Annotated in this window: 55 protein-coding genes (2 of these 55 running past the window's edge); 10 read left to right on the forward strand and 45 right to left on the reverse strand. The window is 36.5% G+C overall.

The window, feature by feature from the left end; all coding sequences use genetic code 11:
• The 3 genes from HXV90_RS20960 to HXV90_RS20970 all read right to left on the reverse strand — a co-directional run.
• Positions 1-1,517, reverse strand: the 5' portion of a protein-coding gene (locus tag HXV90_RS20960; RefSeq protein WP_269897930.1) for a bifunctional 2',3'-cyclic-nucleotide 2'-phosphodiesterase/3'-nucleotidase. The gene continues 844 nt to the left of window position 1, outside the view; 1,517 of the gene's 2,361 nt are visible here — the first part of the coding sequence; it begins with the start codon at positions 1,515-1,517; its stop codon lies beyond the left edge, outside the window.
• A 303-nt stretch (positions 1,518-1,820) separates the two neighbouring features.
• The gene (locus HXV90_RS20965) at positions 1,821-2,447 is read right to left on the reverse strand and encodes an FMN-dependent NADH-azoreductase (protein WP_048394231.1); all 627 of its coding nucleotides are present in this window, start codon (positions 2,445-2,447) and stop codon (positions 1,821-1,823) included.
• A 178-nt stretch (positions 2,448-2,625) separates the two neighbouring features.
• Positions 2,626-3,333 (reverse strand): DsbA family oxidoreductase, encoded by a 708-nt coding sequence (locus HXV90_RS20970; RefSeq protein WP_269897931.1) that lies wholly within the window; start codon positions 3,331-3,333, stop codon positions 2,626-2,628.
• A gap of 125 nt (positions 3,334-3,458) precedes the next feature.
• On the opposite strand from HXV90_RS20970, the gene HXV90_RS20975 reads away from it, so the two are divergent.
• Entirely contained in the window at positions 3,459-4,838 is a 1,380-nt protein-coding gene (locus HXV90_RS20975; protein ID WP_066038018.1) for an FAD-dependent oxidoreductase, read from the forward strand.
• A gap of 40 nt (positions 4,839-4,878) precedes the next feature.
• Here the strand turns inward: HXV90_RS20975 and HXV90_RS20980 are convergent, their stop codons facing one another.
• Positions 4,879-5,805, reverse strand: a complete 927-nt coding sequence (locus tag HXV90_RS20980; RefSeq protein WP_054549605.1) for a manganese-dependent inorganic pyrophosphatase — start codon at positions 5,803-5,805, stop codon at positions 4,879-4,881.
• A gap of 452 nt (positions 5,806-6,257) precedes the next feature.
• Here HXV90_RS20980 and HXV90_RS20985 point away from each other — a divergent pair, with 452 nt between their 5' ends.
• Positions 6,258-7,061, forward strand: a complete 804-nt coding sequence (locus HXV90_RS20985) for a GNAT family N-acetyltransferase (RefSeq protein ID WP_048394306.1) — start codon at positions 6,258-6,260, stop codon at positions 7,059-7,061.
• Positions 7,062-7,170: 109 nt separating this feature from the next.
• Here the strand turns inward: HXV90_RS20985 and HXV90_RS20990 are convergent, their stop codons facing one another.
• A complete protein-coding gene (locus HXV90_RS20990) occupies positions 7,171-8,037 on the reverse strand; it encodes a MurR/RpiR family transcriptional regulator (protein ID WP_066038016.1) in 867 nt (288 codons plus the stop codon).
• A 316-nt stretch (positions 8,038-8,353) separates the two neighbouring features.
• Positions 8,354-9,583, reverse strand: a complete 1,230-nt coding sequence (locus HXV90_RS20995) for an MFS transporter (protein WP_269897932.1) — start codon at positions 9,581-9,583, stop codon at positions 8,354-8,356.
• Positions 9,584-9,787: 204 nt separating this feature from the next.
• Here HXV90_RS20995 and thrC point away from each other — a divergent pair, with 204 nt between their 5' ends.
• The 3 genes from thrC (at position 9,788) to HXV90_RS21010 (ending at position 12,537) form a co-directional block, all read left to right on the forward strand.
• The gene (gene thrC / locus HXV90_RS21000; RefSeq protein ID WP_269897933.1) at positions 9,788-10,840 is read left to right on the forward strand and encodes a threonine synthase; all 1,053 of its coding nucleotides are present in this window, start codon (positions 9,788-9,790) and stop codon (positions 10,838-10,840) included.
• On the forward strand, positions 10,837-11,751 hold the full coding sequence (gene thrB / locus HXV90_RS21005) for a homoserine kinase (protein ID WP_269897934.1): 915 nt from the start codon (positions 10,837-10,839) through the stop codon (positions 11,749-11,751). The genes thrC and thrB overlap by 4 nt, the downstream gene beginning before the upstream one ends.
• Positions 11,752-11,850: 99 nt before the next feature.
• A complete protein-coding gene (locus HXV90_RS21010; RefSeq protein ID WP_269897935.1) occupies positions 11,851-12,537 on the forward strand; it encodes an MtnX-like HAD-IB family phosphatase in 687 nt (228 codons plus the stop codon).
• A 55-nt stretch (positions 12,538-12,592) separates the two neighbouring features.
• Here HXV90_RS21010 and zupT read toward each other — a convergent pair whose 3' ends face one another.
• The 8 genes from zupT to HXV90_RS21050 all read right to left on the reverse strand — a co-directional run bounded on the left by zupT (position 12,593) and on the right by HXV90_RS21050 (position 19,703).
• Positions 12,593-13,402, reverse strand: coding sequence for a zinc transporter ZupT (gene zupT, locus HXV90_RS21015; RefSeq protein WP_016992734.1), 810 nt, complete (start codon positions 13,400-13,402; stop codon positions 12,593-12,595).
• 157 nt (positions 13,403-13,559) lie between these two features.
• On the reverse strand, positions 13,560-14,168 hold the full coding sequence (locus HXV90_RS21020; RefSeq protein WP_048394216.1) for a phosphatase PAP2 family protein: 609 nt from the start codon (positions 14,166-14,168) through the stop codon (positions 13,560-13,562).
• Positions 14,169-14,253: 85 nt separating this feature from the next.
• Positions 14,254-14,385, reverse strand: coding sequence for a hypothetical protein (locus tag HXV90_RS21025; RefSeq protein ID WP_255349868.1), 132 nt, complete (start codon positions 14,383-14,385; stop codon positions 14,254-14,256).
• Positions 14,386-14,424: 39 nt separating this feature from the next.
• Positions 14,425-15,324, reverse strand: coding sequence for a hypothetical protein (locus HXV90_RS21030; protein WP_269897936.1), 900 nt, complete (start codon positions 15,322-15,324; stop codon positions 14,425-14,427).
• Between the two features lie 422 nt (positions 15,325-15,746).
• Positions 15,747-16,358, reverse strand: a complete 612-nt coding sequence (locus HXV90_RS21035) for a response regulator transcription factor (RefSeq protein ID WP_225341057.1) — start codon at positions 16,356-16,358, stop codon at positions 15,747-15,749.
• Complete coding sequence (locus HXV90_RS21040) at positions 16,342-18,645, reverse strand: sensor histidine kinase (protein ID WP_233436267.1); 2,304 nt, start codon at positions 18,643-18,645, stop codon at positions 16,342-16,344. The genes HXV90_RS21035 and HXV90_RS21040 overlap by 17 nt, the downstream gene beginning before the upstream one ends.
• Positions 18,636-18,794: a competence pheromone ComX gene (gene comX / locus HXV90_RS21045; RefSeq protein WP_054549612.1), complete on the reverse strand. Its 159-nt coding sequence runs from the start codon at positions 18,792-18,794 to the stop codon at positions 18,636-18,638. The genes HXV90_RS21040 and comX overlap by 10 nt, the downstream gene beginning before the upstream one ends.
• 12 nt (positions 18,795-18,806) lie before the next feature.
• A complete protein-coding gene (locus HXV90_RS21050; RefSeq protein ID WP_269897937.1) occupies positions 18,807-19,703 on the reverse strand; it encodes a polyprenyl synthetase family protein in 897 nt (298 codons plus the stop codon).
• 340 nt (positions 19,704-20,043) lie between these two features.
• Between HXV90_RS21050 and HXV90_RS21055 the strand changes: the two genes are divergently transcribed.
• The gene (locus HXV90_RS21055; RefSeq protein ID WP_103118905.1) at positions 20,044-20,589 is read left to right on the forward strand and encodes a hypothetical protein; all 546 of its coding nucleotides are present in this window, start codon (positions 20,044-20,046) and stop codon (positions 20,587-20,589) included.
• 653 nt (positions 20,590-21,242) lie between these two features.
• Here the strand turns inward: HXV90_RS21055 and HXV90_RS21060 are convergent.
• The 12 genes from HXV90_RS21060 to putP all read right to left on the reverse strand — a co-directional run bounded on the left by HXV90_RS21060 (position 21,243) and on the right by putP (position 34,785).
• Complete coding sequence (locus HXV90_RS21060; RefSeq protein ID WP_048394205.1) at positions 21,243-21,557, reverse strand: antibiotic biosynthesis monooxygenase family protein; 315 nt, start codon at positions 21,555-21,557, stop codon at positions 21,243-21,245.
• Between the two features lies 1 nt (position 21,558).
• Complete coding sequence (locus HXV90_RS21065) at positions 21,559-22,584, reverse strand: siderophore ABC transporter substrate-binding protein (protein ID WP_269897938.1); 1,026 nt, start codon at positions 22,582-22,584, stop codon at positions 21,559-21,561.
• 61 nt (positions 22,585-22,645) lie between these two features.
• The gene (locus HXV90_RS21070) at positions 22,646-23,407 is read right to left on the reverse strand and encodes an iron ABC transporter ATP-binding protein (protein ID WP_048394201.1); all 762 of its coding nucleotides are present in this window, start codon (positions 23,405-23,407) and stop codon (positions 22,646-22,648) included.
• A complete protein-coding gene (locus HXV90_RS21075) occupies positions 23,404-24,357 on the reverse strand; it encodes an iron chelate uptake ABC transporter family permease subunit (RefSeq protein WP_004231949.1) in 954 nt (317 codons plus the stop codon). Before HXV90_RS21075 ends, HXV90_RS21070 begins: the two co-directional genes overlap by 4 nt.
• A complete protein-coding gene (locus tag HXV90_RS21080) occupies positions 24,350-25,300 on the reverse strand; it encodes an ABC transporter permease (RefSeq protein ID WP_048394199.1) in 951 nt (316 codons plus the stop codon). Before HXV90_RS21080 ends, HXV90_RS21075 begins: the two co-directional genes overlap by 8 nt.
• Before the next feature lie 284 nt (positions 25,301-25,584).
• Positions 25,585-26,637: a YkvI family membrane protein gene (locus HXV90_RS21085; RefSeq protein ID WP_054549616.1), complete on the reverse strand. Its 1,053-nt coding sequence runs from the start codon at positions 26,635-26,637 to the stop codon at positions 25,585-25,587.
• 50 nt (positions 26,638-26,687) lie between these two features.
• The gene (gene menC / locus HXV90_RS21090; RefSeq protein WP_269897939.1) at positions 26,688-27,794 is read right to left on the reverse strand and encodes an o-succinylbenzoate synthase; all 1,107 of its coding nucleotides are present in this window, start codon (positions 27,792-27,794) and stop codon (positions 26,688-26,690) included.
• 21 nt (positions 27,795-27,815) lie between these two features.
• Entirely contained in the window at positions 27,816-28,640 is an 825-nt protein-coding gene (locus HXV90_RS21095; protein ID WP_066038007.1) for a GNAT family N-acetyltransferase, read from the reverse strand.
• Positions 28,640-29,785, reverse strand: a complete 1,146-nt coding sequence (locus HXV90_RS21100; protein WP_048394190.1) for a M20 peptidase aminoacylase family protein — start codon at positions 29,783-29,785, stop codon at positions 28,640-28,642. Before HXV90_RS21100 ends, HXV90_RS21095 begins: the two co-directional genes overlap by 1 nt.
• Positions 29,786-29,989: 204 nt before the next feature.
• On the reverse strand, positions 29,990-31,477 hold the full coding sequence (locus tag HXV90_RS21105) for a peptide MFS transporter (protein WP_048394189.1): 1,488 nt from the start codon (positions 31,475-31,477) through the stop codon (positions 29,990-29,992).
• A gap of 400 nt (positions 31,478-31,877) precedes the next feature.
• Complete coding sequence (hflX, locus tag HXV90_RS21110; protein WP_269897940.1) at positions 31,878-33,164, reverse strand: GTPase HflX; 1,287 nt, start codon at positions 33,162-33,164, stop codon at positions 31,878-31,880.
• Between the two features lie 133 nt (positions 33,165-33,297).
• Positions 33,298-34,785 carry a sodium/proline symporter PutP gene (gene putP, locus HXV90_RS21115; RefSeq protein ID WP_269897941.1) on the reverse strand — a complete coding sequence of 496 codons (1,488 nt, stop codon included), beginning with the start codon at positions 34,783-34,785 and terminating at the stop codon, positions 33,298-33,300.
• 198 nt (positions 34,786-34,983) lie between these two features.
• Here putP and HXV90_RS21120 point away from each other — a divergent pair, with 198 nt between their 5' ends.
• Complete coding sequence (locus tag HXV90_RS21120) at positions 34,984-36,144, forward strand: class I SAM-dependent methyltransferase (RefSeq protein ID WP_048394183.1); 1,161 nt, start codon at positions 34,984-34,986, stop codon at positions 36,142-36,144.
• 62 nt (positions 36,145-36,206) lie between these two features.
• On the opposite strand, the gene HXV90_RS21125 is transcribed toward HXV90_RS21120, so the two are convergent.
• The 3 genes from HXV90_RS21125 to HXV90_RS21135 are packed head-to-tail and all read right to left on the reverse strand — an operon-like array spanning position 36,207 to position 38,213.
• Positions 36,207-37,286, reverse strand: a complete 1,080-nt coding sequence (locus HXV90_RS21125; protein WP_269897942.1) for an ABC transporter permease — start codon at positions 37,284-37,286, stop codon at positions 36,207-36,209.
• Positions 37,274-37,525, reverse strand: a complete 252-nt coding sequence (locus HXV90_RS21130; RefSeq protein WP_269897943.1) for an ABC transporter permease — start codon at positions 37,523-37,525, stop codon at positions 37,274-37,276. Before HXV90_RS21130 ends, HXV90_RS21125 begins: the two co-directional genes overlap by 13 nt.
• Before the next feature lies 1 nt (position 37,526).
• Positions 37,527-38,213, reverse strand: coding sequence for an ABC transporter ATP-binding protein (locus HXV90_RS21135; RefSeq protein ID WP_004231931.1), 687 nt, complete (start codon positions 38,211-38,213; stop codon positions 37,527-37,529).
• Between the two features lie 425 nt (positions 38,214-38,638).
• Between HXV90_RS21135 and HXV90_RS21140 the strand changes: the two genes are divergently transcribed.
• From HXV90_RS21140 to HXV90_RS21150, 3 genes are all read left to right on the forward strand, one after another.
• Positions 38,639-39,259, forward strand: a complete 621-nt coding sequence (locus HXV90_RS21140; protein WP_004231927.1) for a DUF47 domain-containing protein — start codon at positions 38,639-38,641, stop codon at positions 39,257-39,259.
• 21 nt (positions 39,260-39,280) lie between these two features.
• Positions 39,281-40,297, forward strand: a complete 1,017-nt coding sequence (locus tag HXV90_RS21145) for an inorganic phosphate transporter (protein ID WP_004231925.1) — start codon at positions 39,281-39,283, stop codon at positions 40,295-40,297.
• Between the two features lie 105 nt (positions 40,298-40,402).
• The gene (locus tag HXV90_RS21150) at positions 40,403-42,514 is read left to right on the forward strand and encodes an MMPL family transporter (RefSeq protein WP_269897944.1); all 2,112 of its coding nucleotides are present in this window, start codon (positions 40,403-40,405) and stop codon (positions 42,512-42,514) included.
• Between the two features lie 46 nt (positions 42,515-42,560).
• Here HXV90_RS21150 and HXV90_RS21155 read toward each other — a convergent pair whose 3' ends face one another.
• The 16 genes from HXV90_RS21155 to HXV90_RS21230 all read right to left on the reverse strand — a co-directional run.
• A complete protein-coding gene (locus tag HXV90_RS21155; protein WP_066038002.1) occupies positions 42,561-43,169 on the reverse strand; it encodes an alpha/beta hydrolase in 609 nt (202 codons plus the stop codon).
• Between the two features lie 17 nt (positions 43,170-43,186).
• Positions 43,187-43,378: a hypothetical protein gene (locus HXV90_RS21160; RefSeq protein WP_004231917.1), complete on the reverse strand. Its 192-nt coding sequence runs from the start codon at positions 43,376-43,378 to the stop codon at positions 43,187-43,189.
• A 22-nt stretch (positions 43,379-43,400) separates the two neighbouring features.
• Complete coding sequence (locus HXV90_RS21165; RefSeq protein WP_004231915.1) at positions 43,401-43,865, reverse strand: hypothetical protein; 465 nt, start codon at positions 43,863-43,865, stop codon at positions 43,401-43,403.
• A gap of 134 nt (positions 43,866-43,999) precedes the next feature.
• Positions 44,000-44,623 carry an NUDIX hydrolase gene (locus HXV90_RS21170; RefSeq protein ID WP_269897945.1) on the reverse strand — a complete coding sequence of 208 codons (624 nt, stop codon included), beginning with the start codon at positions 44,621-44,623 and terminating at the stop codon, positions 44,000-44,002.
• Positions 44,624-44,634: 11 nt separating this feature from the next.
• Entirely contained in the window at positions 44,635-45,726 is a 1,092-nt protein-coding gene (locus HXV90_RS21175; protein ID WP_048394176.1) for an AI-2E family transporter, read from the reverse strand.
• 166 nt (positions 45,727-45,892) lie between these two features.
• Positions 45,893-47,590: a M3 family oligoendopeptidase gene (locus HXV90_RS21180; protein WP_048394174.1), complete on the reverse strand. Its 1,698-nt coding sequence runs from the start codon at positions 47,588-47,590 to the stop codon at positions 45,893-45,895.
• Positions 47,591-47,730: 140 nt separating this feature from the next.
• Positions 47,731-48,291, reverse strand: a complete 561-nt coding sequence (locus tag HXV90_RS21185) for a YdcF family protein (protein ID WP_308339966.1) — start codon at positions 48,289-48,291, stop codon at positions 47,731-47,733.
• A gap of 92 nt (positions 48,292-48,383) precedes the next feature.
• On the reverse strand, positions 48,384-50,126 hold the full coding sequence (locus HXV90_RS21190; RefSeq protein WP_259950543.1) for a methyl-accepting chemotaxis protein: 1,743 nt from the start codon (positions 50,124-50,126) through the stop codon (positions 48,384-48,386).
• A gap of 217 nt (positions 50,127-50,343) precedes the next feature.
• Positions 50,344-51,354 (reverse strand): methyl-accepting chemotaxis protein, encoded by a 1,011-nt coding sequence (locus tag HXV90_RS21195; RefSeq protein WP_269897946.1) that lies wholly within the window; start codon positions 51,352-51,354, stop codon positions 50,344-50,346.
• Positions 51,355-51,356: 2 nt separating this feature from the next.
• Entirely contained in the window at positions 51,357-52,091 is a 735-nt protein-coding gene (locus HXV90_RS21200; protein WP_269897947.1) for a hypothetical protein, read from the reverse strand.
• Positions 52,092-52,173: 82 nt separating this feature from the next.
• Positions 52,174-53,469 carry an arsenic transporter gene (locus HXV90_RS21205; protein ID WP_269897948.1) on the reverse strand — a complete coding sequence of 432 codons (1,296 nt, stop codon included), beginning with the start codon at positions 53,467-53,469 and terminating at the stop codon, positions 52,174-52,176.
• Positions 53,470-53,533: 64 nt separating this feature from the next.
• On the reverse strand, positions 53,534-54,253 hold the full coding sequence (locus tag HXV90_RS21210) for a YebC/PmpR family DNA-binding transcriptional regulator (protein WP_004231899.1): 720 nt from the start codon (positions 54,251-54,253) through the stop codon (positions 53,534-53,536).
• 201 nt (positions 54,254-54,454) lie between these two features.
• Complete coding sequence (locus HXV90_RS21215) at positions 54,455-54,916, reverse strand: low molecular weight protein-tyrosine-phosphatase (RefSeq protein WP_198103833.1); 462 nt, start codon at positions 54,914-54,916, stop codon at positions 54,455-54,457.
• A gap of 60 nt (positions 54,917-54,976) precedes the next feature.
• Positions 54,977-55,579: a lysophospholipid acyltransferase family protein gene (locus HXV90_RS21220; RefSeq protein ID WP_048394163.1), complete on the reverse strand. Its 603-nt coding sequence runs from the start codon at positions 55,577-55,579 to the stop codon at positions 54,977-54,979.
• A 79-nt stretch (positions 55,580-55,658) separates the two neighbouring features.
• The gene (locus HXV90_RS21225) at positions 55,659-56,492 is read right to left on the reverse strand and encodes a putative RNA methyltransferase (protein ID WP_269897949.1); all 834 of its coding nucleotides are present in this window, start codon (positions 56,490-56,492) and stop codon (positions 55,659-55,661) included.
• A gap of 2 nt (positions 56,493-56,494) precedes the next feature.
• Positions 56,495-57,671, reverse strand: the 3' portion of a protein-coding gene (locus HXV90_RS21230) for an MATE family efflux transporter (protein ID WP_048394160.1). 191 nt of this gene lie beyond the right edge of the window; the window shows 1,177 of its 1,368 coding nt (coding positions 192-1,368); its start codon lies off the right edge, out of view; it ends in the stop codon at positions 56,495-56,497.

The raw sequence follows: 57,671 nt of genomic DNA on the forward strand, positions 1-57,671 counted from the left end.
CGGATATACGTTAATGTGCCATCATGTGCCTCTTTAATAGCCTCTAAAACCGTTGTGGATGGTTGTAAACCTTCTTGCTTGATCGATTGCAATGAACCTTTACCATCTACCACTACCCACTCAGATCCTTGTTGTTCTAGTGTTAAATCAATTACACCAAGATGACTACCATAGCTACCTGCCATAACAGTAGGAACACCATGAATTGTACCCTTTTCTTGGTCAACATCTTTCAAATCCTTATAGTCACCAGGGAATGTTAAATGAGAGTGTCCTGTAATTAAAGCATCAATACCATCAATTTCTGCTAATTGGTAACCAACATTTTCAGCACCCTTCACATAAGTATCTTCACCGATACCTGAATGTGACAGAACGACAATCACGTCTGCTCCAGCCTTTTGCATTTCTGGTACTACCTCTTTCACAGCTTCGACTGGCTCTTGCATTTCAACTTTACCTGCTAAATGAATGGCATCCCATTCAACAATTTTCGTTGGAACAATCCCTGTTACACCAACTTTAAGTGTATGTTTTTTACCTGAACTGTCTACCACTTCTTTATCAAGAATGACATAAGGTGTAAACATACGCTCTTTTGTTTTTGCATCATAGGTATTAGCGTTTACGACTGGATACTTTGCATCGTTTAATACTTCATCTAAAAAGTCTAGACCATAGTTAAATTCATGATTCCCTAAAGTTCCACCATCGTATTTCAATGCATTAAGTGCAGCAATAGCTGGATGAACTTCACCTGGCTTTAAAACACTTTCTAATGCTTTATATGAGCCAAGTGGTGTGCCTTGAATTAAATCACCATTATCAAATAGTAATGTGTTTGGATTTTTAGCTCTTGCTTGCTCAATTAGTGTTGCTGTATTAGCTAACCCAAGCTCTGATGATGGAGCATCTAAATAGTAATTGTAATTAGCTAAATTGGTATGAATATCTGTTGTCCCTAAAATCTGAAGATCAACTGATACACCAGTTGAAGGTGCTTTGTATTCTGCTACAAAGCGCTCCACAATACTCTCCATCTGTTCCTTTGTCACATAGTCACGAGGACGAATAGTATTATCCTCAAATGCTTGTAAAATGTTTGCTGCAACAGCATTCGCTAAATCTTGTTTATATGCCGTTGCAATTTGATCTGCATCCTTAAATTGCTCTAAAACTTTGAGGGAAGCGTTTTCACTAACAAGTCCACGAGCAGAGATAACAAATGCTTGCTGACGTGTTAATTTGTCATCTGGGCCAAATGTCGTTGCTGTTTTCCCTTTAATAAGTTTTAATTGAACAGCTTTTTCTACATAAGGTGCTAAATCCTTAGAGACATCGTTAAAGGCAAGCGAAGAGCCGTCACCCATCTCTACATCTAAATTTTCTACTAATTCTTTTACATAATCTGCGCGTGTTACATCATTGGAAGCAGCATCAGCAGAAATTCCAAATGGTATAAACGCGAAAAGGACTAGTAACGTCGCCAAGAAATTAGTTATTAATTTCTTATTCATACAACAACCTCCTTAATAATCTAGTATTTTCCTACAAATTCTATTATATTAAAACCATTCTAATTTTTACTGAATATATAGTCCTAATTATATGTATTTTTAAAAGAATGGTTAATTACTTTCCCTCCAAATCATAGATTTCTACCATTCTTTATTTTTCTATTAAATAGGATGTTAGTAAATGTAAATTCAAAATAATTAGTTACTGTCAATATGTCCGACCTCCATACCACACCATACATCTGTTAACAAAATAAAAAAAGCCCTCCCAAAATTGAGAGGACTTTTAATAAAAAATAATTTTTATGCATTCACAGTTTGTAGTGATTGAGCAACCTTTTTCACTTCTTCTAGGCCATTTGCAATAATTTCTTGCGCTTTATCTGGTGAAGCATTGTGACCTTCAATAATCACTTCTTCAATAACTTCCATCCCGAATACGCCACCTACTACGTTTTTAATGTAGTTTACTGACATTTCCATTGGTTGAGCTTCAGGTGATGAATAGTAGCCACCACGAGCATTTAAAATAATCGCTTTTTTGTCAGTCATTAAGCTAATTAATTGACCATTTTCGCCATATTTGAATGTGAATCCTGCTTGGTATACATAGTCAATAAATGTTTGTAAAGGTGCTGGAATTGTTAAGTTCCATAGTGGGAATGCAAATACAACTAAATCAGCTGCAGTTAATGCATCCATTGCTTTTTGTTTTGCAGCTAATAGACGTGATTCAATGTCTGTTAACTCTCCACCATTTTGTACTTTACCAAAAGCATTGAAAAGATCTTGTCCAAAATAAGGCATATCTTCTGCAAATACGTCAAAAGTTGTTACGTTGGCACCTTGTACATTTTCCATGAAAGTATCATACATTTTTGTTGAAATACCGTCTGGACGGTTGTTAGCTTTTACTACTAAAACGTTCATTATATAAAATCTCCCTTAAATTTCAAAATCTAATATCTCGAATTCAAGATATGTGTTTATCTTAAAAAATTTCATCTAAAATGTCAATGCTACTTGCCTCAGACTTTTGACTGAAATATTCTATCTTTCATCCATTCTAACAAGAGGAGTTGAAAGTCTTACTCCTCTCTCTAGTAAGCTAAAATTTACAGTTATCGTCTGTACAAATACCCGCATCACCTGTGCCAGCCATCTTTAGTGATGGTTGTAAGCCCTCTTCTTCAGCAACTTTACGCAATGTATCCTCAAATACCTCCTGCGGTTGTGCACCTGAAATACCATATTTACGGTTTAAGACAAAGAACGGTACCCCTCGTACACCAAGCTGGAGACCTTCTTGAATATCCGCTTCTACCTCATTTTTATAACCATCATCAGCAAGAACCTTTGCAACTTCTTCACGCTCTAGGCCCACTTTCTCAGCTATCTCTAATAAAACATCATCTTGACCGATACGCTTTCCTTCAATAAAATGACTGTGTAAAAGTGACTCCACTAGAGCTGTAACATCTCCCTGTTGTTCAGCCCATTTTACAAGCCGATGTGCTTTTAGCGTATTCTCTTCCATCAAATTGCTAAAATCGTAGTTTAGCCCTACTTCTTTCGCACGCTCTGTTACACCCACTGTCATTTCCTTTGCCTTCTCTAAGGACATTCCATATTTCTTTGCCAATGATTCATAGACAGTACTATGCGAATCTATTGGAGTAGTTGGATCTAGTTGGTAGCTTTTATAGACAAGCTCCACCTGCCCCGAATAGCCAGTATCCTCAATCGCTTTCTCTAATTGTTTTTTACCAATATAACAAAATGGGCATACATAGTCAGACCAAATTTCAATTTTCATTTCATACTCACTCCTTTTGCTACATTGTAGCGATAGTTGAAATCACAAGGCAATTTTAATGCCTCACTGCATAAATTTTCAAGTTCTTCTACATACTGAACACAAAAACAATGTGAGGTTTCTATATGACACAATCTCTTTGGCTTGCTACAACTGAGTCTGTCTCTTTATCTTCTCTTACTTCCTCAACAACATGCGATGTATGTATAATCGGTGGTGGCTTAACTGGTTTATATACTGCCTATACTTTAGCAAAAGCAGGTGTGGATGTAGTTCTTCTCGAAGCAAATACCCATTTTGGTCACGGTACGACAGGGCATTCAACAGGAAAATTAACAGCCCAACATAGCATTGTCTATGCAAATCTTTTAGAAAAATTATCTTTGGAAGAGGCACAGCTTTATTATCAACTGAATCAACAAGCCATTGATAAAGCTAGACAAATACTCCCACCAGACAGGGTTCGTTCGGTGGATTCACTGTTATACTGTCAAACAAAAGAAGGCTATGCACAATTATTAAAAGAATGGAATGCCTATAAGGTTTTAAACATTAAGTCTAACCTTACCTCTGACACAGAGCTCCCATTCCCTATTACAAAAGCTTTATGTATGACACAACAAGCACAAATAAATCCTGTTGAAGTAAGTAATTTTCTTGCGAAAGAGGCGCAGAAGATGGGCGCAAAACTTTATGCAAATACCCGTGTTCAGCAATTAAACATACCACAGAATAACTTATATACCGAAAAAAATATGTCGGTTCAATATAATAAACTTATTTTATGTTCACATTATCCCATTGAAGCATTTAAAGGGCTTAAACTTTTTAAATTATCCAATAGTCGCTCCTATATGGTTGCAAGTAAAACCTCTGAGACTATGCAAGGTCAATATTTATCAGTTGATTTTCCTTCCCGTTCGATACGGACTGCCACGATCAATCAGGAAAATTATTTAGTCTTAGGAGGGGCGAATCATATCGCTGGCGAGACCGTTCATACTGAGCCATATTATGAGGCCATTTCCAATGAAATGAAGGAGCATTTTGAACAACAGCCACTTTATCGATGGTCAGCCCAGGATATAGAAACACCTGATATTGTCCCTTATGTTGGGAGAATTACAAACTCCTTACCTAACGTATTGATTGCCACTGGCTATCGAAAATGGGGAATCTCCAATTCCTTTGTCGCAGGTGATATCTTATCGTCTCTTTTAACTGGCTCAAAGATTGAAGAAGGTGCTATCGCTCTTTATTCACCATCACGTACTAAATTCGGTGCCCAATTCATGCAAATGCTGAAAGTAGGAGGCTTTGTTGCCAAGGAATATATAGCTGGGTATATGAGGAATGCCACTGCTCCAACCTGTACTCATTTAGGCTGCAAAACAAAATGGAATGAAGCTGATGAAACATGGGATTGTCCTTGCCATGGTTCTCGTTTTAACGCTAAGGGTGAGGTGCTTGAAGGCCCTGCTGTACAGCCATTAAAACTTGATTAAAAAAAGAGGCTGTCTAAATAGACAACCTCTTTTGTATTTTTTATTTTAGAGCTTCTGTTAATACTGGTACAATTTGTTTCTTACGAGAAACAACACCTGGTAATACAACACGGTTATTGATAAGATCAGCACCGAATCCTTTTGCTGCTGCTTCTGCTACTTGCCCAATTGCAACAGCTGTTGAATCATTATTTAAAATGTCAGTCACAACGAAGAAGAATAGATCTAAGCCATTTTCTGCAACATTTTTATTGAGTAGGATTTCTAACTCCTCTTGACGATTAAGAACATCATTAACATCAACTGCATTAACTTGAGCTACAACAGATTTGTACTCACCAAATTGGAACTCTTTTGCATCTAATGATAATAAATCTTCTAATGATTTATCAGATAAATCAGCACCTGCTTTTAGCATTGCTAAGCCATACTCTGCAATTTCCACACCAGCAATTTTTGCTAGCTCTTCACCAGCTTTTACATCTTGCTCTGTGCAAGTCGGTGATTTGAATAATAATGTATCTGAAACAATTGCAGATAACATTAAACCAGCAATGTTCGCAGGTATGTCTAAACCGTTTTCGCTAAAAATTTTCTTAAGAATAGTAGCCGTACAGCCTACTGGTTCTGCACGATAATATAGTGGATCAGCTGTTTGGAAGTTGGCGATGCGGTGGTGATCAATTACCTCTGCAATTTGCACTTCCTCAATACCGTCAGCCGATTGTTGGAATTCATTGTGGTCTACTAGAATAACTTTGTCCGCTTCACCAACTACAGAAGAGATTAAACGAGGCGCTTCAAAGCCAAATTTATCTAATGCAAATTGAGTTTCATTATTAACATCTCCAAGACGTACAGCCTCAGCTTCTTCACCAATTTGTTGTTTTAAATAGGCATATACAATTGCAGACGTGATTGTGTCTGTATCTGGGTTTTTATGTCCAAAAACTAATACTTTACTCATTGAATTAATTCCTCCTAAAATGGCACTTACATTTATATTTTATTTTATCATACCTTATAGCCTGACAAGTGATAAAGTGAAACTTTGGAACAATTTCGCCTCAGCGTATTTGCCATTGACCTTCACTCTCGAAATAACATACAGGCTTAATTGCGGTTAACCTGTATTATGCAAATATAATGATAGCGCTCTAAATACATACTTTTCAAATAAGATATCTATATTATAACTAGCTTAAGCTGCTATGTATACTTTTAATAGGTCTAATTACTTCTATAAAATTCTCTATTTTTACCAACCTATTTTTAACATTCAATAGTAAAAATGCCTCTTTTTTATAAAATAATTAGTTTATATAGATATTTAGTTGGGTTTTCATATTTAAGTCATCATAATTTTATGCTATCATCAGGTAGTCTATATTTTTGGATATTCAGGAAATGGGGATTACGATGACGAAGAAGATAGAAAAAAAGTACATTCCTTTAGCTAACTATTTTGATGTAGCTTTACAACAAGAAATTACTTTATCCTTTGGTGAATTAGAAAACATTATGGGACAAGCATTACCGAACGCCGCCTACTTAAATAAAAGCTGGTGGAAAAAAACTAAGCCCCCTCTCTCACATTATTTATCATGGACAAATGCAGGCTATTATGTCATTGATGTTAAACTAGGTTCTAGTGTATCTTTCTCACGTACGCAAATGAAGTCTACCGAAAACAACACTTCTAATAGTGAGGAGAATTCATCTGCATACATAATACGAGGAATTGAAGCATCTGATGCTAGATCATTCATTCATTTGCAAGAGGAGATTTTTCAAGAAACTGACTTCATGTATAATGTTCAAAACGAGCTAGATCTCACTGTCCAACAACTTCGTAAAAATTTAACCTATTGGAAGCAATTAAAAAACCGTACTATACTACTTTGTGTACTAAACGGAATTTTTGCCGGTTATGCGGTTATTCATGGATATAAACAATCAAAAGCTAGACATGTTGCCTCTATTCGTTTAGCTGTGAAAGAAGAGTATCAGCAAAAAGGTATTGGCTCCGCACTGATGAAAGCTGTTGAAAGTTGGTCTAAACAACATGATATTTCCCGTTTAGAGTTATCTGTTATGGAGCATAACAATGTAGCTTTACACCTCTTTACAAAGCTAGGATTTCATCAGGAGGGCATTCGAAAAAATGCCATTAAATTAAATGATACTTATATTAATGAATATAGCTTGAGTAAAATTCTATAATTCACTTTTCCTAGATGTCTAAATACTATTTGGACATCTTTTTATATAGAAAATTTCAAAAAAATACGCATAGATAGTGTGTTTCAACAACTATCTATGCGTATTTACATTAAAATACCTGCTTTTCTCTAATAGCATCTAAGAATAATACATTACTTTCTACTTGCTCATACAATTGCTGATATTTATCATAGTGGTCTTTATCCTGGCTTATCATTTCCTCTATCAACGCATGCAAAAATGAAATCAAGACTGGGGCAATGTCTAGAGAAGAATGATTCTTGGTACCGAGGGTAAATAATGCACTGGCATATTCTCGAATAGGCGAAAATGCAGAACCTGTAATGGCAATAATTTTCACTTTCTTTACCTTTGCAATTTCAACAATCGTTTTAATATCCACAATCTGTTTATCAAAAGATAGTACAATTAAAGTCGTATGTTCGCCCATACTGTTTATTTGATTCACTAAATCATCTGAGTCTAAACGAAGCTGCTTAATATTAGCACGAAGTGTTTTCAATGTATTAGATAGCCAATTTGCAACAGATGCATTGTGACGAGTACCTAGAATATAGATATTGTCTGCTTCATGCATCCATTTTGAGCATTTTTGGATCTGCTGATCGTTAATCAAATGAATTGTTTCTTGAATATTTTGGCTATCTCGTTGCATCACCTTACCAAAGCTAGAATTAGTCAGCTTCTTAGCAGTATATGTAGGCTGTAGATTTGCACCTACATCTTGAGACATTATAAAGCCTCTAACTTCCTCTTGTAGTTCTACATACCCTGACAAATCCATAGCATAACAAAATCGAATCACGGTTGATTCACTTACATTAGCCAATCTGCCAACCTCTGCTGCTCCATTAGCAATCACTGTTGTGGGATTATCCATTACAAATTGTGCTACTTTACGCTGGCCCTTTGACAGCCTTACAAACCTTTTCTTTATATCTTCATGAATACTCATTCCTAACAACCTTTCTTTCAATGACCTTATCACGAACGGGAGATTGTTTCCTACTGACTCAAAATTCGATTAAAAATACAGTATCACGATTACAATTTGAATACAATGACTTTTCTGAAAAATCTTCATCGCATTAACCTGCTAATAAAACAATTTGATTTACTCTTTAACCATTTTATATTGATTTGTCATTTTAACAAATAAATCAGTAAAATCGAATAAAAATTAATAAAAGCTAATTTTTATGTATTATTTAAGCGAAATCAGACAAAAACGTCCTGGATCAATTCTTTGATCCAGGACATTCTATTTCATACTATTCTAATTCAAGCTGCTTCGTTTCCTTACCAAGGAAGATGACCCCTACAACACCGATAATAATTGCTCCACAGAAAATGGCAAAGATAAAACCTATATCATAGCCTGCCGTTAATAAAAACCCAACGAGCAACGGCCCAAAAATACCACCAATTCGTCCAACCGCTGCTGCCATACCAGCGCCTGTTCCACGTATAACCGATGGGTATTGTTCGGGTGTATAAGCATATAATGCTCCCCAAGCCCCCAAGTTAAAGAAAGATAAAAACATCCCTGAAGTTAACAATACGGCTAAAGTATCTGCATTTCCAAAAATATAAGCACTCGCTGCAGTACCAATTAGATAGGAAACAAGGACAAATTTACGTCCAAACTTTTCTATAAACCAAGCAGCTGTAAAGTAACCTGGTAATTGAGCTAAAGTCATGATCAAAACATATTTAAAGCTTGTAATCATGTCAAAGCCCTTCCCTACCATCACACTTGGCAACCATAAAAACATGCCATAATACGAAAATACAACCGTAAACCATAATAGCCACAGCATAAATGTAGAACGAGCATACTTTTTTGACCAAACCTCTTTCATATTTTGACCAATGCTCCGTTTTTTCGCTTCTTCCTTCACCGTAAATTGAGGTGAATCTGGCAAATGCCAACGAAGATAAATAGCATAAAACGCTGGAAGTGCTGTTAGTATAAGGGCTACTCGCCATCCCCATGTGGGAATAACAAAATACGAAATAAGTGCCGCTATTAACCAACCTGCTGCCCAAAAGCTTTCAAGTAATACAACCACACGACCTCTTTCTTTGGCAGCCACACTTTCAGATACAAGCGTTGAAGCTACAGGCAATTCTCCTCCTAGCCCCATCCCTACTAAAAACCGTAAAATTAAAAATGCAGTTAATGTTGTTGTAAAAGCGGAGAAACCACTTGCAATAGAAAAAAGGACAAGTGTCCACATAAATATTTGCTTGCGACCTACTTTATCAGCAAACACACCAAAAAAGAGAGCTCCTACAGCCATCCCGATAGAATTTATACTACCAATCCAACCAGATTGACTTGGTGATAGTCCCCACTCAGCGGCCAATGCTGCAATGACAAAGGATAATATACCAACGTCCATTGCATCGAAGAGCCACCCAACCCCCGCTACACCCAATAACTTATTTCTGGAAATGGATTGCTGAGGTTTCTTTGTTACTACTGTATTTATTGTCATTCTAACCACCTGTCTTTACACATGACTTTACATTACAAGATTACTATACAGTTGTTTCAAGAAAGTGACAAGTACTATTCAAATTACCGAATTGTTTCGACAATTAATGAAATGGTATTGAAATAATAGTGCTATTTGCGTTAAAATGTCTTTTATACAAAAACAACTGTTCTTTCTATAAGAACAAAAGGAGATCGTTACGTTATGTGGAAAGGCCTTATTGAAGAATATAAACAATTTTTACCCGTAACTGAAAATACACCTGCTTTAACTTTAAACGAAGGCAATACGCCTCTAATACATTTAGTGAATTTATCTAAGAAACTAGGCATTGAGCTTTACGGAAAAATTGAGGGTGCAAATCCAACTGGCTCATTTAAAGACCGAGGAATGGTATTTGCTGTTGCAAAAGCTATCGAGGATGGAAGTCAATGCGTTATTTGCGCATCTACAGGAAACACTTCCGCTGCTGCGGCTGCCTATGCAACTCGTGCAGGCATCCAATCAATCGTTGTTATTCCAAAAGGTAAAGTTGCTCTTGGAAAGCTAGCACAGGCAACAATGTATGGGGCAAAGATCATTGAAATTGACGGAAACTTTGATGATGCACTCAATATCGTTCGCCAAGTAAGTGAAACGACACCAGTTGCACTTGTTAACTCTGTAAACCCATACCGTATCGAAGGTCAAAAAACAGCTTCGTTTGAAATCGTAGATGCCTTAGGTTCAGCCCCTGATTATTTGTGTATTCCAGTTGGGAACGCAGGTAATATTACTGCATATTGGAAAGGGTTTAAAGAATATCACGCTGCAAAAAATTGTGGTCTACCAAAAATGTATGGCTTTGAAGCTGAAGGTGCTGCAGCAATCGTTAAAGGTGAGCCAATTCCTAATCCTGAGACTGTAGCAACTGCCATTCGTATTGGAAATCCTGCGAGCTGGACATTGGCAGAAGCTGCTCGAGATGAATCTGGTGGTATCATTGATTCTGTTACAGATGAAGAAATTGTAGCAGCCTACAAATTAATCGCAAGTACAGAAGGCATTTTTGTTGAGCCTGGCTCTGCTGCTTCTTTAGCTGGTGTTATGAAATCTGTTGCAAATGGAAAAATTCCTCAAGGCGCCAAAGTTGTAACAATCTTTACAGGGAATGGCCTGAAAGATCCTGATACAGCCATGAATGTATCCACTGTAGAGGTCGTATCCCTTAAAAACGATGAAGAAGAAATTCGTGCATATATTGAGGGTGTACTATGAGTAAAATGTGGCAAATCTCAGTTCCTGGAAGCACAGCCAACTTAGGTCCAGGCTTTGATTCAATAGGACTTAGCTTGTCTCTTTACTTACAGCTTTCTGTTACCTTGCAAGAACAGTGGGAAATTATTCATCTTGATGATAATGGTCCTAAAGAGTTTGAGCTTGAAGAACACTTACTATACGTCATTGCTAAAAAAACTGCAGATCTATATGGTCAACAGCTACCGGCTTGTCGTGTGGAGATGGCTAGTGAACTTCCATTGGCACGTGGACTTGGCAGCAGTGCAGCAGTTATTGTTGCAGGTATTGAGCTTGCTAACCAAGTCTGCGAGCTGGAATTAACAATTCAAGATAAACTCAATCTATCTTCACAAATTGAAGGACATCCAGATAACGCAACTGCTTCAGTTTTAGGAGGATTAACGATTTCTTCGATGGATGACAATGGCATAGTCGATACATTCCACATCAATGATATCGATGCCTCCTTTGTGGTATATGTACCAGATGTTGAATTAAAAACAAGCGAATCCCGTTCTGTTTTACCAGAGCAATTTAACCGTTCCTATGCTGTTCATGCCTCAGCAAATGCAAATATGTTAGCCGCTTCTTTAATGGCGCGAGATTTTGAACGTGCTGGGCGTTATATGGAGGAAGATTTATTCCATGAACCGTTTCGTGCAAAGCTAATTCCTGCTTATGAAGAAATTCGTGTGGCTGCAAAATCGAACGGTGCATATGGTACTGCTCTAAGTGGCGCTGGACCAACAATGATTTCTATTATTCCTTCTGCTATTGCCTCTGACTTCGTTGAATTAATGAAAAAGCAATTCCCAGAGCATCAAATTATTTTAACAAATGCTGATGAACATGGTGTACAAGTCAATGAATGTGTGAAACGTCTACTTTAATAGTAGGCGTTTTTTCTTGAAAGCAAGATTGGATAAAACTAATATTATAGAAGTATAGAATTAAACTTTTTATACGCGCTTTCCTAAGGAGGAATTATTTTGAAACCCATTATATTCTGTGATTTCGATGGCACGATAACAGAAACAGATAACATCTTTTCACTTATGACTGAATTTGTACCAGAAGAATCTGAGAAAATTGCTCAAGCGATGATGGAACAAACCATTTCATTTAAAGATGGGCTATCAGCAATGTTTCATCTACTTTCTACTCATCAAAAAGATGAAGTCATTCAATACCTGATGGAGTCGGCAGTCATACGTGAGGGATTTGGTGATTTTGCCCGCTTTGCTCAAAACAACGATATTCCATTTTATATTGTAAGTGGCGGAGTTGATTTTTTCATCGAGCCTTTAGTTGAAAAATTTGGCCCCTTTTCAGGCATTTACTGTAATAGAGCAGATTTCTCTGGTAAACAAATAGAATTGATCTACCCAAATAGCTGCGATGAGGAATGCGCTAAATACAACACACAAGGATGCGGCTGCTGTAAACCAAGCGTGATGCGGAAGGTTGCCAAGGAGGATCATTATAAAATTGTAATTGGTGATTCTCTATCAGATTTTGAGGCAGCTAAACTAGCAGATATTGTTTTAGCTAGAGATCATCTTATCCAACGCTGTGAAGAGCTTCATGTTCCATATAGACCTTTTACCACATTTCATGATTGTCTAAAAATAGTACAAGAGCTAGTGGAGTCAAAAAAAGCTGTTGTTACACGCTAATAGAAAAAAGAAAAAGGAGCCACTTTTACAAAGATGTCTCCCTTTTCCTACTTACTTATGCTAATAATACTAAGCTAATGGCCATGACTGCCATTCCCCCTACTAGACCATACATCGACAAATGTGTTTCATCATATCTTTGTGCAGCTGGTAGCAATTCATCTAGTGAAATAAAGACCATTATCCCTGCAACCCCAGCGAAAACGATTCCAAACATGACATCTGTTAAAAAGGGCATAAGGAGCAAAAAAGCTACTAATGCACCTACAGGCTCTGCCAATCCTGATAAAAAGGATAATTTAAAGGCTTTCCTTCGATTACCTGTTGCAAAGAAAATAGGAACAGATACAGCAATGCCTTCTGGAATATTATGAATAGCAACTGCAATGGCAATAGCAATTCCTACATTCGGATCATTAATAGCTGACATAAATGTAGCGATCCCCTCAGGAAAATTATGAATGCCAATCGCCAGGGCTGTAAAAACGCCCATCTTCATCAAATGTTCTTCATTAACCTGTGGTTTGATGGCATTAACATCCTCTACCAGCTTTACTTCATGAGGATTAGTTGCCTTCGGAATGAATTTATCAATTAAGGCAATAAACAACATCCCACCGAAAAATCCAAGGATTGTCATCCAATAGCCATTAGTTGTACCTAATGCATTGGTTAAAGCATCTTTAGCTTTCACAAATATTTCTACAAGGGATACATAAATCATCACCCCTGCTGAAAACCCCAATGCTAATGATAAAAATTTTGTATTTGTTCTTGATGTAAAAAATGCTATTAAACTACCTACACCTGTTGCAAGTCCAGCAAACAGAGTTAATCCTAATGCCAGTAAAACATTTCCGTCCATACCCTTCTTCCTTTGCTCTTTTTCTTATTGTACTCATCTTAACGTAGAAGTTTCCTATACGCAATTCTTTTTTATGAGGCAAATATCATTCTTTACAATGTCTCGGTAAAATGTAAAAAAGCAGTATCTATCATAGAAATAGATACTGCCTGTCTTTTTATTTATGATTAGATTGAAATAAACGTTTACGACGTTCGTACCAAATGACACAGATGATAAACCAAGTATAGCCGATGCTCCAACCAGCAAGTACATCTGTAGCAAAATGTCGAGCTCCTGCAATACGTGATAAACCAATAAGCACCATTAAAATTGTTGCCCCAAGCCACAGAAGGATTTTACGTCCTTTACTACTATTCTCCGCTAAAATATAAGCAAGTGTAAATAAATAAAGTATACCAGTCATCGAATGTCCAGATGGAAAACTAAAGGATGTCAGTTGATCCTCAATTTCAGGTCGTGGACGCTGCTCCCATTTTTTTAGTAATTGGTTCAGAACATTGCCTGCCGCAAAAGTTAGGACAACAAATAGCATACCTCGATAATTTTTTTCCTTCCAAGCTAAATACACCATTAAAACTACTGCAACAGCAACAACAAATTTAGGCTCACCTATATAATGAAAAATCTCAATAAATCGATTACCAAAAAAAAGCTCTGCCATCTTTGCATCAAATGTATTCATCAGCTGGCTTTGATAAGTGGCTCTTAATACAATAAAGACAATTAACGTTAAAACTGCTAATGGATATGCCCATTTTTTCATTTTTTCACCTCAAAAAACATTCATGCTATGTCCTTCACATCATAACACAAATAAATCTTTTCTGAATGAAATATAGGCCTTCATTTTAAGAAAGGTATACACCATTGACCTCTTGATAAATAGTGACTGATTCTTCTTCTGGTTTGTTAAAGTAATTGGAAACGGCCAATGCAACAATGAATAAAATGGCTACTATAGGTAGTATTCTTCTAAACATCCTAAACACTCCCTTATTCTTTTACTAGTCCAAATTCGACTACTTAATTAGCACTGGATCAAAAAGCCAATCTTTTGGACCAAAGTTTGCATCCTTTTCTCCTCTAACCTCACGTGAAATACCATATTTTATAATAGTTTCTCTAAATCTTTTACTAAACAAAGTCTTTCTATATAGATATCTTCCATCATGACTACACTCGGCTGAGTAGAAAACATCCCCTTTTAAGTTTTCCAAATCTTCATGATGATAAATATCAGGACCATTAATGACACCATTTAAACCACAACTGCACGGAGGTTGCTCAGTTGCAAAGTATAATTTAACCCTGTCCTTACTACACTCAGGGAGCATTTGTATAGGAATAATTTGATAAGCTGGCTGTTTGCCTTCTTTCGGACCTTGATGGATCACCTCTAAAAGCTCATAGCCTTCTAGTTTTTCTCTTTTCATTAATGATACTAGTTCCTCAGAAGCTACCCAATAACCATTTACATGCACTAAATGACGATCTTTCATCTGCGTAGTATCGATAACTATTGGTGATAACTGCTCTTTATCCATGAGCCCACAACACTTACAATGTGTACTCAAAGAAAATAGTGTCCCCTTATCTTCTAAGAACATTTCTGGTGAATTACCTGTTGAATTTAAAGTAAATAATGGTGCTCGTTCATACTCTAAATCTGAAAATTCAAAATAAAAACGTTCTCCGATTGAAACGATTCCAAATTCACGCTCTAATGACTCATATAAAGCTGTTACCTGCTCGTATGTTACATCTTCATTTAATGTAAAAATAGGATTAAATTTAGTTTTTAAGTTTCTTTTTCTCAATTCAGGCGCACCAATAGCAATACCATGACGATTATAAACGTTAATAACTTGATCTTGACTAGTTTCATCTATGGAAAACAAATTTTCAAGTTCTACTTTCACAATACACGCCTACCTTTATAAAGTTTTATGGTGAAGTATATTGACTAGCTAGTAACATTCTACAATCTACTAACGCTACTTTATTCATAGATAGTCAGGCTGCTTATTTAATAAAATGATTTATATATTACTCACTAAAGCAAATCTACTTAACCACTGTTAATTTAAGCGTACCAGTAGTTATACCGTTATTTCAACTTCGGGTTTACGCCAATTTTCTGGCGTGATTCAGACAGATTTTTGGCGTGATTTGGCGGTTATAAAAAAACACCGCCACTTTTTTGGCGGTGTCTATCATATTTTATAGGTAATTTAGTATAGGGATATGGTTTTATTTTCCTAAGGAAATATATAGGATATTTAATTCCCATAATGCCCCCTATTAATTGAAAAATATACCAACAGTATAACATAGAAATAGTTTAGAGTAAATTCATTCTCTCTGCAAGATTTACAGCTTCTGTTCGTGAATCTACATTTAACAAAGAAAAGAGTTGAGTTAAATATCTTTCAGTTGTACGTTGAGGAATATTTAATTCAATAGCGATAGCTTTATTTGTATGGCCCTCTGCAATGAGTCTTAGAATTTTCTTTTCCTTTTCATTTAAGTGAATATCTTTAGCACCTTGCAGTTTAAATTTATCATCCAGAAAATCTAAGAAATTTTTAGGTAAAACAATTTCACCGTTTGCAATTGCCCTTACTGTTCTTAATATTTGCTCTTTCGAAGCTGTTTTAGCTAAAATACCTTCTATTTTTCTTTCTAAAATGAGTGGATAATAATCCGTAATATCATCACCTGTGTAAAGAATAACTGAAGCATTTGACTGAATAGCCTTGATATTACGGGCTAGGTTAATTCCATTTTCTAATGGCATATTGATATCTATTAGATAGATATCGTACGGTTTATTCTTTATCCTTTGAATGACACAAGTTGCATCACTTTCCGTATCGATGATAATATCTTCATTCTCTTGAAATAAATTTTTAGTTCCCTCTAACACTATAGGGTGATCATCCACTATGAGCATCGTAATCAAGTGTTTCACTCCCTTCTTTCACCATGATTCTAATAAACATCCCTTCATTGATATTCGAGTCAATAGTAAATTGTCCGTTAAACGCTTTTACACGCTCCTGCATACCTTGAATGCCCATTGATTCGGCTACTATAATGTCCTCTACATTACAGCCTACACCATCATCTTTATAAATGATTTCGAAACCATCGTTCATTTCTTTTAAATGAATTTCAACTGATGCTGCATAAGAATGCTTCAACGCATTATTAAGTAACTCTTGGAATAAACGATAAATCATTAAATTCATACGCTCATCCTCTAAATAAAGGCGGTCAATGGTGTAAATAAGCACGAAGTTAGCTCTTTCTTGAACTTTCCGAATCAATTTTTCCAAAGCTGCATTTAAACCTAATGTATCTAATAACGGTGGTTTTAGGTTTTCACAATAAGTACGTAATTCATGTAAGGATGCAACCATTTGTTTATGAATTTTCGCAAGCTTTTCTTGAATATCCGTTGTATTTTTTGCATTTACTAGGACATCCACCTCGCGGGCTATATGAAGTTGCTCCTGTAAATTGGTGTCATGTAACTCTTGAGCTAACTGGTATTTTTCTTCTTCAAATCTTAGCCATAATAGCTTATTCAGCCATGGTAACTGACCATCATCAGCTTGCTTCATATGCTTTAGTTCTTCTAGCAGTTCTTCCACCATCTTGGTATTTTCAATAAAATTATTTACATATAATAAGAGCAGTTCAAGCCATAAAAGCTCCTCATCTTTTAAATGAATTGTATTATTATGCCCTAGCACTAAAGCTCTTTTAAAATGTGCATCCTGATGGAGGAATGCTATATAAACTTTGTCAATTTTGCGTATTTCACCTAATCTGATATCTTCCATTATGTCAGGATCTATCGTAATACTTTCACCAGCTATTGGTATGAATTCATTTTTGTCATAGTTATATGTTAAGACAAAAACATCCTCTAACTCCAGATGCATGGAAACCTCATAAGCAAACTTTTCTAAAAGTTCGTCAATTTTAATTGTTTTCCCAATTTTATCTACGGCTGTATATAGCTGATGAATATAGTCACCCTTTGTGGAAAATAATATTTTCCGCTTGCGATAATCGACCTTCTCTTTTACGTAAAAAAGTATGACTAATGAAGAAAATGTAAAGAAAGATACCCCTGACATAACCGTCATGGTTAAATAACGCCCTGCAATAAAATATAGTCCCACTGTAAACCATACAGTAAAGATTAAAGAGAATATAACATAATAGCGTAATCTTGTAATATGGTACTCAATATCAAATAATCTCTCTGCTAATTGCGTAAAAATAAAGCTAAAGGGTATAAGCAATAAAAATAATGAGCTTATCTCAGATGAAAGTATATACGTATGAAAAAAAATTTTAGGGAGTGCATATAAAAAAAGAAATGGTAGAAACGGAATTAATATACTATTTAATAAAATCTTCAACTGAGGTGAGCTGTACTTAAAATAGCTTATTAATAAAATACTAAGGATGATCACTAGGAGAATAAAGAAAATAGCCAATATAACATTGGAAAGAATATCATTTGAAGCAGGATAAATAGTACCCATACATCCTAATACAAAAGCTATGAAAGGAAGTATATAAAAGAGCTTGATATTATTTGTAAACACCCAATTTGTTTTCACAAATGAATAATAATTTCTCAAAAAATGTAACAGTATAACTAAACATAACAGCATACTACTTCGATTTACGATAATGCCAATCGTATCCATTCTACCAGAGACACCACTACTTACATAGGCCAAAGAAACCGTTAACATAAAAAGAATTAGTAAGTCAGCTAATTTTGTATTCCTTTGTTTGAAATGTAAATAAAACGCTATAAATAATGTTAATAAATAATAACAAGCTGGAATGATTAATACATAGATAAATTGTTGAGGGATATCCAAATGCTTAATATGTATATTGATTAGATCTCCATCGGGCTTCAGTATTGTTATTTCATTAGCTGATAAAATTTTAGATTTATATCTCAGTTGATTTAATTCATTGATGGGTTCATGATCTACAGTTAAAATTGCATCACCAACAGAAATATTTTGACCCTCTGCCCAGTCTTTATAATAAAGTTGAGAAATGACCCATTTGTCATTCTCTTCTTCTACCCCAATCTGTATATAAGGCTCGCTATAATTCACATAATTTAAATAAAAACCAATAATTAAATAGAGAATTATAGCGGGCCAAAACAACTTACTTCGCAACTTTCTTAGTTCCAAATATCACTTTCTGTATTCATTTCACCGTTAAACGCTTCTAAAATTGCTGTTTGCTCTACAGATGAAACTCCAACTAATGAGGCTTTTTGATCTTTTAATAGTGCAACTAGGCTAGGATTTTGCTCTAAATATTGGATTACATTAATCATTCTTATCTCTCCTCATTTCAATAGTTTTTGTAGGTATTCTCTACCTACCTGATTTATAGCTACATTTTCCAGGTAATTCAATGCTTTAAATTTATAGACGTTTTTTATGGTAATGGCATAACGTATCGCCCCACCATTTGTCAACGCGTCTTCTGTTGCATTATTATCCAAATCTGTAACTATATCATTATTATAATAGCTAGAAACAGATTTTGAAACATCATTTTTCTGTGATAATAGATAAATAATAGGAAGAGAATACCTTTTATTTAGCAGATCATTTTTAGGACCCCACTCCTTTAAGCTTTGAATATCAATTTGTTGGATGATCCCTATGTATTTCCCATACTCCTCTACTTCTTGAGATATTTCTCCTTTTGCAAGTACTTCGCCAACCAAGCAACCCATCGCTGTTAATGAGCCGGATTTCAAGGTAATCATTTTTACATAGGAATCTTCATCGCGACAACTATTTAGTAAGTCTAATTGCTGTCCATTTATACTTTTTAATGCGTATTCATCAACTAGCTTTATAGCCGCTCTTTTATGTCCAAAAGAGGTTTCATCTATTGTTTTAGATGCCATGACCAGCATAGCTAAAGCAACATTTAATGATAATTCAGGTGTTTTGTTCCAACTATAGTCTGAATCTTTATCCTGCAGATCATCAATAATATCAAAAGACAGTATTAAAAGTTCAATTGCAGCAGCTACCTTGTAGATATCTGGATTTATACTACTTGAAAATGCTTCATAATGCCAAAAACACATTTTACCAAAGGAAAAACCTACTGTTGTTTTTTCTTCTTTAAAGCTTTTTAGCATTAATTTTAGCTCTGGTCCAAGTAATAGTTCATTTTCTATAAGGATGTCTAATGATTCATTGATGTGTACATCTAAATCCTTCAATAGTCCTCTCTCCTATCTGGTATATTACTAGATATTATATAGATTAGTGGGAATTAATACTAGTCACAGCGTTTTATAATACATTAAATACCATTAATTCCTTTATAAAGAGAGAGACCGCCAAAAAATGGCGTTATTCATGCAAATCACGCCAGATTTTTGCTAATTATTACTAGAAAAATGGCGGTAGAGAACCAAGTACCGCCATTAAAGTGGCGTAAACTTACCATTGAAATGGCGCTCTAACAGATGTTACGCTTAGATTAGCAATAAAATATATTTATAAAGTCAGGATAGATTGATGAACATGAAATCTTTTTGTACTGGGAGTGACTTAAAATTGAATGAAACTGTTTTCATACTTACGGCTACTTTTTCATGTAATATCTCTGTCTCAGCTGAAGAAATTACAATTAAACAGCCTAGCAATGATCAACGACGAATTGAACAAATTATTATTCAATCTGAAGTAAAAGCCTATCAAGATACACTGGCTGCATATAAAAATATTTCACCCTATTCAAAATATATTAGTGATATTCCTGGATTTGAGGATACATTTCAACAAAAAAGAGATTATTATATTGAGCAATATGGCATTATTAGAATATCAAACGAAAGTATTTCTACTATGTCATTAGTCAATCCTTTCACTTTTGGATTAAATATAGATTCCCCTATAGTGTATGTAACGCCACATGACACAATTATTAATGCAAGAGGGCTAGTAATAGCGGCTAATGCATCTAATAATAACAATCATTCTGATAGTTTGGATGAGCTCTGTAATACCAGCATCTCCGGCTTGTCCATTAATGAGAACACCATTTCCTTTAATATGGATTCGACATTTAGTAAATGGAGAAAACCATCTATTACACATTAACCTATACACCTAGCTAAGCAGGTCACACTGATTGTGACCTGCTTTTTGAGTAATAAAACGACATCTCTACATAGTGTTGATAAACAAAGCAATCAATAGCATTTTTATAAAAGATGAAAATGAATTTCCGTTGCAGGCTACTTGCTTTCCTGTAGGCGAGCGCCGAATCGCTTCCTCCGCTACTGCTCCGTTTAAAGTTTTGCCTGTCTCGCTATTCCATGGTAGTCCAGTAGCCCACCACTATAAACCGCTTTTTAGCAAAGGTATTCAAATAAAGTGAAGGTGTTCATTACTCTTTATGAAGAGGTGTTGTCACGCATCACTTCTCCACATTGAAAATAAGAGCTTATCCCCTCTAAGAATACAGATAATGGGCTATTTGATTGTTATGCTACTATGAAAAAAAGTAAAGACACTTTGCAGAATGGTTGATTGGAGTGGAGCCAACGTCACTCCTAGGGGATTTAGCGTCACTGAGGAGACCCTGGAGCGAGCGCAAGTGAGTGAAGCGGCTCATCGGACGCCCCCTGGAAAGGACGCTGGCGGAACGGAAATCAACCCCTCACCTTGCTAAAATGGCTTTTTCTGCTAGTGACATTCTTTTTTCAACAACAAGAAAAGGTGTCTCAATCCCTTGAGACACCTTTAGATGATTAACCTTTTACATAATAAACTTCTTGTCCGCTTTCAATGATATGATCAGGCTTCGGTTTACCTGCACTTGCCTTATGGCCTGCAATATGCTCAGGACTCTTCTCCCAATTTTTCCATGCTTCTTCTGATTCCCAACGAACCATCACTAGCACTTCTTCATCACCGCGGCGAACTTTCTTTACAAGTACCTGCTTATCAATGTAGCCAGGTTGTTGTTCAAGTAATGAGGGACCATTTGGCTTAGCACCAAAACGTTCCACAACCTTATCCGAATTCCCTTCTGTCACAACAATACGTTTAATTTGTACAAACATATTAGTTGAACGCCTTTAATACATCTTCAGCTTTTTGTGTTTCTGATTGTAAACCGCCACCTGAAAGGTACCAAATTTCTGGATCTAAGTAGAATACTTTACCGTTTTTCACAGCGTTTGTTGCACTTACAATTTCGTTTTCAATTGCAGCTTTTGTACCTGATTCACCGTTTTCATTTACAACAGCGTCACGGTCAATAACGAATAAGATATCTGGATTTTTCTCACGTACAAATTCAAAGCTTGCATTATCACCATGTGATTCGATTTTGAAGCCACTAGCTTCAGCTACAGCTTTTACACCATATACATCATGAATCACACCGAAACGTGAACCAGGACCGAATACTGATAATGAACCTTCACTACCTAAAACGATTAACGCTTTTTCTTCTGTTGCAGTAGCCTTAGCTTTTACTTCTTCTACTTTTGCTTCATATGCAGCAATTGCATCTGCCGCTTCTTTTTCTTTACCAAAGATTTTACCAGCTAATTCTGTATTAGCTTTGAATGACTCTAAGAAGTTAGTATTATCTACACCAATGTATACTGTAGGAGCAATTTTAGATAATTCAGCATAAGCTGCTGAAGCACGGCCAGAGATGAAAATAATATCTGGGTTAATTTCAGATAATTTTTCATAATCAGGCTCGAATAATGTACCTGCGTTTACATAAGTACTATCTTTAAACTTGCTTAAATATGCTGGTAATGAGTCTTGTACCACTGCTGTAGGATTAACGCCTAAAGCATCTAATGTATCTAAGAAACCATTATCAAAAACGACAACTTTTTCTGGCATTTTATCAAGTGTTACTTCTTCAAATGTTGTACTACCGTCACGACCTTCAACTGTGCTACCTGGAATTGTTAGTGGATATACTGATGATTCTTCATTTTGTTCCTCAGTTGGTTTGTCAGTTGAAGTACCTTTATCATCTTCTTTTGCTTCATCTTTCGAACCGCAAGCAGCTAATACTAATAGCATCATTGCCATTAATACTGTAAGTAATTTCCATTTTTTCATTGTGAAATTTCTCCTTTAATTAAATGATTTGATAGTTAGATGTTCATCATCTGGACTATTTTTACGAATTAAAATAAACACAAATTCGACAGCCATCCTGCTCTTGAACAGGAATATCCATATCATAAATTTCCTTCAATGCATGTGAGTTAATAATGTCATTTGTAGGACCATTTTTAACAACACGGCCATCTTTTAATGCAACAATATGGTCAGAGTAAACAGAAGCAAAATTAATATCGTGTAAAACGATAACCACTGTTTTGCCTAACTCATCAACCAACTTACGTAAAATCTTCATAATCTGGACAGAATGCTTCATATCTAAATTATTTAATGGTTCGTCCAGTAAGATATATTCAGTATCTTGGGCAATAACCATTGCGATAAATGCACGCTGACGTTGACCACCTGAAAGCTCATCTAAATAATTATGTTGCATATCTTCTAAATTCATATAGCGAATAGCTTCATCCACTTTTTCTTCGTCTTCAGGTTTTAAGTGTCCTTTTGAGTAAGGGAAACGGCCAAAAGATACAAGCTCACGAATCGTTAGACGAACATTCATAAAGTTTGATTGCTTTAAAATCGATACACGTTTAGCGAAATCATCTGATTTCCAGCTACGTACATCTGCCTTATCGAGTAGTACTTCACCAGTATCTGCATTCAGTAAACGACTCACCATAGAAAGTAGCGTGGACTTCCCTGCACCATTGGGTCCAATAAACGATGTGATTTTTCCTGAGACAATATCAACACTTACATCTTGAACGACAGGTTTTTTACCAAAAAACTTTGTAATTTCTTTGACTTGTATCATCCTGCTGACCTACTTTCTCTTAATAATAAGTAGATGAAGTAAACCCCACCCACAAAATTAATAATGACACTAAGTGTAGTAGTGAAACTAAATAAACGTTCAACCATCCACTGTCCACCGACTAAAGCTACAACACTCATTACACAGGAGCCAGTAATTAAGATGGAATGCTTGTATGTTCTGAAATACTGATATGATAAATTTGCAACGATTAAACCAAAGAACGTGATCGGACCAACAAGCGCTGTTGAAACAGCAATCAAAATTGAAGCTAAAATTAACATACGTTGTACCAGCTTATCGTAAGGTACACCTAAATTTATAGCTGTGTCTCGTCCTAAAGACATGACGTCTAATTGATTCATATGACGAGCACCGTAGATAAATGTTATTAAAATGATAACGCCTGCTAGCCAAACTAAATCTGAATTAACATTATTGAAACTTGCAAACATTTTACTTTGTAAGCCTAAAAACTCATTCGGATCTATTAATACTTGGAAGAACGTTGTAATACTTCCTAAGAACGTACCAACAATCATCCCAACAAGCAGTAAAAAATAAATCGGTCGCTTTCCTTCTTTAAACAATACTCGGTAAAAAATTAAAGCGAATAGAATCATCGCTCCAATTGCAAGCGTAAAATTATAGTAGATATTAATAACTAATATGGATGTAGAGCCAAAGAAGAAGTAGATGCATGTTTGAATTAACATATACAAAGCATCTAAACCCATGACACTTGGCGTTAAAATTCGATTATGTGTAATTGTTTGGAAAACTACTGTTGAATAGGCAATCGCTATACCCGTTAATGCCATTGCCACAACCTTTATGACACGGCGTGGAAAAGCATAGTGATAATTACCATTGAGTTCCCAAAATAAATATAGGACAACTGCTATAACAGCGAGACCTAGTAAAATGAACATTTTTGTACGATTACGCATATGCTCTCCCCCTAAACAACATGAATAGGAAGATGGCACTTCCAATTACACCAACAGTCATACTTATTGGTATTTCATAAGGGAAAATCAGTACTCGTCCTAAAATATCACAGAATAACAAGAATGACATACCAAGTAATGCTGTGTGCGGCAAGGTTTTTGCCAAATTATCACCTTTAAAAAGGGAAATAATGTTCGGAATAATCAAACCAAGAAATGGAATGATACCGACTGTTAACACCACTGTCGTGGAGATAAGAGCTACCAACACCAAGCCTAAATTGACTACAAATTTATAGGATAGACCAAGATTTTTTGCAAAATCCTCTCCCATCCCAGCTACTGTAAAACGATTTGCGTAAATGTAAGCTAAAATGAGTATTGGTACACTTACGTATAACAGTTCGTAACGGCCTTTCATGATTAATGAGAAATCTCCTTGTAACCATGCAGAAATGTTTTGGATAATATTCGCCTTATATGCAAAGAATGTTGTAACAGAGGACAAAATATTCCCAAACATTAAGCCAATAAGCGGTATAAAAATTGCATCTTTAAACTTAATTCGGTTTAATATTTGCATAAATAGTAATGTGCCGGCTAAAGCAAATATGAAAGCGAAGGAAATTTTTTGGAAATACGTAACGTTCGTAAAGAACATCATGGAAATCAATACACCCAACCGTGTGGCATCTAATGTACCAGCTGTTGTTGGTGAAACGAATTTATTCCTACTTAAGCTTTGCATAATTAAACCAGCAATACTCATACCTGCACCCGCTAGCAAGATTGCAACAAGTCTAGGTACACGACTAATTAAAAATAGTCTAGCTTCTTCTGATTGGAAGTCTAATAGGTCGCTAGGCTTAATATCTACTACTCCTATAAAGAGCGACACAATAGACAGCAAAACAGTTGCTGTTAAAAGATATCTTATTTTCATAGTAATCCCCGGTAGATTTCATTTTTGTGTGTAACTCACTTATTAGTGAAAATGATTATCATTACTCACGATTTCCATTATAAGCATGATTTTATTCTCAGTCAACCAGCAAATGAGAATTGTTCTCGTTTTATTAATGATTAACTAAAAAATATGCCAAATTAACGAAATATCAGCATTACCGTAAATTAATCAACAGAAATAATTCACTATTTCTACAATATTTTTATCCAAATAAAAAGGTAATTGAGAATAAAATCTATCCCTCAATTACCATTTCTATATTAGATAATTTTTTTAGTGCCTCTTAACCATGCAGAAATAATGAATATGATTAATACTAACCCAACATAGCCCATCACTGCATATAGTTTAGCTACTAGCGTTGTAAACCCTACAAGACTTGCTAGAAAACCGAGACCACCTATAAATATAACTGCAATCCTAAAGCTTGCTCTACTAGGCTCGAAAAACCTTACCATAAAGGAATATAGCATCCCTACTGCCGTATTATAAATCATTCCCAAAAGAGAAATAGTCATTAATACTCCAACAATCGGATGAATTTCATTCGCTAACGCTAGCATCGGAATGTCTAATCCAACAATGATATTCATCTTTGCTAAAAGGGAGAAATTCACAAGTAAGATTAAAGCACCTAACAAAATCCCACCAATTATACCACCCATGCCAGCTACCTTATGATTGCGTATGGATCCACACATAACAGTCAGTAAAGAGAAGCTAACCCCTACATTGAACGACATGTACAATAAAGCCGTTACCCACCAACTTTTCTCACTTATTTGAGCCTGTTGAGCAATAACAGCTTGCTCTGCAAAGGTAAAATCCATCGTTGCAATAGCATAGATAGCGATGATGGAGACAACGGTTAGTAGATAGGGGGTTGCTAGTGCAATGATATTAATGATGCTTTTCACATCCATCATGACAGTGGCTACTGTAAGCAAGATCATACAAATACTCCCTAGCCAAATAGGCAGTCCAAACATTTGCTGAAATGTTGCACCAGCGCCAGCAAACATGATGACAGCTACACCAAATAAAAAGAGTGATAGCACTAAATCCAAGACAAAGCCCATAGTATTCCCTGAAATTTGATAAATCAAATCCTTATGGGACGATGTGCGAAGCTTAGAGCTCACTTGAGCAACACACATTCCAACAATTGAGAAACCAACCATAGCTAACAATGCTCCATATATTCCTTTAAAGCCATAGCTTGTAAAATAAAGGACAATTTCCTGCCCTGATGCAAATCCTGCTCCAACGATAATCCCCACATAGGCACCACCGATTTGCAAGCTTTTTTTCAATCAGTTCTCTCCTCGTTTTCCTTATACTAAATGATCGACTAAGTACTCCCTTATTGATAGATTTCTTTGCTAATTGTTAATTTATCAATCACAGCCATATTAGGCTTATAACCAATACCTACCGACTGGGGTACCTCAATATAACCATCTTTAACTTTTACTTCAGGATCAATGATATCCTCGTACCAATAATGACTAGAACCTGCTGTATCGCCAGGTAAAATAAATTGACTAAGAGACGTTAAGGCAACATTATGTGCTCGTCCAATTCCAGCCTCTAACATACCACCACACCAAACTGGAATATGGTTTGCTTTACATAGGTCATGGATTCGTATTGCTTCCGTTAAACCACCTACTCGTCCAATCTTGATGTTTATGACACCACAGCTTCCAAGTTCAATTGCTCGTCTGGCATCCTCATATGATGTGATGCTTTCATCTAAGCAAATAGGCGTTTTTAACTTTTTCTGTAATGCTGCATGATCGACAATATCATCAGTAGCTAATGGTTGTTCGATCATTAATAAATTAAAATCATCAAGCTGCTGTAGTATTTCTATATCCTCTAATGTATAAGCAGAGTTTGCATCAACCATCAAGGGTAAATTTGGAAATTCCGCACGAATTGCCTGTACTATCTCTACATCCTCTCCAGGCTTTATCTTGATCTTCACCCTTTTGTAGCCTTCTTCAATATGACCTTTTATTAATGCAATTAACTGAGCAATAGAGGGTTGAATACCCACACTGACTCCTACTTCAATACGTAGTTTTTGACCACCTAACGCCTGTGCAAGTGATTGCTTTGTTTGCTGAGCATAGATATCCCATACAGCACCCTCAATTGAAGCTTTCGCCATGCAGTTTCGCCGAATAGGTGCAAATAATGAGGTTACCTCATCTGGATGCCCAATCTTTTTATGTAACAAGATGGGTATCAAAAAATCTTGTAGCATATGCCATGTTGTCTTTAATGTTTCTTCCGTATACCATGGTGCTACAAAAGCAACAGTTTCTCCCCACCCCGTCGTCCCTGATTCATCTTTTGCTTCTATCAGTAACATTTCCTTTTCATCAACTGTGCCAAAACTCGTAGTAAATGGTGCTTTCATAGGCATTTTTAAATGCCTTAATGTAATCTTTTCTAATCTCACATTGTTCACTCCTTATCATTATTATAAAGCTAATAAGGAGCGTCTGACTAACAGATAGCTATGAACATATTCTGGATGTTTCTTCATGCGTACGATGGCATAATCTTGGTTAAATAATGTTGTTAAGATTGTGCGAATTTTATAACGCCAGTCCTCTGCAAGTTTTGGACTTTCCACTTTCATTTTCTGTAGAGATTGAGGGATCGGTAAAAGATAGGCATCTTTATAAAAAGATTGATTTAACTGAAATGTATTTTCTACATCTAGAACTGGTAATCCGTCTACTGTTAATGTCCAAGGTACAATTTCCTGTGCTACTTCTTCTAATTCATCAAGGCTATCTGCCATTTGATCACGCTCGATCCACCATTCAACGACAAGTCTATCTGAAGGTAGTCCTTCATTAAAGTCATCTCGAAGTGGACCATAATAATCATTTTCATATTGATAACTAGTGGCGTTCAGTTTTAGAAATGCTAGATTCGCTAAACGCGCCTCTAATGGGTCAATTAACCAGCGGACAAGTTGAAAACCATGCTCTTTTGCATATTCTTGTTGGGCATGCTTCAATAATTCACCCACACCTTGTTCACGATATGCTTTTTCTACACCAATCATGTGCGAATGTAAGTACATTTCTCTATTCCGATAGCCAACGAAGCAATAGTTAAAGCCAATTAGCTTTTCTTCTAAATACGCTCCTAATACGATTCCCCCATTTTGTACAGCAGCTAGTAATTGATGGGAGGGGATTGCTTGACTGCCCCATATTTCAGCATTTAATTTTTGGATCTCTGCAATTTCTTTCGGTGTCGTTACTTTGTGAATTCGCACTTGCTCTAACATTACGCTGACGCCTCCTTTTTATGCCCTGACTCCAAAGCTAATAAAACTGCTCTTGTAAGTATCTCCACTCCCGTGACAAGTCTTGCTTGTTTAAATTTCATTTTCGGATGATGCAAGCCTGGTGTTAATCCACAACCCAAGCCCAGCATGGTTGTTTTTAAATGCGGCCGTTGTACAGCATAATGGTGAAAATCCTCTCCTCCAGGTGTATGAACAGGCTTTCTTAAATTTGATAATCCAGCAGCCTGTATAATTGCCTGCTCCATTAAATATTGAGCACTTGTATCAACTTCAGCAGCTACGATATTGGCCACCGTACGTAATTCAATTTGTACTTTATGCAACAATTTAGAGGAATCGATCACACGCTTTACGCCTTGTGCTAAATCGTCCATCACCTTGTTTTGTTGTGCACGAATATCAATCGTAAATGAGGCATTACCTGGGATAATATTGCCCGAATCTCCCCCAGCATGGAATTTCGTCATCTTTACAGATACAGGAACCATAGGATCTGTATGAATGGTTCGCAAATCTTCGATGATTGTTGCACCTACTTCAATGGCATTAATACCTAGGTGCGGTCTTGCAGCATGAGCATCCTCTCCGATAATTTCGCCTTCAAGTAAACGAGAGGCACCATGATATAAGGCTGCACAATAAGTGCCGTCCTCTAGCTCATGAACAGGTCTTACATGGACACCAAATAAATAATCTAAGTCATCAATAACACCTTCTTCTAATACAGATAACGCTCCAGTTCCTTTTTCTTCAGCAGGTTGGAAAATAACGCGGATTGTACCATTAATAGATTGCTGTAGTTCTTTTAAAAGTAATAGTGTACCAATGGCCATCGTCATATGACCGTCATGTCCACATGAATGATTCGCACGGAAATGACCATCTACTTCTTGCCATAAGGCATCTATGTCTGTTCTTAGTCCTACTTTGGGGTTACCTTTGCCTACATCAACATATAATCCTGTGGAATTTTTAAATCGTTTAGGGGAAAAGCCTTCCTGCGTTAATAGCTCCACTATATAATTGGTGGTTTCTACTTCATGCCAGCTGATTTCTGGATTTGCATGTAAATACGTAAAAATCTCCATTAATCTTGGCCTCAAATAATCTAACTCTTCCTTCATAGATTCCAACCCCTTAAATTTTCATATTATTAAAATTATTATAACGAAAATGATAATTTTCTACATAGAAACTTATACCCACATTCAACAAAATAACTACTTACGATAATATATTTCGCTCTCAGCCTCTTAGATAGACTTTTATTTAGATACAAAAAAAGATGCAAGTACAGTTTTTTTAATAACTGTACTTGCATCTTTCATTTAATTAATACCCTTCATCGCTTTTGAAATAATTGGTGAAAGCACCAATATAATAATCCCGACTACAATAGATAAGGTACCTAAGAAACCAAAGTATGTGAATTCGCTTACAACTTCATAGACCTTAACTAATTGCGCATTAATTGCTTGTGCTGCTGCACTTGTTAAAAACCATAAAGACATCGTTTGCGCTGCGAATGCCTGTGGTGCCAATTTCGTTGTGGCAGATAGACCAACTGGTGATAATAATAACTCACCAACAACCACTAAGAAGAATGACAATACTAACCATAAAGGACTCACTAATGTATCTCCACCAGACAGGTGTGCTGGAATCATCATCACTAAGAACGATAGACCCGCAAAGAACAATGCATATGAGAACTTACGTGGTGTTGTTGGCTGCTTGTCTCCCCATTTAAGCCATAGCATCGCAAATAATGGTGCCATTGTAATAACAAATAATGGGTTCAATGACTGGAACCAAGAAGATTGAAGCTGAATACCACCAAAACTTAGCTGTGTACGCTCATCTGCATAAGTCGCTAAAATAGTTGCTCCTTGTTCTTGAATAGCCCAGAACATTACAGCTGATAAAAATAAAGGAATATAAGCAAGTAGACGAGACTTTTCATCCTTTGTTGTTTTTTTACTGCGATACATATAAATAAAGAATGCAGTTGGAATTAATACACCTAGAGCTGTGATGATTAAACTAAATACATTCATTGTTAAAGTACCAGTTTTAATACCGATAGCACCCAAGATGATAATAAGTAAAGCTGCAACTCCGAATTGCGTAAAGACTTTTTTACGTTCTTCAGGCTTTAATGGGTTGTTTACTTGTAAGCCCGCTAAGCCTAAATATTTTTTCTCTGTTAATTTATAAACAATTAAACCAATAAACATACCTAGACCCGCTAAACCAAAACCAAGGTGGAAGCTATATTTTTGTCCAATTGTTCCGACAATAAAAGGTGCAATAAATGCTCCCATATTAATACCCATATAGAAAATAGAAAAACCTGCATCACGACGGCTATCTGTTTCAGCATAAATGTCCCCAACAATACTTGAAACGTTCGGTTTTAATAAACCAGTACCCATAACGATAAATGCCATGGAAGCAAATAACATGCTCACACCACCAGGCAATGCTAGCAGTAAATGACCAATCATAATTAACACGCCACCATAAAAAATGGTTTTTCGTGTTCCTAAAACTCGGTCGGCAATCCATCCACCTATAATTCCAGACATATAAACAAGTGAGCCGTAGATGGCCATAATAGAGTTTGCTGTTCCGCGGTCTAGACCTAAGCCCCCGTCATGTAATTCGTAATACATAAAGAAGATAAGAATTGCTCGCATACCATAGTACGAGAAACGTTCCCAAAATTCTGTGAAAAACAAAGTAAAGAGCCCTTTAGGGTGTCCAACAAAACCATTTTGAGGGACAGATTTTACAACTTCATCTTTACTAGACATACAATACCCTCTCCCAATAAAAAATTATTCTACAAAAACACAACTACCCTAATATAAGGATAAAAAAACTTTGTTTCATCATACTAAAGCGTTTTATACACTTTAGCAAGAGTTTTAAAAAATGTTGAAAATTTGTCATTTTTCTATAAATTCTGATTGATTATTAGATAAATTATTAAATCCTTTGATATATCTAAGTTTTCTCACACTTTATACCTAAAAGATTTTTAAATTTACAATGAATTATTCTAAAATATTTAAAATTCAGATTCCTTACTTTACTTGAAAATTAATACAATTTCTTGACTACATGTTTTACCTTTGTTCTAGATTCTACTATTCCCTCTAATCACAAAAAGCATGCCAAAAATCTTTTGGCATGCTTTGGGAAGTACATTTTTTAATTAATTACATAGTGCTGATACTTTGCGTAATCTGCTGCTTTTACTTCAAGAGACAATAATGTCCCACCCTCTTCATAGGCTGTATTAAAAACAGAGGCATTCTCATTTAAATAAGAAACAACGTTCCCATGATCATAAGGTATTAACATTTCACACGTTACGTAATGCGAGAAGATGTGTTGACGAATTAGCTGTACTAATTCTTCTAAACCAACCCCCTGCTTTGCTGAAATCCAAATATTATCTCCACTTACCACAGGATATGGAATATCTGCTATATCTGCTTTATTGTATACATAGATTGTAGGAATGTCCTCAACACCAACTGCTTTAAGTGTTTCGTTCGTTACATCCATCATAAATCCGTGCTCTGTATTCGAAACATCCACCACGTGGAGTAAAAGATCCGCATCTCGCGCCTCTTCCAAAGTGGAGCGAAATGCCTTCACTAAATGGTGAGGTAATTTACTAACAAAGCCTACAGTGTCTGTCAGTAAAAAGGTCTTCTTATCAGGTAGTTCAATCTGACGAACAGAAGTTTCAAGGGTAGCAAAAAGCATATCCTTCTCAAAGACTTGTTTGTGCTCTTCTTGTCCTATTTGTGTAAGCAGTTGATTCATAATCGTTGATTTCCCAGCATTTGTATAGCCTACAATCGATACAACCGGAAGAGCGTTTTTACGACGCTGTTTACGCTGCGTTTCTCTCTGTTCCTTAACGTGCTCTAGATCCTTTTTAATTTTAGCAATTTGATCTTCAATTTTTCGTCGATCCAATTCCAGCTTTGTCTCACCAGCACCACGGTTTTTAAAGCCTCCCCCAGTACCTCCACCCTGACGGCTTAAAGAGGCATGCAAACCCACTAAACGAGGTAGCATATATTGAAGCTGTGCTAATTCCACCTGCATTTGGGCTTCACGTGTTTTTGCGCGCCTTCCAAAAATATCTAAAATAAGCATTGTTCGATCAATGACCTTCGTTGCTAAATCACTCTCCAAATTACGGATTTGCGAAGGAGACAGTTCATCATTAAAAATAACGAGGTTTGCTTGTGCTTCTTCATAAAAATTTTTGATTTCTTCTATTTTACCTGTACCCACATAATGGGAAGGTGTCACACGTTCCAAATTTTGCGTGACAGTCCCAACCACTTCTACATGCAAGGCCTCAGCTAAATTTTGTAACTCTTCCATAGAATAGTCAAAGTGCTCATCATTTCGTAAATTCACGCCAACTAGTATGGCCTTTTCAATTAATACATCAACTTCCTTAATTCTATCCATTAGAAACCTCCCAGCAAAGCTTGGTGTCGCTACGACAAATTTTCTTCATCTTACCATAATATACCCTTTTTCGTATTTGAAGATCATCGTTAACTTTCCTAAAAAATGCGCCTCATGTAAAGGCGCATCTCAACTATTTTCTTTCTTCTTTTAGCAGGGCTTCTGAGCGTGTGAACTCTTCTTCAATTTCTTTATTTGGTTTATATGTCAGTATACTGACAACAACCGCAACAATTAAACAAACAATGAAGCCAGGAACAATTTCGTACAACGCACTTGATAAAGCATCTACTTTACCCCAAATAAACGCAGTTGCAGCCCCTGTTACCATTCCGCTAAGTGCTCCGTAGTTCGTTAACCTTCTCCAATATAAAGAAAGTAAAATAACAGGTCCGAAGGCTGCACCGAATCCTGCCCAAGCAAAGCCAACTAAGCTTAAGATAGAACTATCTGGATTCCACGCTAGAATTGCTGCAATAATTGCAACAACTAATACAGCCATACGCCCAACAAAAACGTAATGCTTATCGTCTGCTGTTTTATTAAATAATGCTTTATAAATATCCTCTACAAGTGCTGAAGAAGTTACGATTAATTGAGAAGAAATTGTACTCATAACAGCTGCTAAAATAGCCGCCAGCATAATACCTGCTATAAATGGATGGAATAAAATCTGACCAAGTACAATAAATACTGTTTCAGCGTCTTTTAGCTCACCAGCATTTTGCTGATAATAGGCTACACCCACCAAGGCAGTTCCAATAGCTCCAAATAAGCTTAACATCATCCAGCCAATACCAATGCGTCGAGCTTGCTTCGTTTCTTTAACGGAACTAATCGCCATAAAGCGGACGATAATATGAGGCTGTCCAAAATAGCCTAATCCCCAAGCAACTGAAGAAATGATCCCTGCTGCTGTCGCAGTGGCTGGTAATAAATTTAGAAGATCTGGATCAACAGATTTAATAGATGAAATGGTTTCACCTATACCACCTGTTACAAATAAACCAAATAGCGGTACCATAATAAGTGCTAAAAACATAATAAGACCTTGTAAGAAGTCTGTATAACTTACCGCTAAAAATCCGCCAAAAAGAGTGTATGCTACAACTACAGCTGACACAATTAATAAGCCTGTATGGTATTCATAACCAAATGAACTATCGAAAAACTTGCCCCCTGCTACCATTCCTGACGATACATAAAATGTAAAGAATATGAGGATGATGATACCTGAAGCAATTCTAATAAGCTTCGTATGATCACGTAATCGATTATCCAAATAACTTGGTATAGTAATGGAATCATTTGTAACCTGTGTATATACCCGTAAACGTGGTGCCACAAGTAGCCAGTTTAGGTAAGCTCCTATTGTTAATCCAATTGCAATCCAAGCCTCCACAAGACCTGATAAAAATATCGCACCTGGTAAGCCCATTAGGAGCCAGCCAGACATATCCGCAGCACCCGCACTTAGCGCAGTAACCGCTGGACCTAAGGAACGACCGCCAAGCATATAATCTGTTAAATTAGATGTTTTAACAAATGCATACCAGCCAATTGCTAGCATGGCGATCATATAAATAACAATCGCTAATAATTGATACATGTTATCCGACATATTTTCTCCTCCTTATTAATCCTTAGTATCACCAATTTAAAAAGAATTACTGTATTTAAGATACCACGAATATACAATTCCACCTATAAATACTCGGAATTTTTATTAAATTTATTCCGAATACCAAAGATGCCATTGTCTTTTATAAAATGTGTTAAACTAGTGCCATCTATAACACAATAAAGTAGGCGAAAATGTATGACATTTGAAGAAATGAAAGCTCTGCTCACTGAGCAAATTTTGCAACAAAAGCTTGTGACAGCTACAATCAGTCAACCACGTATGAAATCAAATGAAATAAAACGTATAAAATTAAAACCATTAATGTTAAAAAATCAGTACCATATACAAATTGAATACCAATATGAACGGATTTTAAAACATGAAAATATTCTATTGGCTCATTTACCTTCCAAGCTTGACGCGTTTTTTGAGGAGTATCGTCAAGCTCATATTGATTTCGTAGATGAAACGGTACAAGTACAATTATCAAAAAAGAACAAAGTCCTTTGGAAATCAGATAAAACAGCTTCACCTAAACAAGTCCATCTAAGCCATAATCGTAAAAAAAATTATTTACTATCTGATGATCAACCCTATCCATTTTTAATTCGACTGGGGGTACAAACAGAAGAAGGAAAGGTTAAGAAACAAAAGTATGATAAATTTAAACAGATTAACCGCTTCATTGAATTTATAGATGATGCCTTAACCTATTTACCTCAGGATCGACAGGTGAGGATTTTAGATTTTGGTTCAGGAAAATCCTACTTAACCTTTGCTTTGTATCATTATTTAAAAATTGAAAAAGGCTTAGACATTCGTGTTACTGGTTTAGATTTAAAAAAAGAGGTTATTGAAGAGTGCTCAAGAATAGCACAGGATCTAGGCTATGATCAGCTAGAATTTCTTGTAGGAGATATCAATGATTATAATGATGAAAGTGCTGTGGATATGGTGGTGACACTCCATGCATGTGATGTAGCGACAGATATGGCCTTGGCTCGTGCTGTGAAATGGGGAGCAAGTGTCATTCTAAGTGTGCCTTGCTGTCAGCATGAGTTAAATCGTCAACTAAATACACCTGCTCTCGATATTATGTTGCAACATGGACTTGTTCGAGAGCGATTTGCGGCACTTGCTACAGATGCTATTCGAGCTGAAATTTTATCGCTTGTTGGCTATGAGGCACAGCTTTTAGAGTTTATCGATATGGAGAATACACCTAAAAACATATTAATTCGAGCCTATCAAACAGGTAAAAAACCAAATGAAGAGCAACGTGCCAGCTATGATGCCTTCTTAAAATTATTGAATGCAACACCATTTTTAGCGAATGAGTTAAAAGAGTATTTATAACATACAGATGTACTTCAATCCAAATAAAAGGCGATCCAATGTTGATTGGACCGCCTTTTTTATTATAACTCTTGTCGTAAAGCTTGAATAACGTCGATTTTTGTTGCTTTACGTGCTGGGCGATAACCTGAAATCATCGCTACACCAACACTAATGGCTGCTGCAATAATGACTAGTTGCCATGGAATAAGAGAAAATGTTATATCATTTGTTGCAAAAGCTTCCTCCCCTGTTGCCGCCTTAAGAATTAATGGTAATGCTGCATTAGCCGCAAAGCTAATAGCATACGAGATGACAACCGCAATTAGCGTACCAAAAATACCGATAAATGTGCTTTCCATTAAAAATAACCGTTGTATAAGCTTCGGACTTGCCCCAATTGCCTTTAATACACCAATTTCACGTGTTCGCTCTGTCACAGCCATTGTCATTGTATTAAAAATACCAATGGAAGCAATCAACACAGCAATAGTACCAACAAAGATTAAGCCAATTTTTAAGACAAGGAAAAATACATTCATTTGATCTAGTTGCTCTGTTACTGAATATACGCTATAGCCCTTATCTTTTAACTTCTCTAAAATCGGCTTTACGTTTTCTAATGTATCCGCATAAATATTAAATTCAGAGTAAAACAGCTCATCCTCTGCCATGTTACTATCTGTAGATAAATTTTCAACCCATACTGCTTTTTGCTCTTTGTCCATATGAATAGCGTTATCAACCATCCAATCATAAGAAGGTTTCTCCATTACGCCAACAATTGTATAGCTCATTTTTTGCGTTTCATCATTTGTACCCGTGTGAGGAACTAAGGACAGATCTATGTTCTTTCCAATCAATGATTCTTTATAGCCCTCTTCACTACCATCATAATACGTACCCTCAGCTTCAGCCTTTTTACTTTTTTCCGCAATGACATCACGTTCTCTTTCATTCAATAATGTTTGAGCAAAATGATACCCTACAACAATTTCATTAGATTTCGTTGGATAACGCCCTTTTGCAAGCTTTCCATTTACCTGTTCAAAGTCCTGCATATCTGACAATATTAAATTAGAAGTAGTATCACGATCTTCAAAAAATGATTGTGCGGTAGCATTGACACTAATTGTTTCAAGCACCGTTTCTACATGTTCCATTTTTTAATTTCTTGTACTTGTTCTTCAGTTAATTGCTTATCGCCATATACTTGAATTTTTGTAACTGTTTCGTTTGAAAGAATTTCATTACGTAAAGATTCCTGTAAACCAAAACCAACGGATGCTAGCACGATTAAAAAGGCACAGCCCATCGTTGCAGCTAGTATCGTCATAAACACACGCAGCTTATTTTTCTTGATATGCTGTGTTACAAAATCTAATTGATCCTTAAATAACATGTTAAGCTTCCTCCTTTACAAGTTCTCCATCGTACATGCGGAAGCGTCTATGTGCGATAGTAGCTACTTCTTCATCGTGCGTGATAATGACAAAAGTTAGCCCTAATTCACGATTTAAACTTTGAATAAGCAATAAGATATCCTGCTCGGTTTCTGAATCGAGACTCCCTGTTGGCTCATCAGCAAGTAATATAGGAGGATTCGTAATAAGGGCTCGTGCAATGCTGACACGCTGTTGCTGTCCACCTGACAATTCATTGGGATAATGGTCTGCTACTTCTGTCAAACCAACCTTGTCCATTAATTTCTTCACTTTTTCTTTGCGCATAGCCTTACGCAAACCCTGTAGCTTTAAAGGTAATTCGATATTTTCAAAAGCAGTTAAACCAGGCATTAATTGAAAGTTTTGAAAAATAAAACCGAATTGACGTAAACGGAAGGCAGCACTTTCTGTTTCAGTTAGATGGGCTGTTTCCTTTCCATTTACTTTAATAGAGCCCTGTTCAGCCTTCATAAAACCAGCTAGAACTTGTAATAAAGTCGATTTTCCTGAGCCACTTTTACCTACAATGGCCACAATTTCTCCTTTATTGACCTCGAAGTTCACACCTTTCAATACCGGCACTTGCTTTTCCTTCCCTCGTTTTCCAATTAAAAATGTATGTTGTAAGTTTTCAACCTGAATCATTAGTTAATAAACGCTCCTTTCCTATTCATTTTCCATTGTAGTAAACAATTCTTAATAAAGAGGGAGGATAAAAATGAAGATATTCTTAAGAATAAGAAGGTACTCTTCTGGTTATCAAATGAATTTACAATACCTTTACAATTCGAATGCGCTATTTTTATTACCTTCTATTATCTTTCGTGTCTTAATCTGTACTAATAAGTCACCATTACAGAAGAATAGCCATTTATAACAAGGTTTTATCTGTACTCATAAAAATAAATACAGCTGGATTACCTTATATTTTGTGAACGAATTGTATATTACAGCAATGTAAATTTTCATGTCGATTAGTAAATTTTTATGTAGATAAATTAAAGATTTTGTTATGATAGTAAAGTTTAGAGGTCGATTAATTTATTTATATCCAGGAGGATTCGATTCACATGCTTAACTCAAAAAAACAAGACCCTTTCTTTATTGCATTGCATAAAATTGCTGAAAATATGAGAGAGGCTGTACATTACGCAAATGATTTTCGTATTAACAGTGTAGCTGACCTAAAAGAGATTAGCATTACAATGAAAAATTATGAAACTGCTGGTGATAAGCTTATTCATGAACTGATTGTCATGTTAAACAAATCATTCATGACACCTATTGAACGTGAGGATATTTTAGAGCTCGCCATTCGTATGGATGATGTTTTAGATGGAACAGAACACTGTATTGCACACTTTGAAATGTTTTCGCTCACTGAGATTGATGAATCTATGCGCATTTTCTTAGGGTTTATTTCAAAAAGTGCTGATGAAATAGTCAAAGCGACAGAAGAGTTAAAGAAAAAGAATCTAATTGGCATGCGTCCACACGCAATTCTTATTAAAGACTATGAACGTGAATGTGATGAGGTACAACGTACTTCTATTAAGAAGTTATTTTTAAATGAAAAAGATCCAATCCGCCTCATTAAATTTAAGGATATTTATGAACAACTTGAAGATATCGCTGATCATTGTCAAAACGTAGCAAATACTATGGAAACAATTATCATGCGTAACGCATAATTAGGAGATGGGCACTTTACAATGAACACAATCATTATATTAACCGTACTGGTCGTCATCTTTGCCCTAACATTTGACTTTATCAATGGCTTCCATGATACAGCAAATGCTATTGCAACTTCGGTTTCTACTAGAGCATTGCCGCCACGCACGGCAATCATTATGGCGGCAACTATGAACTTTATTGGTGCTATCACCTTTGTAGGGGTTGCAAAAGCTCTAACAAAAGATATTGTAGATCCTTTTGCATTAAATGCTTTTGAAGGAGACACAACTGGCTCAGTCGTTATTTTAGCTGCATTAATTTCAGCTATAATTTGGAATTTATTGACATGGTATTTCGGTATTCCGTCAAGTTCTTCACACACATTGATTGGGTCTATTGCCGGTGCTGCAATCGCATCCGCTGGTTTTAATGTGTTAAACTATGGCGGCTTTACTAAAATCATCATGGCTTTAGTGTTTTCACCTTTACTTGCTATTTGTGCAGGCTTTATTATGATGACTCTTTTTAAACTATGGTTTAAAAATTTAAATTTATATAGGACGAATAAAGGTTTCCGTACAATGCAAATTTTTACTGCTGCCATCCAATCGTTCACCCATGGTACAAATGATGCGCAAAAAGCGATGGGGATTATGACGATGGCGTTAATCGCTGGTGGCTTGCACACTGGAGATGAAATACCTTTCTGGGTGCGTGCTGCTGCAGCTACAGCAATGGGGCTAGGTACGTCAATTGGTGGTTATAAAATCATTAAAACGGTTGGTGGTAAGATTATGAAAATCCGCCCTGTTAATGGTGTTGCGGCAGATTTAGCATCTGCTACTGTTATTTTTGGCGCTACGCTAATCCACTTACCAGTTTCAACAACACATGTCATTTCTTCCTCCATTATGGGTGTCGGTTCAGCACAGCGTGTGCGTGGTGTAAACTGGGGTATGGCTCGAAAGATTGTTACTACTTGGGTGATTACAATGCCAATTTCTGCCGTTATGGCATCTGTTATTTATTTCATATTATCATTATTCTTTTAATAGTAAGACTCCTGTCCAAAAAGTGGATGGGAGTCTTTACTTTGTCACACGACAAAATGTGACACATCCTTTACACTAATTGAAAAGGGGGATGTATAAACAACTATGAAAACTTTTTCAGCTTTTATTACAGCACATGCGAAAGCAATCGTAGTCATATGGCTTATTATTTTTCTAGCAATGGCGTACTTTGCTTTACAGCTTCCAGGCAAACTTCAAGGTGATGGTTTCTTTGTCGAAGCAGATCATACCTATGTTACCAACGAGCTAGCAGAAAAATTTGATTTACCATCTAATACGATTTTGGTTGTCTTTGATCCAGCTGAAGATCAGAAAATTGAAGACACTTTAAAAAAATTAGATAGCATAAAAGAGATTCATTCTATTCAATCACCTTTAGAAGACTCCTCTTTACGGAAAGATGGTATTGCCTATGCTATGGTTCACATAAAGAACGATGTAGAAAACCTTCCTGACATTGTTGAGGAATTCCGTTCATTAATTGAAAAAGACGGAATTAGTATCACTGGAGGGCCTGTTATTTCTGCTGACATAAATACTGCTAGTCAAAAGGATTTGGCATCAGCTGAGGCCATTGGATTGCCAATTGCCATCGTGGTTCTCTTATTAGCGTTTGGTACAGTTGTTGCTTCTATTTTGCCAATCGTCATTGGTGTTGTGACAGTGGTTACCGCCTTTGGTATGATGACACTGCTCAGTGCTAATGTAAATCTATCTATTTTCGTCTTAAATATTGTTCCAATGCTTGGGCTGGCTTTAAGTATTGATTTTGCATTGCTGTTTATTAATCGTTACAGAGAAGAACGCACACATACTTCCATTGCTCAAGCCATTCAAACGGCTATTCAGACAGCAGGTCGTTCTATCATTTTCTCCGCAGTCTGTGTCATGATTGGCTTAGGTGCGATGATTGTCATTAATGTAGAAATTTTTCATAATATCGCCCTAGGAGGCACTATAGTCGTCCTGTTAGCCGTTCTTTCTGGCTTAACATTACTTCCTGCCACTATGATGCTATTAGGAGATAGACTTAATAAATGGCGCTTAATACGCGTTAAACCAGGTGGGGCTAATCGTTGGCGTGGCTTTGCAGGTTTTGTCATGAAACATCCAGTAGCTATAGTGATTTCAGCATTATTATTACTAGGCATCGGCATGATCCCTTTAAAGGATATCCAATTAACCATTCCACAGGTGGACTCCTTACCTACGAAATATGATGCTCGTGCAGCATACGATAAATTAGATGAAACGTTTGGACTAGGTGAATCTTCTACATTATATTTGTTGGCTGAACGAAAAGATGGCTGGGAGGATACTGAGGGTAGAGAGCTAATTTTTACTATTCAAGAAAAGCTATTAAAGGACCCATTAGTGACTAATGTTTCAACTATTTATACAGCTGCTAACATTCAAACACCAGAAGAGCTTTCTGCTTCTTTAGCTATTCCACAGGTTGCTGAACAATTAAAACCTGTTATTAATTCATTTTCAAAGGATACACAGCTATTTGTTCCAATTACAATTGATGCAGCAGGTTCTTCCTCTACAGCTCAAAAATTTGCCCGAACATGGATGGACAAAGACCTGGGCGTGGATTTTGCACTTGGTGGACCAGCTAAATTCAACCAAGAAATCTTTGATGAAATTGCTAATAAAATTGTTTTAGCTATAGCAATTATTATCGTTTCTACATTCTTTATTTTAATGTTGGCATTCCGTTCTATCTTAATTCCGTTAAAGGCAATAATCATGAACATTATTGGGCTTTCATCTGCATTCGGGATACTCGTTTATATTTTCCAATATGGTCATTTTGGTATTGAAGCAAGCTCCATCGTGCTAATCATTCCAGTTATTGTTTTTTGTCTTGTATTTGGCTTAAGTATGGACTACGAAGTCTTTTTAATTTCTCGTATCCAAGAGGAATATTTAAAGGGCTCCGATAATACGCGTGCAACAATTGATGGCTTAACATCCACTAGCCGAATAATTACATCTGCAGCGCTTATCATGATTGTTATTACAGGTGCATTTGCCTTCACAGATGTAATGCCTGTAAAGCAAATTGGTGTGGGTATCGCTATTGCTGTTGCCATTGATGCAACAATTATTCGTCTTATGCTTGTGCCTAGTCTTATGAAGCTGTTTGGTGATTGGAACTGGTGGCTTCCTTTCTCAAAGAAAAGTAAATAACATAAAGAAAATCCGCCTCCCTTATAAAAGGAGGTGGATTTTTCAATTAAGCGTAGATGCTTTTATACCATTCTTTTGCAGCTTGTACTTCAGGCATTGTTAGTTGATGACCAAAATTAAACCATTTCGTCGTTACTTTGGCACCTGCAGCACTTAAAAGGGTTTCTAAATCCTCAGACTCCTGTGCTGTACACATCGGATCATTCGTACCAGCACCGATAAACACAGGTGTTGGAGAAAGTTGCGGTAATTCAATACCACGTCTTGGTACCATTGGGTGATGCAAAATAGCTCCTGCTAACGCATCATCGTAGTGGAATAATAAGCTTGCTGCAATATTAGCACCATTCGAATACCCTATTGCTACAATTCGTTGGCGATCAAAGCCATATTGCTGTGCTGACGTCTTTAAAAATTCATGAAGCTCCTTTGTACGAAAGATTAAATCCTCAATATCAAAGACACCTTCGGCTAATCGGCGGAAAAATCGTGGCATTCCATGCTCAAGTACATTTCCGCGAACACTTAAAATATTGGCTGTTTCATCTATTTCTTTTGCCAGCCCAATAAGACTTTCCTCATTACCACCTGTACCATGTAGCAATAATAATGTCGGCTTCGTTTCGTCTGTACCTTTATAAAAAATATGTTGCACTGACAGTCACCTCTCAATTATCTTGAATTCGAGATAATTGTAGCCTGTGGCAAAATTAAATTCAAGCTCTTTGACTTATTAATTTCACGATTTTCACGATTTGGCTGTTCTTCGTGATTTTTATAAAAATTAGTAATGGTATAAACTGAAAATAAACATGCCGCAATCACAACAACAATAACAATTCCCACTAATTTTTTTCCGTTCATCTATCATGATCCCCCGTATTTCTTATTTCTTTGTACGAAAGCCTTCTTCTAGTAAATATTCCTTTGCTGCCTCATACGTACCAAATGCCTCTTCCAGATTGTCTCCATGATACACGTTCCACGAACGTTGCTCAAAAGCTAGCTGTAACTGACTACCATCGCGACTATGCCAAATCTCTACAATTGGCTCCTGCTCTTCTACTTCTTCAGATAAATATTGGATTGCGTCTTCAATAATTTCACGAAGTTGTTGTTCATCGTAATCGCGGATATTTACTAATCCTTTATCATTAGCCTCATTCTCATAGCGTAATAAATCTCCTACAAAGACAAAGCCATTGCCGTTTGGATGTAATTTCTCAACTACAATCGTCTTTTCGTAAAGACTGTCCATGTAATGATAATTTAGGCGCTTTAAAGAAATTTCTTTTTTTGTTAGCTCAGAAAACGATTCAATAATCGCTTGTTTTTGTTCAAATGTTAGCATATAAAAAATGCTCCTTTTCTTTACAATCTATCTAACAGTATAACTCATTTTTTCCTATTATATCGTGTCGTTTGTAAATCATTTTTGCGCAAGAAAATAGGACAAGCTAATATTATAGCTTATCCTATTTAAACTTATGAGGTTTGATTAAATATTTTTTCACGTGTGAATTTTATCACCTGTGCAACATACAATTCCCGATAAGGAACAAATTGTGCAGTACCTACTGGTCTGACAATTCTCACACGTTGACCATCAGGGAAATATTCATACCCTTCAATATTAAGTGTCGTCGTTTCTCCCAAGAAGAAAGCCTCCGCCTCAATTAGCCTCGCTCTAACTACACCCGATACTTCTTCATACTGCAAAGCAAAGGAATCCCAATCATGCTTGAAAGGATATATGTAGACATGGCAAAATTCATTGTCGATCATATTTTCAGAAACGATACTACAAGATGTCATGCCCATTTTGACAACTTCATGGACATCAATATTAAGTCCCAATTCTTCTTTTACTTCTCGAATGCCTGACTCTACTGTCTCAATCGCTAAAAGATGTCCTGCTGCTGTAATATCGAGTAACCCTGGATAATCCTTTTTCTGTGAACTACGTACTTGAAAATAAATATAGTCTTCATTTACAAGCCAGCAATGAAAAGTCTCATGCCAAAGCCCCTTTTCATGCACTTCCGCTCTCGTAGCTGTCCCAATTTGATCATGCTGTTCATTAAATACCTTTACAATTTCTTGTTCCATTGTTTCGACTCCTATACTGACTTCGTCGCTTTTTTCTTAATTGCATTACGTTGATCATAAATATTGGATACGATAACCTTTAAGACTGCATAAAATGGTACAGCGATAATAATACCAATAAAACCTGCTATATTACCTGCCGCTAAAATAATTGTAATAACGGTAAGGGGGTGGATATCAAGTGATTTCCCCATGACATTAGGTGTAATAAAGTTGCTGTCTATTTGCTGAGCAACCAGCGTCACAACCGAAACCCACACCACTAAAATTGGATCTTGAATAACTGCCACAATCAGGGCTGGCGCAAAGGCAATCCAAGGCCCGATAAATGGAATCATATTCATAAAGAATGCAAAAATCACTAGTAATAACGAATAGTCTAATCCGATAATTAAATAGCCTACATACATTATTAGTGCTAATAAAAAACTAATTTGCAGTTGGCCCTGAATGTAGGTACGTAATACATCATCAATTTCACTTAACGTTTTCTTTACCCATTGCTGACGTTCACCACTGAAATATTTATAGATGGATGGAGCAAACTTCTCATGATCCTTCAGCATAAAAATAAAGAAGAACGGAATTAAAATGGCTAATAACGACACAGATACAATGGATTGTAAAAAGGACACAAAACCTTTACTCGCCACTACTGCAATATCTTGTACCGAATTCGCCATTTTTTCGATAACATCATTTAATTGCTCAGGGAAGTTATCCTTATTTTGCGTTACATAGTCTGTTAGTTGCTGGATGCTCGTACTAATACTCGTACTAATCATAGGGGCATTCTTCACTAATTTATTGACCTGCTCGGCAATCGGGTTACCAATAATCCAGCCAAAAATACCTACCATTGCTATTAGTCCGAACACAATCGTCAATATACTTCCCCATCGAGGAAATCTACGTTTTTCTAAAAATCTCTGAATTGGTTCCGTCACATAATAGAGAACACCACCAAGTAGTAAAGGCACAAAAATGGCTTTTAATATGATGACAAGCGGTGAAAAAATCCAATGAATTTCTATAAAATATTTAATGATTAATAGTGTAAGTAGTATCCCTACCCCTACTTGAAACCAAACTTTCCTTGTCACTTTCTTTCACTTCCTTTAATAGCAGTTACTGAAAATACTACTGATATATTAACCATTTCGCAAGTATCCTAGTATTTTTTTACAGAACTCCTCTGACAAACTAAAAAATTCGCTCACTTCCACAATAATAGTTATCGTGGAAGTGAAACGAATTTAAGGTCATCAATTATAGAGAAGAATCATCTATGGAATTTAAGAATGTCTCAATTTCTCCAATAACCGATTCAACACAGCCATCCTCAAATGGCGAGATTAAACCTGCCTCTTTTACAAGCTTTGTAAAGGACATAGAGCCACCTAAACCACAAAGATGAATATAGTCTTTCCAAGCCGCTTCAAATTCTTCACGTGAACGTTTCCAGAATTGGAAGGCACAAATTTGTGCTAACGTGTAATCAATGTAGTAGAACGGACTTGCATAGATGTGAGCCTGACGTTGCCAAATGCCCCCAGCCTCTAGGTAGCTGTTATGATCATAGTCACGGTGTGGTAAATACGTTTCCTCAATTTTTTTCCATGCAGCTTTACGTTCAGCAGGAGTCATTGTTGGATTTTCATAAATAACATGCTGGAACTCATCTACTGCCACACCATATGGTAAGAATAAAAGACCACTACTTAAATGTGTAAATTTATATTTCTCTGTATCACCTTCAAAGAACAGCTCCATCCAAGGCCAAGTAAAGAATTCCATACTCATCGAGTGAATTTCACAAGATTCGTAGGTAGGCCATAAATACTCAGGAATGCCAATGTTACGACTTGAATAAACTTGGAAAGCATGTCCAGCTTCATGTGTTAATACATCGATGTCACCTGAAGTACCGTTAAAATTTGAGAAAATGAATGGGGAATGATAGTTTTCAATAAACGTACAATAACCGCCACTTTCTTTCCCTTTCTTCGCTACAAGATCCATTAAGTCATGGTCAATCATGAAATTAAAGAACTCTCCTGTTTCAGGTGAAAGCTCCTCATACATTTTTTTACCGTTTGCTACAATCCACTCAGGATTCCCTTTTGGTGTAGCATTACCTGATAAGAAGTTAAGTGCTTCATCATAAAATTTAAAATCTTCAATGCCAATTCGCTTTGCCTGACGCTCGTAAAGCTTCGTTGCAACAGGCACAATTAAATCACGTACCTGATCACGGAATTTTTTAACCATATCAGCATTGTAATCAATCCGATTCATACGAATATAGCCTAGTTCAACATAGTTGTTATAGCCAAGTTTAATCGCAATTTCATGGCGTACCTTGACAAGTTCATCATATAAACGATCGAATTCATCTTCATGCTGTGCAAAGAAGCCAAAGCGAGCATCCGTTGCTGCCTTACGTGTTTCTCGATCCGTTGACTCTGCAAACGGACCAAGTTGAGCGAGTGTTAATGTTTCCCCATTAAAGTCAATTTGTGCAGATGCAACAAGCTTATTGTACTCAGAAACAAGTCTGTTTTCTTTTTGCATCAAATCAATAACTTCTGGTGAGAAGCCTTTAATTTGATAAGTTGCTAGATCAAATAATTGTTGTCCCCATTTTTCTTCTAATTGCTCACGAAATGGTGAATCAATTAGAGCTTTATAGTATTCCGTCGTTACTTCTTCTAGCTCAGGACCTACTTCATCGAAATAGTCACGTTCTGCTTGATAAAATTCATCGTTCGTATCGATTGAAGCACGAATATATACTAAATTAGCCATTGTCGCAAAGTCATTACTAATTGCATTGTGCTTTTCAATGATATTACTTTGCTCGTCCATCGATTGTGCTTGTTTAAATTGCTCAATGAGTGCTAACTGCTGCTCTTTCATTGATGCCACATTTGGACGGCTGTATTGATATTCTTTAAACGTTGTCATAAAAGTCCCCTCTTTCTGTCCTATACCCCGTAATATTTCTATTATATGCCAAATAGAATCTATTAAGAAACAATTATCTCTTTTCTGTTCCATGATTTTTTGAGAAAGAAGCAGTTCCTAAATATAATGGCGTTGTTGTTTTAATAGCCCACAATATATGTTTTTAATAACGCCGCTCTTTCTCTTATTCTTAATTTTGCTTCTACTGATTTTGGTGTTCTTGCTGATAGAACATCTACTTCAAAATCTAACGATTCAGCAAGATATTTTGCACGTTTCAAATGGAAGTCATTTGAAACGATGGTAATTTTCTTTGTCTCTTTTGGTAATAATTCTTTAGAGAATACTAAATTTTCATAAGTAGATGTAGATTGATCTTCTATGATAATTCTCGCGGCATCGATGCCATGCTGTTCCAAATAGTCTTGCATTACAGATGCCTCTGTACGATCTTCATCAGGTCCTTGTCCACCTGACACAATGACCTTAACATGGGGGTATTTTGTTAAGTATGGAACAGCCACCTCTAATCTACTTTTTAATGAAAGCGATGGTACACCACCTGGCCTTACTTTTGCTCCCAGTATAATCATATAATCAGCTGAACCATTGGCATTCGGTTCCATACCCTGATCAATTTCTTTTCCCAGCCAAATATAAAGAACGATTCCAATACCGATTAAAATAACACCAATTGTCATCAGCCACCTTCTCACAAATAATTCCTCCTTTACCTTTTATTAACGATGATAAAAAGAAAAGGATGCTTGTTAAGCAAGCACCCTGAAAGATATTATCTCAATATAAATCGTTTAATAGACTCCTGTAAGGCAGATATTTCATCAGTTAAATCATTGGAAGATTCGCTAACGAGTTGTATTGCGCGTTGTTGCTCATCTACAGATGCTGTTACCTCTTCAGACGCAGCAGCATTCTTTTCACTAATCATCGCAATGCTTTCAATCGATTGCATAATCGTATTCTTAGAGCTATTTAAATATTCTACGCTATCTGTTGTATCGCCTATAATGGCTATGATTTTTTCAACAGCTAATTTAATTTCTTTAAAGGATGATTCTGTTACCATGACAGAATCATTTTGTTGACTTACAATGATATGGGTTTTCTGCATTTCACCATTGACTAAGTTTGTTTCACTTTCAATGCCTTTTAGCGTCGTGCGTACTAGCTCAGTTGCTACAGAGGTTTGATCAGCAAGTTTACGTACCTCTTCCGCGACAACTGCGAATCCTTTACCATGTTCACCCGCTCTTGCTGCTTCAATAGAGGCATTAAGTGCAAGTAAATTCGTTTGATCTGAAATCTCCGTAATCGTCCCCACGATGCCTTCAATTTCACGTACCTTGACAATTAGACTACCAAATACAGACTGAATATTCTGAACGAGAGTTGAAGACTCCCGCGACTTATCCTTTAAGCTTTCTAAATTGACTAGGCCTTCTTCATTTGATTTTTTCATATGCTGTGAGGCATCTAACATTAATTCATTTTTATCATGCAATCCTTCTATTTGCTGCGCAAACTCGATAGCCGTTCGGTTTGTATCCTCTGCATCAGATGCTTGCTTGACTGCACCCTGGGATACTTCATTGATTGCTTTGACGATTTCATCACCATAGGCATTTGTCTCTTCAGCTACTGCGGTTAAATTTGCTGAAGTTGATTGTATTTCTACAATCGCTTCCTCCACATCTGAAATAAGTGTTTTAAGTTGTTGTACCATTTCATTAAAGCCATCATTTAACTGTCCTATTTCATCCGAGCGCTGTAAATGCTCAATTTCAACCGTTAAATTCCCTTTTGCTACTTCACGTACACGTTTAGATAATTTTTGAACTGGTAATGCCAGGTGTCTTGATACAAGAATGACAACGATTGTCCCAATAATTATGGCACCTACTAATGTCAAACCAATTACTAGCAATAAAGAATTCGCCTCTGCATTAAAATCCTGCATATATGTACCTGATGCAATAATCCATCCCCAATGTGGATCTTTCTCAGAATAAATAATTTTATCCGCTAAGACATCCTGACCTGGTAGTTCAAATTCATATTGTGTAAAACCACCACCATCAAGTGCCTTTTCAGTTACTTCTCGAATAAAGTAATTGCCACTGCTATCTTGGTCATTCCAAAGATTATCTCCTTCTCGTGTTGGATGTGTTGTTAATGTTCCCTTATCATCCAACACATAGATATAGCCATATTCCCCTAAATCACCCGGATAATTAATAGGCCGTTTTCCTTCGCTATCTTTCGGACCAAGAAATGCTTCTCTTACTCGTTCCTGTGCAACCTCTAAGGGTATGTCACCCTTTTCAACACTCTCGTTTGCGAGCTCGATTAATTGCAAAGCAGATTCAACACTATTGTAAAGTACCTGTTCTCCTATATCCTCCATCCCATTCTTAGCCTTACCATAACTAACTATACCAATTATTAAACTTGGAATAATTAGTAGTGCCAATGAAATAATAATCAATTTCCCCTGTATTGAACGTAAAAACTTCATACTTTAGCCCCCCCTATTTTCTTCGTTCAACAATATATTACTTTATATTATGTTATGGTTTGAAAGTTTTCACAATGGGTAAAGCACAAATTATTTTCTTATTTCCCTTAATATGGTTTGTTTTATGCTAATCTCCAGTTAAATTTTTAAATGCCAAAAATAAAAAGAACTATTTCTCCACAAGACATAAGCTTATAGAGAAATAGTTCTAAACTAATCATAATTTAAATGTATTAATCGTTTCTATAACCTCTTTCGATGTTTGATCTAATATTGTTACAACTTCATTTAATTCAGAAACCATCGTTACTTGTAAATCTGAGGCAGTTGCTACTTCCTTTGTTCCTAGGACACTATGCTTCGCAATAGCATTCATCTGTTCGGTAGTAGCTAATACTTCCTCAGAGCCTGCTGACATTTCTTCAATGACAGCAGAGTCATCTTGAATTTTATTATTCACCTCAAGGACAGATTGCAATATTTTCTCTAGACTTTCACCTATGTGTTGCACTGCTTTATTGCCTGCCTGTACATCTATGGTACTACTAGCCATCTCTTGTAACGCTCGATCAGTAATTTTCTTAAAGCTTTCTAAATGCATGTGTATTTCGTCAGCAGATGCTTTAGACATCTCTGCAAGTTTACGAACTTCATCTGCCACGACCGCAAATCCTTTACCAGCTTCTCCTGCTCTAGCTGCTTCTATTGCAGCGTTTAAAGCTAGTAGGTTGGTTTGATCCGCAATATTCGTAATGATGGTCACCATCTCTTCAATTGATCGGAACTTATCACCCATTTCCTCGACATGATTAGCCGTACGTAAAACAGAAGATTCTACGTTTTGAATTTGAGATACAACTTCTTGAGAATGACTAACACTTGTTTCCACAAGTCCCGTCATTGCTGATGATGACTCTGCAATTTCTGAAGTTGTATCAGCCAGTCGTTGAATACCAATCGACATCTCATTCATAGTTAATACAACCTCTTGATTATTTTGCTGCTGTTGCTCACTACCAGCAGCAATTTCAATAATTCGATCTGCAATTTGAGCGTTTGATTCTTCCACATGCTGAGAAGTCTCATCAATTTTTTGAACAACATTTTGTAAAGTAAATGTGCGTTGTTGAATCGTATGGAAAGTTTCTTTTAATTTTTGTAGTGATTCTCTGAAGGATTGTGCAAATATTGTAATTTCATTTGCTCCTTTTAGCTGGATTTTCTCCACTGCTATCGTTGCCTTAGCAATATCACTTGAGCAAAACTTTGTGCTGCATCACCTAAATGTGCAAGGGGTTTTAACGCTCCATTAATATAACGATATAGGATGAACATAACAATACCTGTTAAAGCTAATATGACAATAATTAATGCAGGTAAAATAGCCGTTAATACGGCATTCGCAACATTGCTTACCTCTGTTGCTTCTATATCGACCCCAACAAAGGCAACAGTATTCCCTGCCTCATCCTTTAATGGAACAGTACCAGATAAATAATCTCCAAAATCACTATGTAAAATAGCGGAATAATAACTTCCTGTATTCTTTACCTTTTCAATATCCTTGTAGTATGTGGTGGAGGACTCATCTCCTATAGCTCCAGCATTTTCTTGATCATCTGCTGGCATACCGTCCACTAAAAAACGTACCTTTTTATCTTCCTGTGGTACTGCGAAAGTATAGGCATAGAGAACACCATTTATTTCACGTAATTCGTTGAGCTCTTCTCGAAGTCGCCAATATAACTCAGATTCTTTTGGTTCCTTTGAGAGTTGTTCATATTCAGCAGCATTTAGATGTTTTGCAATATTCTCAGCAACTGCAACTGCCTGTGTTCCCATGGTTTTATTAACAGATGATTTTGCTGTGTAGATAGTTGTTATAACGAAAAAAGATAACAAAGCCACTAACATTACCAATGACATTAACACTATTTTATTGCTTAATTTGCCTGTCGCTCGCATACTTTCCTCCTTTAATATACTGATATACTAATATCTTAATAGTTCCTATTGTACTATTTTTTCAACTATTTCGACAATAAATCTATGATATTAAGCATATCCAAATAATTAATGCAATTAAAGTGGCGAACAGTGTCGGAATGGTAAGAATAACACCGATTTTAAAATATTGTCCCCAGCTAATTTTAATGCCTTTCTGGGCTAATATATGAAGCCATAGCAATGTTGCCAGTGAACCAATCGGTGTCATTTTTGGACCTAAATTCGTACCAATTATATTTGCATAAATCAGTCCTTCTTTCATCATGCCCGATGCACTTGTTTCTGAAATCGCCAAAGCATCTATCATAACAGTAGGTAAATTGTTCATGACAGCAGACAAAATGGCAGCGACAAATCCCATTGTCATCGTTGCTACTACGAAGCCCTGTTGTATAGCTAGTTCAAATAAATTTGCTAACATTCCTGTCATCCCTACATTTTTTAACCCATAGACAACCACATACATGCCAATTGAGAAGAACACAATATTCCATGGCGCTCCTTTTACAACTCTTTTTGTATCTACCACAGAGCTACGCTGTGCTAGCCATAAGAATATTGCAGCGACCCCACATAAAATAAAAGATACAGGGATGTGTAAAACCTCACCAGCTACGAAGCCCACTAATAGAATCCCAATTACATACCAAGCGATCGAAAATAATTTGGGATCTCGGATTGCCTGACTTGGTTGCTCAACTGCCTCAAGAGAATAATGTTGTGGTATGGAACGGCGAAAAACAATGTAAAGTACTACTATACTTGCCACTAACGAAAAGAAATTCGGTACAAGCATATGAACTGCATAATCTATAAAGCCTATATCGAAAAAGTCAGCTGATACGATATTCGTTAAATTGCTAATAACGAACGGTAACGAGGTTGTATCTGCTATAAATCCACTTGCAATAATAAATGGAAAGATCATTTTTTCACTCAAGTTCAGTTTTCTCACCATCGCTAAAACGATTGGCGTTAGAATTAAAGCACCCCCATCGTTCGCAAACAAAGCCGATACAACAGCTCCAAGGCAACTAATATAAACAAATAAGCGAATTCCACTTCCCTTTGCAAGTCGTGCCATATGTAGAGCCGCCCATTCGAAAAAGCCAATTTCATCTAAGATGAGTGAAATTAAAATAATACCAATAAATGATAGCGTTGCATTCCAAACAATCCCCGTTACCTCTAACACATCATGCCAGGTTACTACACCTATTAATAGCGCAATAGCTGCTCCTATACAGGCTGACCAGCCAATTGATAGTTTTCGTGGTTGCACTATGACAAAAAATAATGTGACTAAAAATAAAATAATGGCTAAAGCAGTCTGCATCGTTTTCCTCCCTAATTAAAAACCAGTAGCTTAAATGCTACTGGTTTACTCATTTCGTTAATATTTATTCGCCTAAATCTGCATTGTGGAAAACATTTTGTACATCTTCTAAATCTTCTAATGCATCAATTAGTTTTTCAAACTTCGCTACATCGTCGCCAGTTAAAGTCACTTCTGTTTGAGGCAACATAGAAAGCTCTGCTACTGTAAATTCTTCTACGCCCGCAGCCTTTAATGCTTCTTGTGTCGCAAAGAATTGGTCTGGCTCTGCATAAATAATTACCGCTTCTTCCTCTTCTAGAATATCGCGAGCATCAATATCAGCTTCCATTAAAATCTCTAGTACTTCATCAGCAGTTTTACCTTCTAAGCCAATAACTGCTGTTGAATCGAACATATAAGCTACAGATCCACTGACACCCATATTGCCGTTATTTTTACCAAATGCTGCACGTACATCTGATGCTGTACGATTTACATTGTTTGTTAAAGCATCCACGATAATCATTGTGCCGGCTGGTCCAAAGCCTTCATAACGTAATTCATCAAAGCTTTCATCACCGCCACCTTTTGCTTTATCAATGGCTTTTTCTATAATATGTTTTGGAACACTGTATGTTTTTGCGCGTTCAAGCACTACTTTAAGTGCACGGTTTGACTCTGGATCTGGTTCGCCTGATTTAGCTGCCACATAAATTTCTCGCCCAAATTTTGCATTAATACGGCTTGTGCTTTGATCTTTAGACGCTTTCTTTTCTTTAATATTGTTCCACTTACGACCCATTGTTTCCACTCTCTTTCAAAAGATAAATTTATAAAAATAATAGATACACAGTTGTATATCTGTAAATGGTAATTAAATACTTATCGTATCTTTACTCTGCAAATAATAACACAATGATGCTTACAAAGCTAGATATACCAATGTTTAAGGTAGCATTTTTCTAAAAAAATGGCTGTTAAAATTTACGATTTTAGCGCCATCTTATAACAGCTCTTGTTTAATTTTTGCTAGCAATGCCCGACAGCCTTCTTGCACCAATTCATAGGTTTCCTGAAAATCACCTGTATAATAAGGATCCGGGACATCCTTACGATGCGCTGTTAAATCTAAAAATCGAAAAATCTTTGGTGAGTTTGGATGGCCTAGTATTGTACGGATATTACGAATATTGCTTTCATCCATTCCAATAATATAAGCAAACTTTTCAAAATCAGACTTTTGTAATTGTCGACCTTGCATATCTATTGTAGAAATACCATATTCCCTAAGCTTATCTTGTGTACCTCTATGTGGAGGTTCGCCAATATGCCATGAGCTAGTAGCAGCGGAATCCACTTCAATTTTATCTTCTAAATGTTCTTTTTTCACCATGTCGCGCATGACCGCCTCAGCCATGGGTGAGCGACAGATATTACCTAAACATACGAAAAGTACTCGAATCATTTTATTTTCCTCCTACAACAAAGCACTCAAAATCAATTTGATTCTGAGTGCCGTTTGCTTTTATTTTACGGGAATACGTTTCTGTAGTTCTTCTGTTAGAGCAACTAATTCATGCTCAAGGTGTTGAGTAAACTGCTCACGACCTTCTTTACCCTTGCCTGTTACATAAAAAGGCTCACCATAAATTAAATAGCCTTTGCCTCGCTTCATTACATCACCCACATTACGTGCACCAACATAAGCAGCTGGAACAATTTGCGCCTTTGCCAACTGTGCAATGGTAATAGCCCCTTGTTTTAAATCTGTTCCTTCTGCACTACGTGTCCCAGAGGGGAAAATCCCTACAATTTTACCTTCCTTCAATAACTGCGAAGGAATTTTAATCACGCTTGGTCCAGGATTATCACGGTCTACCGGAAAAGCATTTAAATGCTTAACAAGCCAGCCAAGCCCTTTCATTTCAAATAATTGCTTCTTCGCCATAAAGTGAATTTCACGAGGGTACATGGCTACACCAAGGTTTAAAATATCCACATAGCCAGTATGTGTACAAGCTATAATAAACCCACCCTCTTTCGGCAAGTTTTCTTCTCCGTATACACGAGCCTTTGAACCCATTAATTTTAATATTACTTTGACAACATTTGCTGCTAGTTTATACACTGTTACATTCCTACCTTATTCAATAGTTATTTCCATTGTAATCGAAAAGACCAGTATACTGCAATTGCAGGTGACCAACTTAAACCTTCCCTACTAATAGATCCACATCAATCGTGATTTCATTTAGTTCAACGGCTGTTTGTACTGCTTTATGCCAACCCATTGGTGTCATCTCTAATAGCGCGGGTAATAGCTCTTCTGAAAGCGGTAAAGTATAAGTTACACGTTCTACGTTTACCTCACGAAAACTATCTTGAAAACGAGCTACAATTTGTTCATTAGAGTAAGTTTCCCTGTTTGAATCTGCATATAATTGAGCTCGCAGTTCCCGCAAATAACCACTTTGTGGTACAACCTTCACAAGATAGCCATTCGGTGTAAGAAGTCGTTTAAACTCCTCATAATTTGCTGGTGATAGTATATTTAAAATGGCATCGAAACTCGCTTGAGCAAATGGGCTTTTAGCTAAATCCCCTACACACCAAATTTGTTGAGGATAATGACGTGCTGCAGCCAAAATGCCCTCCTTCGCTATGTCAATTCCAACGCCAATACCATGATCTCTATCATTCATAATGCGAGCTAAATGTGAGCCCTCTCCACAACCAGTATCGAGCACCGTTTTTGCAGAACTTATAAGCTCACCGATTCGGGCTTCTACAGCATCATAAATCCCACTATCAATAACAGCCTTGCGGGATTCAAAAAGGCTCTTACTATATTTAGAAGCGGCGTTATGTGTCAGCATATTGACATAGCCTTGTTTCGCAATATCAAAGGAATGGTTAGAAGTACAAACCAATCTCCCCTGCTCATAGACATGCATTGATTGCTGACAGATTGGACAAGCAAAAAGGGTGATATGTTGATCCATTAATGCCGCCCCGATAGCACGTTTCGATAATGCGCCCATTTCTATGCCTCCTTTTTGTCGTTCGGTGATACAAGAGCATAACGCTCCCATTTACGACTTTTCCATCTAAAGTATACGATAATTGCCCGCACCCATTCATCTGCTGAAATGGCTAGCCAAATTCCGACCAAGCCCCAATCCAATACAAAGACAAATAAATAGCCAAGCGGCAGGCTCATGCAAACCATTGATAGAAAACCAATTTTCACAGGGAATCTAGCATCCCCAGAAGCGCGTAAAGAGTTAATGACAACGATATTCATTGTGCGACCAGTCTCTAGCAAAATACTTAATGCTAACACGGATGCCCCAATCTTAATGACTTCTGGATTATCAGTAAATACCTGCATAAGTGGCTTACGGAATAGCGTAACGACTGCGACCATAATAATCGTAAAAGCAAATGCTGCACGAACACTTTTCCATAGCTGATGATACGCCTCATCTTTTTCTCCTGCACCTACATGACGACCAATAATAATGGCTGTTCCTGTACCAATGGCAATTGCAAATAAATACGTAAACATCGAAATATTCATAGCATATTGTCGTGCTGCTAGTGTTTCTGCTCCTAAGTAAGTCGCATAATATAAAAAGATGATTTGGCAAAATTGATAAAGTACCTGTTCAAACGCAGATGGTAAACCAATGTTTAGTATTTTTCTCACATATTCCTTTGAATACTCAAAATAATATTGTAACTTTACGCGCACTTCCATTACCTGATACAGCAACCAGAAAAATACTAGGACAGCTAATCCGCGACTAATGACAGAGGAAATAGCCGCTCCTTTCACACCAAGCTCTGGTAAACCTAAATTCCCAAAAATAAGACCGTAGTTTAGCACAACATGTAAGACGTTCATGCCAAGCGAAACGTACATAGTTTGTTTTGTCCAACCATGTACACGAATAATTGCAGCGAGTGCATTAATAATAGCCTGTAGGAAAATAAAACTCCCAATGATGGCTAAGTAACTTTGTGCATAGTGGAGTACTTCTCCCTGCAAGTTCATCATTGTCATTAAATGTCTCGCAAAGAAGAAAAATAAAATACTCATTAAAAGCCCAACGACCAAATTCATCGTGACCGCTAACGCCGAGATCTTGGCCGCTTCAAAAAAGCGTTTGGAGCCTAAATACTGAGAAACAACAATAGATGCACCATTGCCCACTACC

Source organism: Lysinibacillus sp. JK80 (assembly GCF_027557635.1).
In the GTDB taxonomy this organism is placed as follows: domain Bacteria; phylum Bacillota; class Bacilli; order Bacillales_A; family Planococcaceae; genus Lysinibacillus; species Lysinibacillus capsici.

Bases quoted from the DNA above. Each gene is read 5' to 3' on its own strand.
- HXV90_RS20965 (WP_048394231.1), bottom strand. From the start codon at position 2,447: ATGAACGTTTTAGTAGTAAAAGCTAACAACCGTCCAGACGGTATTTCA.
- HXV90_RS20970 (WP_269897931.1), bottom strand. From the start codon at position 3,333: ATGAAAATTGAAATTTGGTCTGACTATGTATGCCCATTTTGTTATATT.
- HXV90_RS20975 (WP_066038018.1), top strand. From the start codon at position 3,459: ATGACACAATCTCTTTGGCTTGCTACAACTGAGTCTGTCTCTTTATCT.
- HXV90_RS20980 (WP_054549605.1), bottom strand. From the start codon at position 5,805: ATGAGTAAAGTATTAGTTTTTGGACATAAAAACCCAGATACAGACACA.
- HXV90_RS20985 (WP_048394306.1), top strand. From the start codon at position 6,258: ATGACGAAGAAGATAGAAAAAAAGTACATTCCTTTAGCTAACTATTTT.
- HXV90_RS20990 (WP_066038016.1), bottom strand. From the start codon at position 8,037: ATGAGTATTCATGAAGATATAAAGAAAAGGTTTGTAAGGCTGTCAAAG.
- HXV90_RS20995 (WP_269897932.1), bottom strand. From the start codon at position 9,583: ATGACAATAAATACAGTAGTAACAAAGAAACCTCAGCAATCCATTTCC.
- thrC (WP_269897933.1), top strand. From the start codon at position 9,788: ATGTGGAAAGGCCTTATTGAAGAATATAAACAATTTTTACCCGTAACT.
- thrB (WP_269897934.1), top strand. From the start codon at position 10,837: ATGAGTAAAATGTGGCAAATCTCAGTTCCTGGAAGCACAGCCAACTTA.
- zupT (WP_016992734.1), bottom strand. From the start codon at position 13,402: ATGGACGGAAATGTTTTACTGGCATTAGGATTAACTCTGTTTGCTGGA.
- HXV90_RS21020 (WP_048394216.1), bottom strand. From the start codon at position 14,168: ATGAAAAAATGGGCATATCCATTAGCAGTTTTAACGTTAATTGTCTTT.
- HXV90_RS21025 (WP_255349868.1), bottom strand. From the start codon at position 14,385: ATGTTTAGAAGAATACTACCTATAGTAGCCATTTTATTCATTGTTGCA.
- HXV90_RS21035 (WP_225341057.1), bottom strand. From the start codon at position 16,358: ATGCTCATAGTGGATGATCACCCTATAGTGTTAGAGGGAACTAAAAAT.
- comX (WP_054549612.1), bottom strand. From the start codon at position 18,794: ATGATTAATGTAATCCAATATTTAGAGCAAAATCCTAGCCTAGTTGCA.
- HXV90_RS21060 (WP_048394205.1), bottom strand. From the start codon at position 21,557: ATGTTTGTACAAATTAAACGTATTGTTGTGACAGAAGGGAATTCGGAT.
- HXV90_RS21065 (WP_269897938.1), bottom strand. From the start codon at position 22,584: ATGAAAAAATGGAAATTACTTACAGTATTAATGGCAATGATGCTATTA.
- HXV90_RS21070 (WP_048394201.1), bottom strand. From the start codon at position 23,407: ATGATACAAGTCAAAGAAATTACAAAGTTTTTTGGTAAAAAACCTGTC.
- HXV90_RS21075 (WP_004231949.1), bottom strand. From the start codon at position 24,357: ATGCGTAATCGTACAAAAATGTTCATTTTACTAGGTCTCGCTGTTATA.
- HXV90_RS21080 (WP_048394199.1), bottom strand. From the start codon at position 25,300: ATGAAAATAAGATATCTTTTAACAGCAACTGTTTTGCTGTCTATTGTG.
- HXV90_RS21095 (WP_066038007.1), bottom strand. From the start codon at position 28,640: ATGTTAGAGCAAGTGCGAATTCACAAAGTAACGACACCGAAAGAAATT.
- HXV90_RS21100 (WP_048394190.1), bottom strand. From the start codon at position 29,785: ATGAAGGAAGAGTTAGATTATTTGAGGCCAAGATTAATGGAGATTTTT.
- HXV90_RS21105 (WP_048394189.1), bottom strand. From the start codon at position 31,477: ATGTCTAGTAAAGATGAAGTTGTAAAATCTGTCCCTCAAAATGGTTTT.
- hflX (WP_269897940.1), bottom strand. From the start codon at position 33,164: ATGGATAGAATTAAGGAAGTTGATGTATTAATTGAAAAGGCCATACTA.
- putP (WP_269897941.1), bottom strand. From the start codon at position 34,785: ATGTCGGATAACATGTATCAATTATTAGCGATTGTTATTTATATGATC.
- HXV90_RS21120 (WP_048394183.1), top strand. From the start codon at position 34,984: ATGACATTTGAAGAAATGAAAGCTCTGCTCACTGAGCAAATTTTGCAA.
- HXV90_RS21125 (WP_269897942.1), bottom strand. From the start codon at position 37,286: ATGGAACATGTAGAAACGGTGCTTGAAACAATTAGTGTCAATGCTACC.
- HXV90_RS21130 (WP_269897943.1), bottom strand. From the start codon at position 37,525: ATGTTATTTAAGGATCAATTAGATTTTGTAACACAGCATATCAAGAAA.
- HXV90_RS21135 (WP_004231931.1), bottom strand. From the start codon at position 38,213: ATGATTCAGGTTGAAAACTTACAACATACATTTTTAATTGGAAAACGA.
- HXV90_RS21140 (WP_004231927.1), top strand. From the start codon at position 38,639: ATGCTTAACTCAAAAAAACAAGACCCTTTCTTTATTGCATTGCATAAA.
- HXV90_RS21145 (WP_004231925.1), top strand. From the start codon at position 39,281: ATGAACACAATCATTATATTAACCGTACTGGTCGTCATCTTTGCCCTA.
- HXV90_RS21150 (WP_269897944.1), top strand. From the start codon at position 40,403: ATGAAAACTTTTTCAGCTTTTATTACAGCACATGCGAAAGCAATCGTA.
- HXV90_RS21160 (WP_004231917.1), bottom strand. From the start codon at position 43,378: ATGAACGGAAAAAAATTAGTGGGAATTGTTATTGTTGTTGTGATTGCG.
- HXV90_RS21165 (WP_004231915.1), bottom strand. From the start codon at position 43,865: ATGCTAACATTTGAACAAAAACAAGCGATTATTGAATCGTTTTCTGAG.
- HXV90_RS21170 (WP_269897945.1), bottom strand. From the start codon at position 44,623: ATGGAACAAGAAATTGTAAAGGTATTTAATGAACAGCATGATCAAATT.
- HXV90_RS21180 (WP_048394174.1), bottom strand. From the start codon at position 47,590: ATGACAACGTTTAAAGAATATCAATACAGCCGTCCAAATGTGGCATCA.
- HXV90_RS21185 (WP_308339966.1), bottom strand. From the start codon at position 48,291: ATGACAATTGGTGTTATTTTAATCGGTATTGGAATCGTTCTTTATATT.
- HXV90_RS21190 (WP_259950543.1), bottom strand. From the start codon at position 50,126: ATGAAGTTTTTACGTTCAATACAGGGGAAATTGATTATTATTTCATTG.
- HXV90_RS21200 (WP_269897947.1), bottom strand. From the start codon at position 52,091: ATGCGAGCGACAGGCAAATTAAGCAATAAAATAGTGTTAATGTCATTG.
- HXV90_RS21205 (WP_269897948.1), bottom strand. From the start codon at position 53,469: ATGCAGACTGCTTTAGCCATTATTTTATTTTTAGTCACATTATTTTTT.
- HXV90_RS21210 (WP_004231899.1), bottom strand. From the start codon at position 54,253: ATGGGTCGTAAGTGGAACAATATTAAAGAAAAGAAAGCGTCTAAAGAT.
- HXV90_RS21215 (WP_198103833.1), bottom strand. From the start codon at position 54,916: ATGATTCGAGTACTTTTCGTATGTTTAGGTAATATCTGTCGCTCACCC.
- HXV90_RS21225 (WP_269897949.1), bottom strand. From the start codon at position 56,492: ATGGGCGCATTATCGAAACGTGCTATCGGGGCGGCATTAATGGATCAA.